Here is a 53,062-nt window from a genome sequence, read left to right on the forward strand (position 1 = left end):
CCCGCGCCCGGGGCCGCTGCCCAGTGGGCGGTCCATCGCCGCGATCAGCGCGTCACGCCCGGCCCGGATCGGGTCGCGGCTGGGCCGCCGGCTCGCGTCGGACGGTGTGGGCAGGCCGTGGCCGCCGAGGTCGCGCCCGCTGCGGCTGACCACCGGGCCTTGGCCCGCGGTCGGGTCCTGGCCGAGGATCTGCGTGGGCCGCTCGGCGCACAGGTATTGCGCCATGTCGTCGTGGGGCGTGACGGACTGCCGGTTGCGGTCGAGCTCCCACACCGCCTGCGCCGTGGCCTTGCCGGACGGCCATGTGGCCACGACCCGCCAGGTGCCGTCCTCTCTCCGGTATGCATCCCAAGAGATCTTTTCGGTATCGATGCCGTGCTGCGCCAACCGGCCGTCCACGACATCGGCCAGGGTCGTGCCCTTCTCCGAAGTCTTCAGCCGCGTGCGGCGCGCGTGCTGGGCGAGCATCGCCCGCTCCTGCAGCACCGGCCCCGCGTAGCGCAGCACCCGGTCGACCGGCACACCGGCGATGCGCGCGACGTCGTCGGCGCTCTCACCACTGCGGATGCGGGCCTGGATGTCGCGCGGCGAAAGGTTGTTGTTGGCGTCGAACGCCACCGCGGCGATCGTGACCGTGCCCGAACCGGGAGCCCGGTTGGGGTCGAGTGCGCCGCTGACCCGCTCGTCGATGGGCAGGGAGAGCAGCCGGCCGACCTCGTCCGCGAGCACGAGCGCCTGACCGTCCTCGGACAGGGCAACGAACCGTACTGGTCGCACGCTGTCCTCCATCCCCTCGGCTCAGCCGCGGACGGGGGATTGCCCACGGCGTGACGTTCCTCCGTGACACCGTACGTGGCGAGCGCCGAATATGGCACCCGCCACGCCGTCTTTCCCCCAGCAAGTGAGCCCGGATCAGCCGCCACGGACATTGCGCCGCTGTAGAAGGGGCGGCGGTGAGCTCGCTTCGGTTCGCTGTGCGCCCGGTCTCACTTGCGCCAGGAGCACGGCTTCGCCCGAGCGGAGCTCGACGATTCGGGTCTAGGCCCGTTCGATCACGTAATCGATGCAGGCCGTGAGCGCGGCCACATCTGCCGGATCAACGGCAGGGTAGAGCGCGACGCGCAGCTGGTTGCGGCCCAGCTTGCGGTATGGCTCGGTGTCCACGATCCCGTTGGCGCGCAACGTCTTCGCCAGTGCCGCCGCGTCGACCTCGTCGGTGAAGTCGATCGTCGCGACGACGTTGGAGCGCAGCCCGGGATCAGACACGAACGGCGTGGCATAGGACGACTTCTCCGCCCAGCCGTAGATGATCTCAGCGCTCTCGGCCGTGCGGCGCACCGCCCAGCCGAGCCCGCCCCGCTCGTTCATCCAGTCGGTCTGCTCGGCCGCGAGGAACACCGTGGCCAGCGCGGGCGTGTTGAGCGTCTGCTCCAGCCGCGAATTTTCGATCGCCGTCACCAGATCGAGAAACGCCGGAATGTAGCGACCCGAGCCCTTGATCTCCTCAGCCCGCGCGATCGCCGCGGGCGAGAGCAACGCGATCCACAGCCCACCGTCCGAGGCGAAACACTTCTGCGGCGCGAAGTAATACACATCGCTCTGAGTCAGCTCGACGGCCAACCCACCCGCTGCCGACGTCGCGTCGTGCAGCATCAACGCGCCCGAATCGGCACCCTCCACCCGCTGCACCGGCACCGCGACACCGGTCGAGGTCTCATTATGTGGTACGGCATAGGTGTCCACGCCGCCCTCGGCCACCAGAAACGCGGCCGCGCCCGGCTCACCCTTGCGCACGGTGGGCTCGCCAAGGAACGGCGCGTCCTTGACCGCCTTGGCGAATTTCGCCCCGAACTCGCCGAACGTCGCGAGCTGGGCCCGGTCGCGGATCAGCGAAAACGCGGCGACCTCCCAGAACGCGGTCGTGCCGCCGTTGCCCAGCACCACCTCGTAGCCCTCGGGCAGGGAGAAGAACTCGGACAGCCCGCGTCGCAGCCGCGCCACCTGATCTTTGACCGGCTTCTGCCGGTGGGATGTGCCGAGGAAGCCCGGGGCCGCATTGCCCAGCGCCTCCACCGCCGACGAGCTCACCTTGGACGGGCCGCAGCCGAAGCGACCATCGGTGGGCAGGAGCTCAGCGGGTATGCGAAGCGGTTCAGCCATGCCCGCATCTTTTCACGTCAACCGAGCATGATCCGCACCCCGCCCCAGCCATTGGACCGTGACGGTGAACACTCACAACCCGTGGGGGATGGAGTTCCAGCCTTCGACTTCGGCGGGCTTGCGGGGGCCGTGGCCGACGTAGCGCGCGGCCGGGCGGACCAGGCGCTGCAGCTTCTTCTGCTCCAGGATGTGCGCCGACCAGCCGGCCACCCGGGCGCAGGTGAACATCGACGTGAACATGTGCGCCGGCACCTCGGCGAAGTCGAGCACGACCGCTGACCAGAACTCGACGTTGGTTTCGAGCACCCGATCGGGTCGGCGGGCGCGCAACTCGGCCAACGCGGCCTTCTCCAGCGCCTCGGCCACCTCGAACCGGGGTGCGCCCAGCTCCTTGGCCGTGCGGCGCAGCACTCGGGCGCGCGGGTCCTCGGCCCGATAGATGCGGTGACCAAAGCCCATCAGCCGCTCGCCCCGGTCGAGCACGCCCTTGACGTAACCCTCCGGGTCGCCCGAGCGCTCCACACCCTCGATCATGTGCAGCACGCGCGACGGCGCCCCGCCGTGCAACGGGCCGGACAGCGAGCCGATGGCCGACGAGATGCACGCCGCCACGTCGGCGCCCGTCGATGCGGCGATCCGCGCGGTGAAGGTCGAGGCGTTGAGCCCGTGCTCGGCGGCCGAGATGAAGTAAGCATCGACGGCCTTGACGTGCCTCGGGTCGGGCTCCCCGCGCCAGCGCTTCATGAATCGCTCGACGATCGTCGAAGCCTTATCAATCTCTTTTTGCGGTACGGCCGGCAGCCCCAGCCCGCGCGCCGACTGCGCGACGAACGAAAGCGCGGTCACGGAGACCCGCGCCAGGTCCTCCCGGGCCTGGTCATCGGAGATGTCGAGCAGCTGCCCCAGACCCCAGTAGGGCGCGAGCATGGCGACCGCGGACTGCACGTCGACGCGGATGTCGCCCGAGTGCACCGGCACCGGGAACGGCTCGGCGGGCGGGAGCCCCGGCCCGAACTTGCCGTCCGCGAGCAGCGCCCACACGTTGCCGAACGAGACCTGCCCGATCAGGTCTTCGATGTCCACACCCCGATAGCGAAGCGAGCCGCCCTCCTTGTCGGGCTCGGCGATCTCGGTTTCGAAGGCTGTGACGCCCTCAAGGCCCGGCTTGAAGTCGGACATCTTCACTCCTGGTGTTCATCGACGTTGACTCGCGCAGTGTTTCGAGCACATCTTGCCGCGCCAACCGCCCGTTCGCCATCCATGAAGCCGTGTACAAGATGATGGCGTGATGAGTAGCACACCGGGGAGCGGCCCGATCCATCTGTGGCGGATGCGTCAGGAGTACGAGGGTGGGCTGTCCGAAGCCGACCTCGCGCCCGACTGGATCGCGCAGTTCAGCCGGTGGATGGCCGAGGCCGTGGGCTTCGGGCTGCCCGAGCCGAACGCGATGATCGTGGCCACGGCGACCCCCGACGGGCGGCCGAGCGCCCGTTCGGTGCTGCTCAAGGAGTTCGACGAGCACGGGCTGGTGTTCTACACCAATTACGACTCCCGCAAGGGGCGCGAGGCAGCGGCGAACCCGCAGGCCAGCCTGGTGTTCCCGTGGTTTGCGATGCACCGCCAGGTGGTGGTCGTTGGCCGGGTCGAGCGGGTGAGCCGGGAGCAGAGCGCGGCCTACTTCGCCTTGCGCCCGCGCGAGTCCCGCCTCGGCGCGTGGGCGAGCGCCCAGTCCCACGTGCTGCCCGACCGGGCCGCGCTTGACGCCGAGTTCGAGCGGGTGAGCGAGCGCTTCCCGGATGAGGTGCCGCTGCCCGACAACTGGGGTGGGCTGCGGGTCGTGCCCGACGAGGTGGAGTTTTGGCAGGGCCGGCGCAACCGGCTGCACGATCGCCTGCGCTACCGGAGAATCGATGCCGGATGGAAGGTGGAGCGGTTAGCGCCCTAGAACATATAGGGTTCCCGTCGTGGCAGCCAGTGGAGCGCAATGGACCATCCGGCGGGGCGACCAGACCGCGGTGATAGTCGAGGTCGGCGGTGGTCTGCGGACCTACGCGGCCGGCGGCGAGGAGATTGTCGACGGTTACGGCGAGGACGAGCTTTGTCCCGGCTCGGCCGGGCAGATCCTGGCGCCGTGGCCCAACCGGCTACGCGACGGTGCGTTCCGGTTCGAGGGGGAGTCTTATCAGGTACCGCTTTCGGAGCCCAGCCTGCACAACGCGCTGCACGGTCTGGTGCGCTGGTCGAGCTGGCACGCCGAGGAGGTCGCCGACGACTCGGTGACCGTGTGGCACCGGTTGCACCCGCAGCCGGGCTACCCGTGGGAGTTGTTGCTGCGCGCCAAATACAGCATTGACCAAAGTGGACTGACGGTGCGGCACACCGCGCGGAATCTGAGCGGCTGCCCCGTGCCGTTCGGATTGGGCACCCATCCATATGTGCGCATTCCGGGGGTACCACTAAACGACCTTGAATTGTCTTTTCAGGCGCGCACGAGGCTGCTCGTCGACGGCCGCCAGCTGCCGATCGGCGCCGCCAAGGTGGCCGGGGGCGATTACGACTACTCGACGCCCCGGCGGATCGGCACGACTGAGCTGAACACGGCCTTCGGTGAGCTGTCGCGGGACGGCACCGGTCGGGCCGCCGTAACATTGACCGCGCCCGATGGGCGGGGCATCGTGGTGTGGGCCGACGGGGCGTTCAAGTGGTGGCAGTTGTTCACGGGGGAGTCGCTGCGGGGCGAGAGGCGGCGGCGCGCGCTCGCGATCGAGCCGATGACGTGCCCGCCCGACGCGTTGCGCTCCGGGCGCGACCTGATCACGCTGCAGCCGGGCGAGGAGTGGGCTGGCGAGTGGGGGATCGGCAGGGTGCAGCACGCCGGCGCGACGAACCTGCTCGAAAGGCTTGCCTGATATGGAGTTTCGTGATGTCGTGCGGCGGCGCAGGATGGTCCGGCGCTACGACCCCGACCGTGCCGTGCCGGAGGAGGTCGTGCAGCGGCTGCTCAAGCACGCGACACGGGCCCCGTCGGCCGGTTACTCGCAGGGCTGGGCGTTTCTGGTGCTGCGGACCCCGCAGGAGCGCGAGCTGTTCTGGACTGCGACGGCCGGCCGGCGACGGGTGCTGGCGAAGTGGCTGGAGGGCATGCGCACCGCACCACTGATCATCGTCGCGCTGTCGAACAAGTCGGCATATCTGGATCGCTATGCGGAGGCCGACAAGGGCTGGACCGACCGTAGCGAGGCCCGCTGGCCCGTGCCGTACTGGGACATCGACACCGGCATGGCCGCGCTGATGATGCTGCTGACCGCGGTCGACGAGGGGCTGGGGGCGTGCTTTTTCGGGATCATGCCGGAGCAATTGGCCGACTTCAAGGCGGCGTTCGGCGTGCCCGCTGAATACACTCCGGTCGGGGCGGTCTCGGTCGGCTACCCGGCAGAGGACAATATCCGTGGGTCATCCCATAGGGGGCGGCGTCCATTGGACGAAGTCGTTCATTTCGGGCACTGGAGGGCGCCGGATAGGCTGTCATAGGTCCGACACGGGAGAGCAGCCGGTTAAGGGGGGAACTTGATCTTCAAAGCGGTGAGGGACGGGCGCCCCTACCCTGATCACGGTTACACGCTCAAGCAGTGGGCCGAGATCCCACCGCGCCCGGTGCGCTTGGACCAGTTGGTGACGACCAAGCTCGAGCTCGGCCTGGATCGCGTGCTCGCGACCGACTCCACGTTCTACGGCGATCTGTTCCCGCACGTGGTGGAGTGGAAGGGCGAGCTTTACCTGGAGGACGGGCTGCACCGCGCGCTGCGGGCGGCGCTGCAGCAGCGCCACCAGATCCACGTGCGCGTGCTCGTGATGAGCTAGCTGAAGGCCGACAGGCCGGTGAGCTTGGCGCCGATGACCAGCTGGTGGATTTCTGACGTGCCCTCGTAGGTCAGCACGCTCTCCAGGTTGTTGGCGTGGCGCAGCACCGGGTACTCGCCCGAAATCCCATTGGCGCCAAGGATCGTGCGGCACGTGCGCGCGATGGCCAGGGCCTCGCGCACGTTGTTGAGCTTGCCGGCGCTGACCATCTCCGGCGTGCGGTGCTCCTGCCTGCCGATGTGCAACGCCAGCAGGTACCCCTTGAAGAATTCGAGGGACATGTCGGCGAGCTTGGCCTGAGTCAGCTGGAATCCGCCGATCGGCCGGCCGAACTGGGTGCGAGTGCGGGCGTAGTCGATCGCGGTCTCCAGGCAGTCGCGTGCCGCCCCGAGTGACCCCCAGATGATGCCGTAGCGGGCCTCGGTCAGGCAGCTGAGCGGGCCTTTCAGCCCTTTTATGGAAGGGAGCACCGCGTCGTAGGGCAGGCGCACGTCGTCCAGGCCGATCTCGCCGGTCGAGCTGGCCCGCAGCGACAGCTTGTTATCGATCTCGCGAACGCTCACGCCGGGCGTGCCCATCGGCACGATGAAGCCCCGGATGCCCTCCTCGGTGCGGGCCCAGACGACGGCGAGATCGGCGACGGGCGCGTTCGTGATCCACATCTTGCCGCCGTGCAGCACCCAGTCGTCGCCGTTTCGATAGGCCCTTGTGGACATGGACGCCGGATCGGAGCCGTGATCGGGCTCGGTCAGGCCGAAACAGCCGATGTATTGACCCTTCGCCATGCCCGGAAGCCATTGCTGCTTCTGCTCTTCGGAGCCGTACCGCCAGATCGCATACATGGCCAGCGACCCCTGCACGCTGACCAGCGATCGCACACCCGAGTCGGCCGCCTCCAGCTCCATGCACGCCAGGCCGTAGGAGACCGCGCTCGCCCCGGCGCAGCCATAGCCTTCGAGATGCATGCCCAGCAAGCCGATGTTGCCGAACTCGTTTGCGAGCTCGCGGATCGGGGCATGTCCATGTTCGTACCACTGGCGCACGAACGGGCGGACCCGTTGATCCACCAGCCGCCTGACCACGTCACGGATCTGACGCTCCTCATCGGAGTGCAGGTCATCGAGGCCGAGGAGATCCAGGGTGTTCATGTGTAGCAGGTTAGCCTTACGGTAGTCGCCATGACCGAACCCACCAAGGTGTTGCGTGAGCGCCGCAACTTCGGGCGGCGTGTGTTCTGGACCCTGCTGATCGTGGGCCTGGTGGGCGCGATGCTCATCGGAGTGAGCGCGGTCAACCTGGTCCCGTGGCTGAAGAATCCGTTCGCGAACCCGTTCCCCGAGCAGACGACCGATCGCAGCCAGCCGCCGATCCTGTTGTCGATCAAAGACTTGGCCCGGTTTGTCGCGGCCGAGGGCAACTTCGAGGTGGTCATCGACCTCAAGAAGGATCGCAAGTATGTGCCCGACTGGCTGATCAACCAGCGCACGCTGTTCGTGGCGGCCGGGACGGTCGAGGCATACGTCGACTTCAGCGGCCTGACCGACGACAAGATCAAGGAGTCGGCCGACCGCAAGTCCGTGGAGATCATATTGCCCGCGCCGCAGCTGGCCGACCCCAAGCTGGACATCGATCGCAGCTACGTGTTCGCCGAGGAGCGCGGCCTGTTCAACAAGATCGGCGACTTCTTCGACGGCGACGCCAACCGGCAGCGCGAGACGTTGCTGGTCGCCAACGAACGCATCAAGGCCGCGGCGGCGGCGAGCACGCTGACCACGCGGGCGCAGGAAAACACGCGCAAGACGCTGGAGGGCATCCTCCGCTCGCTGGGCTACACGATCATCGTCGTGACGTTCCAAAACGGCAGCTAGGCTAGGCTGGTCCGGTGATCAGCGTCTTCGATCTGTTCAAGGTGGGCATCGGGCCGTCCAGCTCGCACACGGTCGGGCCGATGCGCGCCGCCAACCGGTTCGTGGCCGGACTCAAGGCCGACGGGCGGCTGGTCGACGTGGCGCTGATCCGGGCCGAGCTGTTCGGCTCGCTGGGCGCGACCGGGCACGGGCACGGCAGCGAAAACGCCGTCTATCTGGGGCTTGGCGGGGAGGAGCCGGAGACCGTCGACACCGCCGGCGTCAACGAGCGGGTCGCCGAGATCCGGCGGGAGCTGAATGTCGAGCTCATCCTGCACAAGCGGCGCACGCTGCCGTACCACCCAAATGGCATGATTTTCACGGCCTTGGACGGGGGCGGGGCCTGCATTCGGGAGCGCACGTACTACTCCGTCGGCGGCGGGTTCGTGGTCGATGACGTGACGGGCCAGCTCAAAACCGACGACACGGCGGTGAGATATCCGTTCAAGACGGGCGCGGAGCTGCTCTCGCACGGATTGCCGATCAGCGAGGTCATGCTGGCCAACGAGCTGGCCTGGCGGTCTTCGCAAGACGTGACCAATGGGCTGCTGCACATCTGGCAGGTCATGCAGGAGTGCGTGCAGGCCGGGTGCACGACCGAGGGCACGCTCCCGGGCGGCCTGCGCGTCGCGCGGCGGGCGGTGTCGCTGAAGCGGCAGCTGGAGTCGGAGCATTTCGCCACGGATCCGTTGCGAGTCATGGATTGGGTGACCCTGTTCGCCTTGGCGGTAAACGAGGAGAACGCGGCCGGCGGGCGCGTCGTGACGGCCCCGACCAACGGCGCGGCGGGCATCATCCCGGCGGTGTTGCACTATTACGCCCGCTTCGTGCCCGGCGCCTCGGACGCGGGCGTGGTGCGGTTCCTGCTCACGGCAGGCGCGATCGGTGTGCTGTTCAAGGAGAACGCGTCGATCAGCGGGGCCGAGGTCGGATGCCAGGGCGAGGTGGGCTCCGCGTGCTCGATGGCCGCGGCCGGGCTGACCGAGGTGCTGGGCGGCACTCCGGCACAGGTCGAAAACGCCGCGGAAATCGCGATGGAGCACAATCTCGGCCTGACGTGCGACCCCGTGGGCGGCCTGGTGCAGATCCCGTGCATCGAGCGCAACGCGGTCGCGAGCATCAAGGCCATCACGGCCGCCCGCATGGCCCTGCGCGGCGACGGCAATCATTTTGTGTCGCTCGACAAGGTCATCAAGACGATGCGCGAGACCGGCGCCGACATGAAAGTCAAATACAAGGAGACTGCGCGCGGCGGCCTCGCGGTCAACGTCATCGAGTGCTGAAACGCCGGGGTGGCTTCCGGATGGTGGCTACCGTGAGGCCATGGGGGCCAGCATGGCCAGCGGTGTTTGGGGGGCATCGCGGCGTCCTGCGCAGCCGGGAGCGCGATGAGCGATGCGCTGCGGGCGTACAAGGATGTGGTGTCATCGCCGTAATGTCTTGCGCATGCGCGCGAGCGGGATCGTGACTCCGCTCGATGATTCGAGCACCTGCTCGACGAAGGTGAAGCCTGCGGCGGCATACAGCGGCTGGCCTGCCATCGTCGCCATGAGTTCGAGCACGGTGAATCCTTCGGCCGCGGCGGCGGTCTCGCAAAGCGAGAGCACGGCTCGGCCCACGCCGCGCCGGGTGAACGCGGGATGGGTGTACATCGCGCGGATCTTCGCGGGTTCGGTTGCGGGGTCGAGCAATCGCGCGTCGCGGCCGGCCGACTGGTCGCCGCCGTACAGGGTGGCACGCCGGCTCCAACCGCCACAGCCGGCGATCCGCCCGTCGAGTTCGACCACGAAGTAGGTTTGGTCCTCGATCAGTTGGGTGTCCAGGCCCATAATCGCGTGGCTGGCGCGGATCTGCGCGGGATCGAGGAAGCCGTGCTGTAGCTCGTCGATCGCCTCGGTGATCAGGGTGCGCAGCTCGGGCAGGTCTTCGCGGGTCGCCAGGCGGCCAACAGGGGTCACGACAGCAACACTAGATTGGTCCCGTCATGATGCCGGATGGCGGGATGTATGCCCGCGTGCAGTGCGTCCCGCACGCGCACGGCGAACGCCTCGCTCATTTCGGACATCGCCTGCTGCGGTGTCCACCAGGCTACCTCGGCCGCCTCGTCGGTCGGACATGCTTGGCCCGCAACGGGTTCGGCGTGCATCACGATGGTCACGATGCCGTGGGCCATGTTCTTGTAGACTCCGGTCAGGCGGGTGGGCCGCACCGAAATCCCGGTCTCCTCAAGCACTTCGCGGCTCAGGCCGTGCTCGATGGTCTCGCCCAGCTCCAGCACTCCGCCGGGCACCTGCCAGGCCCCGTTGTCGCGCCGCTTAATCACCAGCACGTGTCCTAATCGGTCGGTCACCACGGCGGCCACACTCACCGAGTGGCGGCTCGGCTCGTACATCGAGGTTCTCCTTGTCCTGGTCAGCTGGGCCAACGCTAACCCATCCGCGCGGTTGATTGCCCGATCAGGGAATCGGGTCAAGCAGTTTCACGCCATCGTGATGACGGACGCTGGGCACGTCGGAATCCAATAGCGCGTCCAGGATCCGTAGCGCGAAGGCGGGCGTCATCAGTTCGGCGACCTGCTCCCTGGTCCACCACGCAACGTCCTCCGACCGCGCCGTCCGGTGCGCCTCCCCGCCCACCATGTCGGCCCGGAACACCAGCGCGACCACACCGAGCTTCATGTTCTTGTACACCCCGGTGAGTAGGCCCGGCCGCACCTGCACCCCGGTCTCCTCGCGTACCTCCCGGATCAGCCCCTGCCCGAGGGTCTCGTCCTGGCGGAGAACCCCGCCGGGCAGCTGCCATTCCCCGTTGTCGACGCGCTTCATCACCAATACCCGCCCCAGTTCGTCGGTGACGACCGCGACCACACTCACGGAGTGGCGGTAGCGCAGATCCATGGATGCCTCCAGAATCGATTAGGTCGATTATGGATACCATCCTCCATCCGTGTGCGCAAGAGCCCCGTCATGCGAAACGTTTCTCCACGCCGACGCGACCTCGCTGCTCAAGGCAGGGCCGCTTGCGCAGCATCTTGGGAGCGCCGTCGTCGCCAATGCGCCAAGAGACTGGAGTTCTGGATGCGCCGAAATGCCTCGCTATAGGCGATGCCTATCACCACACAGGCCAGCAAGACTGACACGCCAGCCATACCACGCTGCTCCAGGCGCGAGAAGACCTGCCAATGCATTACATAGATGAACAGCGACGCGCTGGCAACAGTGCCGACCGCGATATTGACCAAGCGGATGCTCGGCACGGTCTTCACCCATACCAGAAGGAGCAGGCCAGCGATGATCACCAGCGTGCGCTCGCGTGACAGGAAGAACTCAGGCACCGTCAAGACGATCGCCAGTGACACAACGAGCCGATGCCACACCTTGGTGGCCCGCGCGGCTGCCCAACCGGTGGCAAAGACCCAGAACAACATGACGATGGTTCTCGGATCATATTGCGTTGGAGAATGAAGGCTGAAGCCAAAGGCCATCACGGGACCGGACATCATCAAACTTGCCGGGAGCGCGAACGGATACCGCCGTTCCAGCCGGGCACCCCACGGCGTGCTCAGCACGGCTGCACAAATGACCAGGTAGTAGATGAGCACCTCCAGGAACCAGAAGTGCCACTCCGCGCGAGAGTTGTCCGTGCCGATCAGATAATTGGCCATGAGGAGATTCACCGGCGAATAGACGTCAAACACCAGCAACGCGCCCACGATCCAGAAGAACGACGGCAGCCAAATACAGCGATGCTTTGTGCGATGCGGCGAAGCCGTGTCCCGATCACCTGGGGCTATATCGAGGCAAGGGCCCAGAAGCGCGGTCGGCCGCGGCCAGTTAATGATTCGTGGATAGCCGCAGTGTGCATCACGCGTGGAATCCCGCTGATTACCTTTAACGTCAAGGATTTTGAGGATTTCGCTGTGTTCGAAGGCCTTCAGCTCGTCGACGGCGGCCGTGCTGTTCGTCCCTGAACATATTCTGTTCCGGATAGCGATCGAATAGCGGCGCTGGCTTAGGAAACAGGATCCATACGCCCCCCGGCATTGCCGCTACCTGTACGGGTGGCTGACACGATCAGCGTTTGTCCAAGACCATTGCACGCATTTGGCGCAGCCGGACCGCTGCCGACCTCAGCCGTATGCGATTGTCCTATCGGGTAGCCGCTCGATCCTGTGGCGATATCTCACCGCTGCATTCACCGGTCGATGCGCCAGCCGTCAACCAACGTTTGTGCAGGTGCCAATAGCGTTTCTCATCGACTGCGGCAGGGTCGTCGAGGAGTGTAATGAGTTGTCCGCCGCCTGGAGTGCGTTTCACGTATGGGGTGATCTCAGGCAGCGGAAGGGATGGTAGGGCTCGTGTGAGATCTGGACCGAGGTAGGTTGACCACCCCAGCCAGGACGGCCATGTGCCGGGCGCCATGCTTTGGTCAAAAACACCGGCCCGATCCCAGACCTTTCGAGCAATGACTCGTCAGCGATGCGGCCATGCATGACGTCAAGCGACTCCGCTCCGTCAACCCACATCGCGGTCCTTTGCTGATACAAGCGTCGAAACTCGTCGGCTGGCATCTTCGGCCGGCCCTTGCGATAGGTCCACGCGGAGTCCAGATACCAGGTGACGGTGATTCCATCGCCGACCCGGTCTGGCTCCCGTTGGCAGTAGAGGAAGCTATCAACATCACTGCTCCAGAGAGTTAGGTGATGGATGCCGGCGGCGACACCCGCGATCGCTTCGCCATCCTCGTTGAGAAATAGATGCTCTTCTCCATTGAAGACGGTTATGGTGCCCAAGGGGTTTCGGGTAGAGAAGCCGTGCTTGCGAGCCAGCTCAATGACGTCGTTGACCACCCCTCTATCGGCCGGTTGGCCCGAAGGCGCAACTCCCAGCTCCAGTCCCATCCCACCACGAAAGCATGCCTACTGAGGTGGCTCACCGCCATCCAGTTCGGCAACCTTCGGGACAGCGGATTGGGAAAGGCTTCTTCATCAGGTGCCTCGGCCCTGGCACTCGACTCTCCCCGTCTAGATCATTCCGTGAATATGCCGCGTTCTCCGCTGAGCGAGCGCATACCACCGCCACGGGATCATGCGACTAGAGGCGCTGGTGGATGCGGGCCGATCGATTGGAGGCGAAGGCGGCCCGGCACCGCATGGGCTGTGCTCGTCATAGTGATCAGCTCCTGACATGCCGCACTACGCTCGACTACACTGTAGTCATGACCGCTCCACGTTCCGTCCGTTTTGACGAGGCGGTGCTGTCCCGGCTCGACAAGTACGTCAGGGAGCACCCTGGTTCGTCGTCATCGTCGGTCGCCAACATGTTCATTGACGAATCACTGCGCGCCTATGAGCACCCCGGGATCGTCTTCCGCCCTGGGCCAACCGGTCGACGCGCCGCCCTGGCCGGCGGTCCCGACGTCTGGGAGGTCATCGCCGCACTGAATGCCATCCGCGACGAGAGCCCGGATCTCGACGGGGAAACCCTGGTGGATGAGCTGGCTACCGTCACCGGCTTGAGCCAGGCCCGAGTGAGCGTCGCCTTGCGTTATTACACGGCCTACCCGGCCGAGATCGATGAACGCATTGCCCGCAACACTGAGGTGGCCGAGCGAGAAGAGCAATTGTGGGCAGCCCAGCAAGCGCTACTGAGGCGGCGGAAGCCTTGACAGGGTTGCTGCTCGACGAGATGTACCCGCCTGCTCTCGCGAAGCGGCTGCGCGACATGGGCCATGATGTCCTCGCCGTGTTGGACGTCGAGGTAGGGCTTGCCTCCAGAAGCGATGACGACGTACTGGCCTGGGCCGCGCGTAACAACCGATGCGTGGTTACCGAGAACATCAGCGACTTCGCACGCCTCGCAGCTCAAGGCGCCACCCACGCCGGCCTCATCTTCGTCTCTGCGCAACGGTTCCCGCGCACCGCCCGCGGACTCGCACGGCTTGGCGATGCCCTCGACGCGCTATGCGCCGCGAAGCAATTGCCAGGTGCGGATGGCGTAATCTGGCTCGCCGCCGAAGACTAACGATTCACTGCAACACGCAGCGGAGTGAATGGCTCTTGGCTCGGGAACCAGGTGCCCTTGCCTGGCGAGATGCTATCTACCAGCCAGAAGTCTCGTCGTGGTCCGGATGCCCTGAGATGATTGCATGCTCAGCGCAGCGAATGACCAAGAACGTTCCGATGACTATGCGACGTTGAACTCAACCCAGCGGAGCGGGCGTTCTTCGGCGCGATCTACTTCGTGGATCTGCGGCCGGGCGAGGCGATGGGGCTTCGTGAGCAGGACTGCCACCTTCCAGCCTCGTGCCTGGACTGCAAGGCGGACTTGACGCACGACTACTCCCGCGTGTGGTCCCTCGTTCGCCAGATCGCGCTGAAACCCGCTCAGGTCATGTCGGTGCTCGCTGGCACAGCCTATGACCTGCGCCACGCATGCCTGTCGCTGTGGCTCGACGCCGGGTTCCCGGACGGAGGTTGCCAACCGGGCCGGAAACTCCGTCGAAGTCCTGCTCAAGGTCTACGCGAAGTGCATAGACGGAGACGAGCAGCTCGTGAATCGGAGGATCGAGAAGGCGTTGCGAGGCGAACAGCTGTGATCTTCAGATACAGTCAGAGGTGGCCGAACTCCGGCCGCTTCTTGCTTTGCGAGCTGGGAAAAACTGCTCCTAGATCATTCCGTGAATGTTCCGCGACTGGCGACAAACAGGGCCGGTCATGGCGTCTGGTGGCAGCTGGTGGCACTGGCGTTCTAATTGCTCGCGGTGCATGTGCCCAGCGAGGGGTCCGTTTTGCCTGATCAAATGGTGGCCCTGGCAGGATTCGAACCTGCGACGCACGGTTTAGGAAACCGTAAACCATCTGCGTTCGGAAGCCTCTTCACCTGCTTGGATACAGTTCGTTCAGTTACGCGGCGGAGATCATTGCTCACATTTTGCATAGAACTACGTGCAAGGGTTCACCTAGACACCTTCATTCCGGGCCTCATCCCGTCTACGTGCTGCATCCTGTGCACGTCGTTCCGCCTTGTCGATGTCAGCGGCCAGTGCAGCAGAGGCAATTGTCCAATCGAACGGTAGATCAGAGCTTCCGCTGGGTAAGCGGTCCCACTGTTCATCGAAGTAGTTCTTGGCGATACGCGCACGTTCCAGGCGCTCATTGATGGATTGAACATCCCTTATCAGACGGCGGTACTTGATATCGGTGATAGGCGTGTCGAGAACCATAGCGTCAAGGTAGGAGAACCGCTGCACCATTGACTTATACATGTAACTGCCTATGGTCGTGATGCGAAACGGCCCGTTGAAGGTATCTCCTTCTGGCGCAGATAGTAGGCCACGAGAAAGCGCTATTGCAATCTTTGGGGCTATCTGTTCCTGGCTGAAGCCAGCTGATTGACCGAATGATCGGATCACCGAAGATTCAACATAGCCCAAGCTATCACCCGCGACACCCTCGGCTTCGACACACGACAAGACCATGAGAAGTAGAAAGTGTTCCCGGCCATCGTCTGTATCGATGTCGAAAACGTTGCAAATTTTACTCTCGGAGGGAACATAATAGTTGTAGTCGCCATAAATAATGGCTCGCATGAACTCATGTATCGGAACTCTGTATACGCCACCGCGCTCAGCTATCTCAACCATACGTTGAACAGAAACGAACGGACTACCGATAAACGTGTTCAGGTACTCAAGCGCGGATCTGACATTTCCTCCGCTCAGATTATCAATGATCTCATTGAGTTCCCTGTTTTCTTTGAACGCCTTAATTAACGCTTCTAGCACGGCCCGCATCGCTGGAGCGTTGACGCTGAATTGTGTTGCGAAAGCGCCTGATCCCGCTGCTTGCAGGAGCTTCTCATGCGCCCACTCAAGTCGGCGCAATATCACTTGATCGATCTTTGGAGGCGATACGGTAAAAACCTTGAGCGGGTACGCCGACAGCGACCCTTTTGTCTTGGACTCATACAACGTTTTGGGGCGGAGCGAAACAAACACAGTCCCAGGCCAACCATCCGCTAGAGACTCTGCTATCAGGAATACCTCTTCTTGGTATGAAGGTTGCCTTTGATCGATGTTATCAAGTACGAAGATCGGTGAACGCCGCTTCTTCTTCCGGAGGTGCTCAAATGTCTTCTTCAAGTGAGCTTCTGTGCGGCCTGTTAAGCCGATCAGGTATTCAATCTCCTTCTCGCGATAGAGGGTCGGGTTCAGATCCGCATACTCACCTACAGGACTCTTTCGCAGTAGCTCAAGTTCCTTTTTGTAGACCGCCCTAACAAATTCGGATTCTTCGAAGTCGACGTGATGTATTTCTCTGAGTTGCTCGACTAAGCGCCGCGTGACGTACGATTTGAGGTCCGTTGCGAGGGCAGGCTCGCGGCCGAAGTCGATATAGAACACGTATGCATTGTTGAGAAGATCGCGTGCCTCAACCTCAAGAAGGTGTCGAATAAACATGCTCTTTCCGACACCAACGTCACCAACCAGTACTATCGGGCGATTGCTTAGCGCCTCCGTCATTGTAATGGCGGTCAATGACGGATTGATGCCCAACCTGGTTGTCACGCTCTCGGGCTTGGCTTGGACTGAGCGTTCAAGAGCGGCGTACCGCGATCGGAGAATTTCTTTGCTAACCGCAGAATATTGAGATAACGCACCGGTGGCACAGTAACAGTTCTTTATAAAGTCGGCCGAAATTGACCGAGATCTTCCCAGGTCCTGAAGGAACAACTCGCCAAGTTGCTTAAGGTCGGTTTCTAGATGAGTTCGTATGCGCAGAGTCTTGTAACCTTGAATCTGATCAGATGGCTTGGGCGGTGGTAGTGCCCGAGGAGATTTTCCTAGGAGGTGTCGCTGTAAAGTCTTTAATCCAATTCCTTCGCGAGATAGGTTATTCCAGAGGCTATCGAAATCCGCCAGCATTTCGTCGAGCGACGAAAACAACAGTGCCCTTCCGTTGAGCGGAGGTACTCCGTCCTGTCGAGAGGCATAGAATGCAACTAGTTGGCGACCATTCGTAAGTACGGCAATGGGCACGCCACGGTCCTGGCAGTAGCGCAGAACCTGTCGGACTGCCTTGTCACAAAGCGGGTCGTCTCGAAGGCTACGAAGATCAACTGAGCGACGTCCGGCAAGACCCGCCGGTAACGTGAAGTGCACTCCTTCGCGTTTCGCCTCAACTACCACCTCTGGTGTGGGTGCCCCGAGGACATAGTCGGCGTATTCGCCATCTTCGTAGTGTTCGGCTGTGACTGAGGAAGGACTCCAGTCGAGACAGTCATGCAGTAAGCGGTCGATGATACGATGCCTAGTAGTGGCTTCATTCAGGGAATCGCTACCAAGCTCGCGGATCAGGTCCTGGAGCTTGTGCTTACCGCTCATGTATCGGTCCACAGCCGCTCTCCTCTCAAGAGCGCTAATTCTACGAGCATAAAACTCGGGAAAGCTACCTAGTCAGTAGCGTGGCTGTTTCGTCTGCGAAGCTACTTGCGCAAACAAGATTCTTTCGTCCATCCCCGTCCGCCATCGGCCCGCCCTTGCGCGGGCCCGACAGGTTCCGGCTCGGCTTGCCCCGGGTCGATGGAGGATGGGATGGTCACCATCCTGGGGGCCGGAGCGCTTTCGCCGGAGGCATTGAGTTTCAGCCACTCACGGAGTTAGATGGGAAGGGCCGTCAAAGGCCCGACCGCTCCTCCGCGGGAGCTACTCCGGGTGGCCACGACGGTGCGTGGTAAATAAAAGATCTTCCAAACTTTTGATCTTGAAATTTACAGCATGCCGCCACTGGGCATGACGGTCGCCAGCGCGTGACCTCGGCGCACCGGTGATCAGTATGCCCGAAATGTCAATCGTTGATCTTTCATCTGGTGAAAGGCTGCTGCTGACTGGCGGCCGGCAGCGCCGCGGGCCGGAGGCATGAGCAGGCGCGTGCCGGGCCGCGGTGGCCGCGCTTGCGCGGCCCTTGACCTCGTATGGAAAGTTTCGACAGCCAACGACGAGTGGTTACGGCGAGCATGTTTGCAGATGAGAACGCTTGCCTGATGTCGAACTCCGTGGCTGGGGTCTACGGATGGTCCGTCAGTCGCTCCAACGTGGATCGTGCCGATCGGCGCAACCAGCCGCCGCTGTGATGTCACGGCCGTCGAATCGCTATGGTCGATGGCAAGCCGACCCGGAGCGCAGGGCCGAAGGCCCGAGCACCGGAAGCGGCGCGGCAGTCAGAAAGAACTTCGCCTCTGCTCTCTTAGTTGATCAAAAGGAAGTGAGGACGTGGACCGCCAACCGGATCCTGGTGCCTATGTCGGCCGGGCCGTCAACGCCAACCAGGACGTCATCCGATCGACCCGAGGCCATGAATAGCTGCGGCCAGCATGGTGTTCACCTCGTCTGCGATAGCGCTCCAGGGGAAGAGGGTGGCTGCTGAGGATCCCATGTTGGGGATGGGAAGCGGGTAGACGTCAGAATCGAAGAGTATCCGGACGCCCCATGACTGGAGCCGGCCGACGCTTTCGAGGAAGATTGGGTGTCTGGCTAGAGCCGTACTGGGTGTCGGCACTGCGACCACCGGTAGGCCAAGGCCAATCGCCTCGTTGAGAAGGCCAAGCGCGAGCGTGTCGCTGATTCCGTGTGCCCACTTGTTGATCGTGTTAAAGGTGGCAGGGGCGACGGCGATCGCGTTCGGCAGCGGTAGGACGTCTGGCTCGTCGGGTTGCTTGTAGTCGGATCGTACTGGATAGCCGGTGAGCTCGGCTATCTCGGCGACATTCATGAATTTCAGCGCTGACGGCGTGGCCACGACGCATACCGTCCAGCCATCGCGCTGCCGGGCGGCTACGAACGGTGCGAGGTCGGCTGCTGCCCTGCCGCCGCATGCGATCATGTAGAGGGTGGGGCTGCCGTTTCGCGCTGTGCTCATACGAGTCTCCTATGCCTTGTGGTCGATCCGTTTTGCGAGAGCGCGGAGCTCTGTTGCAAGGTTCGCGCGGGGGTGGCTGAGCAGTACGCTGATGGCGCCGTATGCTTGGTCGCTGAGCTCAAGTTCTTGGGGTGCGACGCGTTCGGCGTGGACGAGCGCGGTGGTTGCCGCTTGGTATTCGCGTTTGAGGATGTGTGCTCGAGCCATGTCGATGAGGAATTGTCCGCGCCGTTCTGCTAGGCCGTTGGGGAGGTTGCGCGGGTTAACCTGTTGGCCGCGCCGTATTGCTTCGCGGGCGTCGCCGAGTTCCATGGCTATTTGGACGTGGTGTATCGCGACGTTTGTTGGGCCGAAGATGGTGTAGAGGTTGGCGACGTCCTTGCCGAGGAGCTGGCTTGCTATGTGGGCTTCGCCGAGGAGTTCGTATGCTGTGGCTCGGTCCGATTTCCGGGCGGCGGCGACAGCGGCGGTGAGCAGTAATCCGCCTCGGATGCCTTGACGGTGAGGCACATTTACTCGGCCGACGTCTACATGGTCAGCGCCGTTGAAGGCGGTCGTTAGTGCTTCGTCCAAGCGTCCAGCAGCCAAGAGCACATTGGCTAAGCGGTATTTTGCGCATGCGATCAGGGCAGGGCTGTCGGACAGCAAGGCGGTTCTGACTGCTCGGTCGGCTGCGACGGCGGCGAGCAGGTTGTTTCCGAGTCGCTTCAGCAGCGAAGACGCGGCGTTGTATAGGTGGACCAAGGCTTCGTTCGCCGTTGTGGCATCGTAAGTGTTCGCGTCGGCCGCGTATGCCTCTGCTTGCGGGATCAGTTCCGCGAGCAGGTGGCCGAGGGCTTCGTATTGGGTACGCTGCCGTAGGTCCCATGCCTCCATTGCCGCGTTTGTCAGGGACTTGGCGGTCACAGGCTGCGTCGTGGCGCTCGGCGTCGGGTACAGCAGAGCACTGCTGAGGCGAGCCGACAACACGCTGAAGCGGCCGGCGCTGGCATCGTGGCTGTTGGTCGCAGTGGTAGCCGAGCCTGGCATGTCAATATCGTGTGGCGTTGCGGGAACGCCGGTTGTCCGGGGGATGGTGCGGCCGGTGTGCGTGGCGATGAGGAGCACGGCGAGCTCGTTGACGGATACCTGGAGCGCTTTGGCCAGCTTCGGCCGGTGCGCCGGTTGTGGACTGGCTTCGGCGCGTTCCCAGCGGCCGATGGTAGTGGTATCGACACCGATTAGGACTGCCAGCTGTTCTTGGCTCAGCCCGATGGCTTTGCGCCGCTCGGCCAGCCGTTGTCGCTTCATGATTCAATCCCTCGCGGGTGGTCGTTCGTTCGGTTTGTTCAAACATTGGTACAGGTCAAGTCGCCGACGCAACGCATTGAGGGATTTTCGCCGGATTCCCGCCGTGTACAGCGTGGATCTCATCAGCCAGAGTCAGATCTGCATCTGGTAGTCCGCACGCGGATGAGACTCCCCTTTCCGGATGTAGAGCGAGGTCACGGCTCGGCTTCTCCCGCGGCTCGCGGTGGCCTCGCTTCCACGGCCGGCGGTGTGCAGTGCCGGGATTCGGTTACGTCCGGCCGTGCTCGTGGTAAGGGCGGCAAGGAGGCGTGGGATGGTCACGAAGCAGTCAACTGGCGGCCTGCACACGGACCGGCCTGGGGATGTCGAGAACGCGACGGAGGCTTCCTCGGACCCTGTGGCTGAGCGCGCCATCGATATGAACGCACAAGTGGTGCATCTGCACTGTGCGATGGTGTGGCCGGAAGGCTTGCACTGCAATAGTTGCCGGGCGTACTTCCGGCTCTGGAGCGTTCATGTCTTACACCGGGCGGGATGGAGTGACGAGCGGATCGCTGCGCTTGATCCGCGTGCAGTTCTCTAGCATGACGTTCACACGACTGGTACACCATCCTTATAGGAGGTTGGTGCCGTCGTGGTGGCGGATGGCTGGGATGTGGGTGTCGCGCAGGGCATCGAGGATGCGGATACCGAAGGCTTCGCTTTGGCCTGCGGTGACCTGGTCAGGGGTCCACCATGCGACTTCTGCGGATTCGTCGGTGGGGTGTGGTTGTCCTGAAAGGAGTTCGGCGCGTAGGACGAGGGCGACGACGCCGAGGTTCATGTTTTTGTAGATGCCGGTGAGCCGGGTCGGTTTGACGTCGACGCCGGTTTCTTCCCGGACTTCGCGGACGACGCCGTCTTCGATGGTTTCGTCGAGTTCGAGCACGCCGCCGGGTAGTTGCCATGCACCGTTGTCGCGTCGCTTGATGACCAACACCTTGCCGTCGTCGTTGGTGATGACGGCGGCGACGCTGACGGAGTGGCGGGAGGACTGGCTCATGTCGTGCGCTCCTGGGTGAAGGTGGCGTATGCGATCGTGGCGTCGTCGTGGCGTTTGAAGCGTGGGCGTTCGGCACCGGTCGGGTCGGCCAGTTCGGCGGCGCGGACACGGCGGATGAGTTCGTGCGGGCCGTGTTGGCTGATCATGTCGAGCAGTTCCCGCCAGTCCATGAGCGCAAACGTGTCCACGGCGCGGGTTGCTCCGTCGGTGAGCAGGGCGGCGCGGCGGATAGCCTGCTCGCCAGCGAGGGGCAAGGTTCCCGTGATGGCGTGGTGTGCGGCATCCGGGTTGGCGGCGGCGATCCAGTAGCCGGCTGGCGTGTTGGTGAGCGCCTGTTTTTGGCGGGCGACGTCGACGAGTTCGTTCTCGTGGGCGGGTGAACCGTACTCGGTTTGGCCGTTGAGGTGTTGACGCCGGATATCAGCGATGGCATGGGCAAATCGCAGGTCTGTGGTCATGGTGACCTCGTGGCCGTTGTCGGTGACCAGGTACGCGTCGCACAACAGGAGGTAGTCCAGGCTGGCGGGGGTTTCTCGGATGATGCCGACGCTCGCGGCCGGTGTTATCGGGTTGGACAGGTCGCACGTATCGGCGTGTGCTGCCGAGGTGTGCGCGATGGCGGTCGCAAGGAGGTCGGTCAGAGGCATGTCGGTGTTGGCGGCCTGGGCGAGATGCTCGGCCAGCATGTTGACGTACCAGGCGGCACCGTGCATACATCCACTGTCCAGATGTGACGGTTGGGATACGCCGTCGAACACGGCAACCAGGGGGCCGCGAACGAGGACGCGGTCTTCGTTTTCGAGCTGGCCGGGTGCGGCCTCGGTCGCGGTGGTCACGAACATGGCGGCGCCTACTCGTCCCATCCGTAGCGCAGCTTCCACAGATACCCCGGCATGACATGAACGGTCACCTCGACGGGCCTGTCCTTCCCGTCGTAGGCAACGTGCCAGATCTGAAAGACGGGCTGGGTCGGTTCGAGTTCGAGTACCCGTTGTTCCTCGTCGGTGGGCATGCGCACGGTTACATCTTCGGTGAAGCGTGCTGGTCCGTGGCCGATATCGGCCAAACGCTCGTAGGATCCGCCGGGGCCGGCGTTCTCGTTGAGTAGCTCAGGACTTTTCTCGGCTATGGTCCACGGGATGTATGAGTCGGCGATTTGTGTGGGCTCGTCGTTGGCGTACAGCACGCGGCTACGGATCAGAGTGGGTTGATCCTTTTTGATGCCAAGGGTTTCGGCGACGTCCTCCGGTGCGGGTGTCTCGGCGATGCGCCGATAGACGGTTTTGGATTGTAGGTTGTGGAAGCGGGCTTCCACATCTCCGGCTCCGGTGCCCTGTGCCCTGGCGGCGTATCGTGCCTTGGCGTCGCGGTGGATCATCGGGAGGGCGCGGACGAGAGTGCCGCTGCCGCGCTTGACCTTGACGTGCCCGGCGATGCGGAGGAGGCCCACGGCGCGATTGACGGTGACGCGCGAGACGCCCAGCTCGTCGGCAAGGCGGTCTTCGCTCGGCAGCGGGCTTCCCGCGGGGTAGGTGCCGTCTTCGATGCGGCGCAGCAGTAGTTCTGCGATCTGGCCGTATTGAGACCTCGGCGTCTCGATCATTGCCATAGAAAACCCCTGATTGTAGTACGTCTTACGGAGAGCCTACGGCCTGTCGGAAGATCTTTGGAAGCGGGGACGTAATACGTCTTGCATCCCTGGTGAACCGGACGTACAGTCTTTGTAAGACGTAATACGTCGAGCGATCAAGGAGAGATGAGACGTGGCGATCAAGGGTCCGATCCCGATCCGATTCGAGCAGGTGTTTCCGCACGGGGCATATCTGAACTCCGAGGTAACGCCGGTCTGGCAGTACGACGGCAACGGCAACCGGTTGGGTCAGGCCATCCACCCGGATACCGGCGAACTCATGTGGCAAGTGACGGTGATCGACGCAGATCCAGCGGTGAAGGCAGCGTCGAAGGCGGTCGCGGTGAAGCTGGCTGCGCGTCATCAGCCTGTGCCGCCTGCGGCTCCTGAAGGATCGCCGTTCACGCCGGTTGAGTTCACGGACATGGCGGTGACACCGTACTTGGCGGACGGCTTCGGCGGAAGCAAAAGGCTGGCCTGGTCTATCCAGGCCCGCGACATGGTGCCGGTTTCTGCGTCGCAGGTCGCTGCTGCTGCGTGACGACGGTGTGATCGTCCGGGACGAGCCGATTGTCTTGGCGGACTGTCTCGTCCCGGACACCCAAACCTCATGTATCCCTTGGAAGGGCGAGTTTGTTGTGTCCAGACTACGCCGCCTGTCTCGGGTGGCTATCCGGGTCCAGGCTTGGTGTTTCTTCTGTGGCAAGGTGCCGGTCGCGCATCCCATGGATTGCTGCGCCGACTGCGGTTCGCGGCAGCGGGGTGACCGGTGATGGCTAGCACGCGCGATCTGATGTATGCCGCACAGCTGCGGACAGCTGATGTGCTGGCTGGGTTGCTGACGGCGGCTGACGATGCTGGGTTGCCGCCGTTGGCGTGGACGGTGACCACGACCGGCGCGTTGGTGGGGCATTCCCTGTGCGGTAACGACGAGCAGCGTCGTTCGGAGTTTGAGGCGTGGCGGAAGCTCCTTGATGTACCACGGATTCTCGAATACTCCGAGGATGGCAGGCTCGCCCTGCAAGCGACCGCAGACGACGTGCGTGGGTGTCGGGTGACGGTGATCGCGCATCTGGACGAGCTCGTCAACGGGGGTGATCGGTGATGCTGTTCGGCCCGATCACGGACAAGGAGCGGTTGATCTGGCAGCGGCAGGCGGTGAAAGTCCTGGCTGACTTCATCGGCGAGGCGGTCCGCGCTGAGTTGCCGCTCGTGCACTGGCAAACCGGCTGCGGCCGGATGCTGGTGGGCACATGTCGTGAAGGTGACGCCGAGTCGCGCCGAGCGGCATTCCTTGCCTGGACACGGTTCTTGGGCATCGCCGAGGTGACCGAGGTAACTCGGTGCGGGGTTACGCATCTGCGTGGATCCACTGATGACTTCCGGGGCTGCCGGATTGTCGTGACCGCTGATCTTTATGTGGAGGTCGGGTCATGACACCGATCAGTGCACGGATGTTGCGGCGTCGTCTGGCGGTCGCGTCGGCAGCGTCGTCGGTGGTCTTTGAGGGTCGCCGGGTTGAGCTGGCGGCGATACCGGCTGTGGCGCGGGTCGCGATTCTTGCCGAGGCGGCCGGAGCGTTGGCCGCGTTGGCACGCAAACAGGCGCTGCTGTCGCATGTGGACGCTAATCAGGTCGCGCAGTTGGTGACTGATCCGGTCGACGCGCGGGCGGTGCTTGGTCGTGGGCGGTGGACGCCGTTGATGTGCCGTCCGGTTCTTGCGGTACCTGTGCGCAACACGCGCCGCGCGGCGAGTCGTTCTGCTGCGGTGTCGGCGGTTCAGCCGTCGTTGTTCTCGCCCATGGACGAGGGGAGGTAACCATCATGTTCGGCAAACCCGTTGCGGGGGACCGGCATCCGGAGCGTGTTGTGATGTCGCGGTCGGTGCTTCGCAAGCCGACCATGGGGATTCCGTGGCCGTTGTATCTGCTCGGCCAGCTAATCAAGTGCCTGTACTGGGGCGGCTCATGGGGCCTGAAGTGTTACCTACGGTTTTGGTGGGTCACCATGCCCGCGACCGTGGTGGGCTATGGCTGGTGGCGGTACGGCTGGGGTCTCACCGTTTCCATCCTGGCTGCCGTAGCGGCAGGGTTGGCGGTGTGGTGGTGGCGGCATCCGGCGACGTTCTCGCGGTGGCTGGGCTGGTTCTACATCGCGCAGTGGCGTCGCTGGTTCGTCTTCCGTAAGCCGTGGTACCCGACATGCGCCAACCTCGGCTTGGCAGTCGCGTTCGACGGTGACCGGTACTACCCGAGCATCATCAAAGTGCGCCGCGACGCCGAGGGCGACTTGGTCACGGTGCGGATGCTCCACGGTCAGCATCCCAACGATTGGGCCAAGCACGCTGCCCGGTTCGCGTATGCCTTCAACGCGCTGTCGTGCCGGGTGCGGTCGGTGAGCGGGAGGCGTGGACGGAATCGCATTGTGCTTCACGTCCAGGTCCGCGACTCGCTGGTCACAACGATCGCGCCGTTGCCGGTGCCGGCCGTTCCGGACTTGCGAAGGTTGCCGGTAGCGATACAGGCCGGTAGCAAGAAGGTCTTCATCTCGCTGGTGACGCACGTGCTCATCGCCGGAGCGTCCGGGGCTGGGAAAGGCTCGGTGCTGTGGGCCATCGTCGCCGGGCTTGCGGCGGGTGTCCGCGACGGCACGATCCGCCTGTACGGCTTCGACGCGAAGGGCGGTGTGGAGCTGATCAACGGCGAGCCGCTGTTCCATCGGCTGTACTTCGGCGATCCCGAGTCGATGGCCGGGGCGCTCGAAGACCTGGTCAAGACCATGAAGAGGCGACAGGAGACCCTTCGCCAGCGGCGGCAGCGCACGCACGAGGCCACGCCGGGTGACCCGACCATCGTGATAGTCATCGACGAGTTCGGAGCGATGATCGCGTACCTGACGGATAAGAAGCTCAAAGAAAGGATCAATGCCGCGCTGTCGCTGATCCTGTCGCAGGGCCGGGCGGTCGGGGTGCATGTCGTCGCCGCGTTGCAGGATCCGCGCAAAGAGATCCTTCCGTTCCGGAACCTGTTCACAACCCGGATTGCGTTGCGGCTCAACGAAGAGTCCGAAGTGGGTCTGATTCTGGACGATGATGCGGTCGATCGCGGAGCGGCCTGCCATGAAATCCCCGAATCGCTGCCTGGTGTCGCGTACATGATGCTCGAAGGTGATCAACAGCCGGTTCGGTTGCGCTTCCCCTACCACGACGACACCCAACTCGCAGAGCTGGGCCAGCAGTACCGGCCCGCGATCAACCCACCGACCGTGCTCGACGGACAGGTGTTGGACATCAAGCCTGTGTATGAGGTGAACCGATGAACGCGTACGTCAACGGCAGCGGTGGGCGCGAGGATGGCATGCCCGGTCGTCCGTACCGACCGGTTGAATTCCGGCTCGTGGGGTCGCGGGCCTCGGTGGCGGCCTATCTGCGGATGCTGGAGCGCTTCTTCTCCCTCACTGGAGTGTCCGAACCCGAACCCGCTCCGGACGACAAGGTGCGCGTGTACGGCACCATGCATCGCCCTTACCGGCTGACAGGAGGTGAACCTCTTTGAGCCACAACGATTCCAGTGACACCGATGCCAGGGTGGAAAGGTGGATGCGTATCGGCGAAACGAGTGTCTTGATCCTGATCCTGTTGATCACGTTCGTGTCGGCTGGTCGGGCCTCGTTCACGCACGTGCACGACTGGACGATGCGCAATAGCCCACCGGGAACTGGCGATTGGTTTGGCTGGACCAACGCCGTGATCTCAGAGCTCATCCCGATCGCGGCGATGCTGGTAATGCGCCGACGTAGACGCGAACAGCAGTCCATCGCCTATCCGGTGCTCTTGCTGATCGCCTCGCTGGCTCTTTCCATCACCGCACAGTTGGCGGTCGCCAAGCCTGGACTGTCGGGCGGCGTGGTCGCGGTCATTCCGGCACTGGCGTTCGCCGCGCTGGCCAAGCTGGTGTTCGGTAAACCCCCGAAACGCAAACGGCAACGGGGCGCGTCCGTCACGGTGCCTACCGCTGATGCGACACCAGTTGTCGCGGCGTCGGTGAAGGATGTGCAGCTAGAGGTATCCGTCCAGGACCGTCCCGAGGCAAGCCGTGTTCCATCGTCCGCTCAGGACGATCAAACCGACAACCCTCCGGCCCCGAAGCTGTGGCCTACACCGCCTCTGCCGCTCCAGCTGCTTGACGCGGCCCAACGCGCCGCCGACCAACACTTAGCCGAGACCGGTCGCGTGATCTCCCGCGACGAGCTACAGAAGATCCTCCGAGTTTCGAATGCCACGACCGGTGAGGTCATGCGTGCGCTTGACCTGCGCGACGCGCCCCTGCAACTGGCCACGACACCGGCCGCGATATCCCCGCTGACCGGCAAACCACTGCTCTAACCCCAACCCCGTTTCACCTGCCCGGACAGCCTCGAAAGGAGGTGCCCTATGTTTCGTGCGCCCGAAAACAGCCCGGTCCACGTCGACGCCGACGAGCGCTTGACGCGTGGGCTCCTTCAGGAGCTGTCCGGGCTCCCGCTCGTCGACGTCCCCGGCGACCCTGACGGGCTGCTGGCCCGCGCGGCCCGACCGGACCTCGGTGGCTGGCTCGCCCACGCGGCCCGTGCTCGGGGTTGCGCGCATCCTGTCCGATTGCGCGGTGAGGTACTGACCGTGCAGGCGTCGACAGGTGTCGTGTTGCAGCGGTTCAACACCGACGACCTGCCCGACAAGGTCCTGTATAAGCCTTGCGGCACAAGGCTTGCCTCCCGTTGCCCAGCGTGCGCCGAGGTCTACCGCTGGGACACTTACCAGCTCGTGAAAGCTGGCCTGGCGGGAGGTAAGGGCGTGCCGGAAACGGTTGCGACGCATCCGGCCGTGTTCGCTACCTTCACCGCCCCGTCGTTCGGGCTGGTGCACACCCGCGACGCGCGCTCCCCGAAGCCGTGCCGGCCACGTCGCGACCGGCCCGTCTGCCCGCACGGAAAACCCTTGTCGTGTATGGCGTTGCACGCCGAGAACGATCCGCGCTTGGGCCAGCCGCTGTGCCTGGACTGCTACGACCACACCCATCACGTCGTGTGGAACCACCTGGTCGGCAAGCTGTGGGACCGGACCATGCTCCGCCTGCGCCGCGCGACGGGTGCCACAGGAGCCGGGCCTATCCGGCTGCGGTTCGCCAAGGTCGCCGAATACCAGCGACGCGGCGTCGTCCACCTGCACGCGCTGATCCGCATCGACGGGCACGACCCCAACGACCCGGACGCGTTCCTACCGCCTCCCGTGGCGGTCGCGCCGGACGGCTCCACGATCCCGCTTTACAGCGCCGCACGCCTCGCTGAGACGGTCAAGACGGTGGCGGCCGAACTCGCGCTGCGAACCCAAGCGCACCCGGCCAACGCGGACGGCTGGGTGATCGCCTGGGGCCACAAAGGCATTGACGCCAAAGTCGTACGCACCGGGCTGCCCGGTGGCGAACTGACCGAACAGCACGTCGCCGGATACCTGGCCAAATACGCCACCAAGGCTACCGAGGTCTGCGGCGTTACCGCTGGGCGGATCACGTCCGAAACCATTGCTGCGTATGGGGATCGCGCACGGCACACGAACCGATTGATCCTCGCGAGCTGGGATCTTGGCGCCTACGTGGAGTGGATGGGGCTGCGGCGTTGGGCACACCGGCTCGGCTTCGCGGGCCACTTCTCGACGAAGAGCCGCCGCTACAGCACAACGCTTACCGCACTGCGGCGGGCGCGGCGCCCACAGAACCGTATCCAGGTCACCGCGATCGACGAACAGGACCCGGCCGAGCTGACCGAAGACCTCCACGACGACGAGACCACCCTCGTCATCAATCACTGGCAGTACGTCGGAAACGGTTGGCAGACAACAGGAGATGCAGCCTTGGCCGCGATGGCCGCTGATGCTGCGCGGCAGAGACGCCCGGCTTCGAGCGCGGGAACCAATCAAACCTAGGGAGGAAGAGAGTCCACGGTGGACGATGAGCTTCTGACAGTGCCGGAAGTGCTCGCCGAACTGCGGGGAGTGTCGAAGAGGACGTTCTACCGCTGGCGGGAGCTCGGCCGTGCACCACGTTGTTTCCGGTTGCCCAACGGAGAACTTCGCGTCTCCAAGGGTGACCTGAAGGTGTGGCTTGAGAAGCATCGCGAGGTGGCGGTGTGAAGAGCTACGACGTCAAGATCTGGAACATCCAGGTCAACCGGCTGACCAAGGGTAAGTCGTACACGGTGCGGTGGAAGGTGGCAAAGGTGCCACCTTTCTCGCGCACCTTCGTGACGCGTCCGTTGGCCGACAACTTCCGGTCGGATCTGAAGCAGGCGATTAACGCGGGCGAGCCTTTCGATACCGAGACGGGATTGCCGGATTCGCTTGTGGAGGAGCCGAAAGAGGAGGCTTTGACGTGGCTCGACTTCGCGATGACCTACGTGAAGATGAAATGGCCGGGCGCGGCCGCGAAGAGCCGGACGAGCATGGTCGACGCCTTGGCAACGGTAACTCCGGCGCTGTGTGAGGAGGTGCCGGGCCGGCCGGAGGATGAGCTCTTGCGAGATGCGTTGCGGGATTACCTATTGCCTCCGGATCGGCGCGAGCGGGAGCGGCCGGAGGAGATTCAATGCGCGGTGGCGTGGCTGGAGTGCAACTCTGTGGCGCTCTCGCGCCTGGCGGAACCCGCGATTGTACGGGCAGGGCTGGACGCAATCGGGCTGAAGATGGATGGCAAGCCGGCCGCGGTGACCACGATGCGGCGCAAGCGTTCCGTGTTCTTCAACGTGCTTCAGTACGCGGTTGAGCTTGAGTTGCTGGACTACAACCCGATCGACAAGCTTCGGGTCAGGTCGCGCCGGTCCAAAGTGGTCACTGTAGTTGATCGTCGTGTGGTCGTGAACCCGAAGCAGGCGCGCCAGCTGCTGGCGGCTGTGACCTACATCGGTGAGCGGGGCCGTGGTCCACGGATGCGGGCGTTCTTCGCATGCCTGTACTTCGCTGCACTGCGGCCAGGTGAAGCGCTTGGACTCCGCGCGCAAGACTGCAACTTGCCCGAGGTGTGCGAGGCGTGCGGGCTTGACCTAACGCACGACTTCAACCGGACGCCGGTCAACGGCTGTGAGCACGAGCAGGTCAAGCACGCATGGGGCCTGCTCAGCCTGGAGAAGAACCGTCCGGCTGCGGGCAAGCGTTGGACCGACAGCGGTCAGGCGCACGACGAGCGGGCGCTCAAGCACCGTGGGGAAGAGGAGCCGCGGCCGGTTCCGATCCCACCTGAACTCGTGGGCATCCTCCGGGAGCACATCCGGACCTACGGCGTCGGTGAGGACGGGCGGATCTTCTCCAGCCGCAAGGGCAACGTTATCGGCTCGGCGGCGTACTCGAAGGTGTGGCGTGAGGCGCGAGCGGTCGGGCTGTCTCCCGCTCAGGCAGCGTCTCCGCTTGCCGGGCGCCCGTACGACTTGCGTCACGCGGGCGTCTCGCTCTGGCTCAATGCAGGCGTCCCAGCTCCCGAGGTCGCGGAGCGAGCGGGCCACTCCGTCGACGTGCTTCTGAAGGTGTACGCCAAATGCATCGATGGCCAAGCCGACGTCGTGAACCAACGGATCGAGGCGGCTCTCTCGGCCTGACTTGCGATCATCAGAGCCGGTCCTGTGTCATTGCACAGACCGGCTCTTTGCTGTGTGCGACCAGGCAAAACAGCCCCAAGATCATTGCACGTATTTTGCGCGACTGGCGACAACTGCCCGCCGATCATGGCGTTCGGTGGCATCTGGTGGCACTGGCGTTCTAATTGCTCTTGGTGCATGTGCCCAGCAAGGGGGCTGTTTCGCCTGATCAACTGGTGGCCCTGGCAGGATTCGAACCTGCGACGCACGGTTTAGGAAACCGACGCTCTATCCCCTGAGCTACAGGGCCCGGCCTGTGCAGCTTACTAGCCTATCGGTTTGGCCGTAGCGTCCAGGTCACCGTCATCTCGCCCGTGGACACTCCCTCGGCATTGACCAGCGTAATGGCCACGTCAAACTCCGGGCGCTGCCCTGCGTCGAGCTCGGCTACGACCTCTGCGGGCGGGCGGGAGAGGGTGGCGCTGGCGGTCATGGCGCCCATGGCCAGTTTGGAGTACCCGATCTGCGCCCGCACCGCAAGCGGCGTCACCCGCCCGAGATGCTCGCCGAAGGCGGCGATCACGATTGCGCCGGATGCCGACTCGCCAAGCGTGAACATTGCCCCTGCATGCGGCCCGCCCACGTGGTTGTGCAGCGCGGGCTGGTCCGGCAGCACGGCGACGGCCGACTCGGCCGTGACCGACGTGAACTCGATCCCGAGTGTGCGCGCGAACGGGACGATGTCCAGCAGTGGCGTCATGCCCACGGACGTTACTCCCCGGTAACGTCTCAGCGCCACCCTACGTCGATCCGGTCCCCGCGGTCGTCGAAGAAGTGCAGCGCCTCCATGCGCACCGCAACCGCCAGCGGATGCCCCGGCCCAACCTGCGGGTACGGCGCCAACCGCACCGCGAGCTCGGCCGCCCGCCGGTGGTGCCGGCCCGGATCGGACAGCACGCTCTCGCGTTGCCCCGACCGCTCCGCCAGCGCCGTGCCCGGATTGTGCGCGTTGGCCCGCCCCTTGAGCCTGCTGACGACGTTGCCCAACCGGCGCAGCCCGCGCGCACCGGGCTCCTCGATCTCCGCCGCCGCCCGCCCGACCTCGTCCACCACGACCGCTGTCGCGCCGATGTCGACGAACGCCAGCGACTCGTGCCCATGGTGTTCCAGATATCTGATCCGCCCGTGCAGCACGTCTCCGGGGTGGTCGGGGGCGACCGGCATGAGCGCCTCCGCCCGTACCCCGATAACGATCCGCTCCCCATGAAAATGGGAGACCGCCCGCGCCCGGATGTCGTTCCACTGTAGATAAAGCGACTGCTCGCCCAGGTTCAGCTGCACATACCGATCGAGGTGGACATAGACCGAGGCCTCAAGCAGGTTCATCCGCGGGCTGCCGAGGAAGGCCGCGACATACAGCGTCGCCGGTTTTCCATAAACCTGTGTGGGGGTACCCACATCCTGCAGCACACCTTTTCGCATGATGGCCACCCGGTCGGCCATGGTCAGCGCCTCGGCCTGATCGTGTGTCACATAGATGGTGCTGACACCCAACTCCCGCACCAGACCGGAGATCTCCGCGCGCAGCTCGGCCCGCAACCCGCTGTCGAGATTGGACAGCGGCTCGTCCATCAGGAACAGGCCGGGCCGGCGCACGATCGCCCGCCCCATCGCCACGCGCTGCCGCTGCCCACCGGACAGCTGGTTGGGCCTGCGGCCGAGCACATCGCCGATGCCGAGCGCGCTCGCCACATCCGCGACCCGCTCCGACCTCGGCGCCGGCTCCACACCGGACAGTCGCAGCGGGAAGCCGATGTTTTCGCCGACGGTCATGTGCGGGTACAGCGCAAAATCCTGGAAGACCATGGCGATTCCACGGTCGCGCGGAGGCAGCTCGTTGGCTAACTGACCGTTCAGGACGATCGCTCCCGTGGTGGGGTCTTCGAGGCCCGCCACCATGCGCAGCACGGTCGACTTCCCGCAGCCGGAGGGCCCGAGCAGGACCATGAATTCTCCGTCGGCCACATCCAGGCTGACGTTGTCGACAGCAACGGTCCCGTCGGGGAAGACCTTGGTGACGTCTTTGAGCGCGACGGTGGTCACACCGTCTCCCTCCAGCAGAAATGACTTAAGGCTTGAATTCGTCACTTTGGCGAAACAAAGCCCCTACTGCCAATCGGGTGAACGTGCCATGTTCGGCCAGTGACACCGCCATTACGTTGTGAGGAGGTTCGTCCGCTCTAAGTCGGACATAAAGTCCACCTCCGCGCAGCCGAACGGCGAGATGTCGACGGCCGAAAAGCGTACGCCCGATTCAGAGATAGCCGTCTCCATGCCTCGCTCGAAATAGTCCTCATCGGCGCATCGATCCAGCGCTCGGCGAGGATGGCACGATCGCCCGGCGCGACATAGTTGATACCAACCGCTTCGCCCAGCCCTTCGACCACCTGTTTCGACAACTCCTTGATGTAGCCGTCTCCGTCGACCGTGTATTTCACCTCCTCCTCGCCGACCTTCGCGGTGTTCACGGCGACAACGTACCGATCGAACCGCAGCGCGCTCAGCAGCTGCGGCACGAAAACGACATCGCCGTGCAGCCGCAGCACCTGCCCGGCGGCGCCAGCCGCGACGCCCTCAGCAGGCTCTTCGCCGTATTCGTCTGATCGAAGATCTCGTTGTGGACGAACGTGGCCTCGGCCCCGGCGGCCTCCAGGATCACCTTCAGCTTTACCCGACCACGACCATGATGTGCAGCGATGGGCCGAAATGGGTGCGCGGGTTGTGCAGCTGAAGGCGCAGAATAGTTCGCCCGTCGGCAAGCCGGGTCAGCGGTTTCGGGTGCGGGCGCCCGAGCCGCGTCCCGAGCCCGGCCGCCAGGATCACCACGTTGCACATGCCGGCCGCCGCCCTTCGGATGAATCGCGTGCAGGCCGCTCGCCTAAAAGACACGCGGCGCACCACCCGCTCCGCAGCATTGCCGTCGTCGAATTGGCAAAAGCGATCGCGAAAGGCCGTCCGCAGTTCGGCGGTACCGGAGGAGCCTCGCGAAAAGTGGGCGCGTATAAGACCAGTGGGGCCCCGGGGATAGCGGGCGCGGAGGCGGGCAACGAGCTCGACGTGGCGTTGACGAGCACGTCGTTGCGCGGATAGCCGTGCCGTACTCAAGCGACTCGAAGCGGCACGGATAGGCGCGCGCCCAGATCTCGGTCGAATACCGGTTCGAGGAAAGGCTGAAATCCCAGCGGTCGCTGCGCTTCAGGAGCCTATCGGGGTCGTCGCGAAAGGCGGCTCGTCGACTCCCGTGAGTTTGAGCGGCGTGCCATGGTGGGTTTGCACGTGCACCGATCCGGGGCGCTTGACGACTTCGTCTCTGAAATTGGCATTGTCGAATGTCCACTTTGCCCGTGCGAGAGCACGATAGTAGGCGAAACTATGTGTCACCGCGGCTTCGACGCCTGGCGGGAGGCGGTGCTTCTGGTCCGCGGTCACCGCCCACACGCTGCGCACGTGCGGGGCCAACGGGCTGCGGCGGCGTGGATCGCGGCCGGATTGTATTCGTAGGCCCGGCCCCAATAGCTGCTGTAAACGGCCAAGTCCTGCAAGGGAAATCGGCGCTGGAACCAATAGTAGGCGAGCCAGGGAAGACGGAGAATCGTCGAGAGGTGTGGGGTTTCGGGAGGCGGGCCATGCGGGTGCGCTTGAGGAACCAGTAGGAGCGCCAGGCGCGCCCCGGCTTATCAAGAGATCGCGGATGGCCGGGCGAATACGCCGGTACCGCAATCCAAAATCTTTTGATCTTTTCAAGAAGGCCTTGCGTACGTTGGCGGGAAGGCGTTCGCGGATGCCGAGGATCGTCGAGCCGTGGTCGACGGCGGCGCGGGCGACGTGCTGGCGCACGAGCGGGTCTTCGATGCGGCTCAGTGCGAGCTCGTACTGGTCGAAGACTTGGGTGTGCTGAGCGCTCGTGGTGCCGAGGATGTTGCCGTGGCGGCGCCGGCGGTAGCTGATGCAGACGCGGGGCAGCACGCTGATCCGACGGGCGCGGGCGAGCAGCGGGTAGGTGAACGGGATGTATTCGTACCGGCCGGTGGGGAAGCGGAGTCCGGTTTCGCGAAGGAAGCCGGCGCGCACGACCTTGTTCCAGGCGGCGACGAAGTTGTTCAGTAGACGCGGGTAATCGTGGATGTGGAACGCTTACTGGGCCTGCCCCGGCCTCGACCTGGTATACCGGCACCGCCAGGTAGCGTTGCCTTCTCATCGGCTGCCGGGCCGCTGCGGCTCGTCTCCACTCGTCCGGCTGGCTTACCGGCCCCGAACTGCGCATCCCGTCCCTTTGTTGACTGCAGGGCAACGGTGATTGACGATGCATGACGTGCGAGCCGATGATTGGGGCCAGGACGGTGTGGATTCCGACGTGCCGAACGTGGCCCGGATGTACGACTACTATCTCGGTGGCTTGCACAACTTTCCCGTCGATCGTGAGATGGCGCAGCGTGTGATCGGCGCTTGGCCCACCCTGCCGGCCGTCCTCCAGCTCAACCGTGCCTTCCTGCGGCGGGCTGTCCGGCTTCTGGCCCGGCAGGGCGTGAAACAGTTCATCGATCTCGGCTCCGGCCTGCCTACCGTCGGCAACGTGCACGAGGTCGCCCAGGGCGAGCAGCCCGACGCTCGCGTGGTGTACGTCGACATCGACTCCACGGCCGTGCTGCACAGCCGGCTGATGCTCGTCGGCAACCCCGGCGCGACCGTGCTCCAGGTCGACCTGCGCCAGCCCGAGCAGGTGCTCAATCACCGCGACCTGCGCTGGCAGATCGACCTGGACCAGCCCGTGGCCCTGTTGGCCGTGGCCGTGCTGCACTTCGTGCCCGACTCCGACGACCCCGGCAAGGTGATGGCCGCCTACCGCGACGCGCTCGCGCCCGGCAGCCACGTCGTGCTGTCGCATGCGAGCCAGGATCTCGAACCCGAGGCCGCCGAGAAGGTCACGCAGCTGTACGCCCGCAGCGGCAACCCGATCCAGTTTCGGACGCACGCCGACATCGCGGCCTTCTTCGGCGACTTCGACCCGGTCGATCCCGGCCTGGTGTTGCCCAACGACTGGCACCCGGAACTCGCCGACGCCCCGCTGATCGACGTCGGCGGCGTGTCCGGGTACTGCGGGATGGCCAGCAAACCATAGCCCGCTCGCAGCCGGATCGAGCGCAGCCCGCGCTTTGCCCGCGACCGGGCCGAGTCTGCGGTGCGCAGGGCACCCGACCCCAGCTGGCCGCTGCCACCCGGCCGCTGCCACCCGGCCGCTGCCAGGCGGCCTCTGCCACCCGGCCTCTGCCACCCGGCCTCTGCCAGGGAGGTCGCCAAACCGTAGGCCTGCCATTGCTATCTCCGGGGGAATGGCCTCTGCTACGACCGGTTCTGTTTCTTCCACGGACACAACCTACGATCCGGCTTCGACACTGGCGGTCCAAAGAGGAGCGTGATCGCGTGTTTAGGCCAAACTCGTTGTTCTGCGCGAAAAACTGACCACAGTTCGCGATCAAGGATGACAACACCAGCCGCTCAAGGCATGTTCCTTGTTGAACAGCAAGCCTTTGCCGGCAACGGCTCCGTGGGTGAGGCTCAAACTGCTTGCTGCTCAATGGAAACCAGGTCTGAAGCGACTGATCCAGGGCACGCGAGACGGGGGAGGGTGCGGCACGGTTGGGCGGGTGGTCAGCGGAATCAGCTGAGCGCCGCTACTCGTACCGCCAAATAATATGAAACGCCCCAAACCAACTTGATCGACTGGCGGTGGTTTGCCATGGGAACAGCATGCGAGGATGGAGGCGATCTTAATGACGGAGGCGGTCGATGATAGACCAGGTCGTGAAGGTGCTGCGCGAGGTGGCGGAGGAGCTGGTGCTTCCGCGCTTCCGCAATCTCGCCGAGGGCGACATCACCGAGAAGAGTCCGGGCGACCTGGTGACCATTGTGGACCGCGAGGCGGAGGTGGCGCTCGGCCTGCGCCTGGCCGACCTCCTGCACGGCTCGCTCGTGGTCGGCGAGGAGGCCGTCGCGGCGGACCATCGGGTGCTGGAGCGCATCGGCGACCCGGGGCCGGTGTGGGTGATCGATCCGATCGACGGCACCGGCAATTTCGCGGCGGGCAAGGAGCCGTTCGCGCTGATGGTGGCCCTGCTGCGGGGCGGCGTGCCGGCGCTGAGCGTGATCTACCAGCCGGTGCCGGGCGTGGTGGCGGCCGCCGAGCTGGGCTCCGGCGCCTATGTGGACGGTGTGCGGGTGACGCTCGACCACGACCCGCTGGCCATGGACCAGCTGATCGGGACCGTGCACAGCAAATATCTGCCGGAGGCGGTGCGTGAGCAGGTCGTCGGCCGGATCGGCCGCATCGGCGAGCGCCTGCCGAGCCGCCACTGCGCGGGCCACGACTACCCGGAACTCCTGCTGGGCCACCACCACTTTGTCCTGTATTGGCGGAGCCTGCCGTGGGATCACGCCCCCGGCTCCCTCCTCGTGCGCGAAGCCGGGGGTGTGGTGAAACACTTCGACGGCACGCAGTACGACCCGACCCTGCCGCACCCAGGCCTTTTGGTCTGCCGCGACGAGGCGGTCTTCGAGCAGGCCAGATCCGCTCTGCTGGAGTGATATCGAACCTTCCGGTATCGTGACCGGCCGTGACCCTGACGGTGCCCCCTCGCCGCCGACGTTACACGTTGGCCACGCTCGCTCTGACCGCGTTGACGCTGGTCATCGGGCTGGCCACTCCCGCGTCGGCGCAGCCGACAACCCCGCCCGACGAGGGCGAAAGTGACCAACTAACCACACTGCGTAGCAACCTGGAGACCGCGGCGATCGGCTATCTCGACGCGGAGGCCCAACTGGCCACCGCCACGGCCAAGCAGGGGCAGCTGCAGCAGGAGCTGACCCGCGCCGAGCTCGACATGGCCCGGGCAAAGATAGCTGTGGCCCGCTACGTGGGCGAGGCCTACAAGACCGGCCGGGTCGGCACGCTCGGCATGATCCTCAACGCGACCAGTCCGGACCAGTTCCTCGGGCGTGCCGTCGCGATCGACAAGATGACCCAGCGCGACCAGGTCATGATGCGCGACCTCATCGACGCCCGGCAGCGCGCGCTCGACGCCAAGGCCGGCATCGACGCGGCCATCGAGATGGCCAATGCCGCCAAGGACGAGATGCAGCGCCGCCGCATCGCGGCCGAGCGGGCGCTCTCGTCGATGGGCGGCTACGCCGTGAACGGCTGGATGGACCCGAACTCCCCGGCAGCGCAGCCCGCCAAGCGCAACCCGGACGGCAGCTGGCCCCGGGAGCTGTGCACCATCAACGATCCGACCACGTCGGGCTGCATCACCCCGCGCACGCTGCACGCCATGAAGCAGGCGCAGGCCAACGGGTTCACCCGCTACGTGTCGTGCTACCGGCCGGGCAACCGGTTCGAGCATCCGAAGGGCCGGGCCTGCGACTTCTCGGCGGAGAAGAGCGGTTTCGTCGACGCCAACGCGGGCGGTGACGACAAACTGTACGGCGACAAGCTGGCCTCGTTCTTAGTCAAGAACGCGAGCGCACTCGGCGTCATGTACGTGGTCTGGTACTGCAAAATCTGGATCGCCGGCGGCTGGAAGTCTTACAGCTCAACGGGCTCCAAGTGTGGTGACGCCCCGGCCGGCGACCACACCAACCACGTGCATTTATCGGTTTATTAAGGCCGTCTTGGTTGCAGGCGGTTGCGCAGGGCCAGCAGGTCGTGCTGCTGCCTGCGCTGCTGCGTGATGAGCGCGTCGAGCGTGCGCCTGGCCGCGTCATAGCGCGCACTCTCGATCTGCAGGGCGCGGATCTCCTGCTTCTGCCGCAGCGTGAATCCGGCCAGGAGCTGGAGCCGTGCCATCGCATCCTCCGTCGTCGCGGCGCCGGACAGCACATACAGCGGATCGATCCGATAGTTGCGGTAGCTCGCCGACGCGACCCGCCCCACGGCCGCCCGCCGCTGCGCGATCCGCTGCTGCAGCGTGCCGATCTGCCGCTGCATGATTTCGGTCTGGGCGATGGTGACGCTGAGGTCGGCGGCGAGCTGATGGTAGCGGGCGATATTCTCGTCAACGTCCGGCTGGGCGGCGACGGGTGTCAGGGTTAGCGTTGCGGCGAGCACTGATGCGAGGATCGGGGCCACGTCCCGGTTAACGAGCGGCGCGGCGGGTGGTTGCCGATCGATACCCTAGGGGGGTATTTTTGCTGCCATGACGGTCAGTTACAGCCACTCAGCCGACAAGGAGGCGCTGCTTGCCCGGCTGCGCCGGGTCGAGGGTCAGGTCCGTGGCCTGCAGCGGATGGTGGAGCAGGATACCTACTGCATTGACGTCCTGACCCAGATCTCGGCCGCGACCCGCGCCCTGCAGGCCGTGGCGCTGGGCCTGCTGGAGGGGCACATCTCGCACTGCGTGGTCGACGCGGCCCGCGACGGTGATCCCGACGCCAAGGTCAAGGAAGCCACAGACGCCATCGCACGTCTAGTGAGGTCTTAGGAAGCATGTCCACCACCACGACCTATCAGATCACCGGCATGACCTGCGGTCACTGCGCCGGCGCGGTCACCAGAGAGCTGTCGGTCCTGCCGGGTGTGCACGACGTCGAGGTCGACCTCGGCTCGGGCACAGCCAAGGTCACCAGCGACGCCGTGCTCCCGATCGACGCGGTGCGCAACGCCGTCGACGAGGCGGGCTACGAACTGGCGGGCGTTGATGCCTGAGCAACAGCAATCGGGCGTCAAACTGGGCGTGTTCGTGGGCGGGCTCGCGGTCGCGCTGATCGCAGGCTTCGGGCTCGGCAAAGTGGTCAAGCCGGCGAGCCCCACCGCCGGTGGGCCCGTGCCGCAAGCCACCGCGAGTGAGGGGCATGTTCATGCCACGGGCGCGAGTGCCGGCTCCGAGGTCGGCGGCCTGGCCATCAGCAGCGGGGGCTACACGCTCACCCCGCTCGCGCACGACGCCACCAAGCTTTCCTTTGTCATCAAGGGTTCCGATGGCAAGCCGGTCACCGACTTCACCATCGTCCACGAGAAGCCGCTGCACCTGATCCTGGTGCGCCGCGACTTCACCGGATATCAGCACCTGCACCCGACCATGGCGCCCGATGGCACGTGGTCGGTGGCGGCCGATCTGAGCAAGCCGGGCCTGTGGCGGGTCTTCGCCGACTTCGCCGCGACCGCGCCGGGAGGCGCGCAAAACGCCATGACGCTGGGCTATGACATCACCGTGCCGGGCGACTACCAACCCCAACCCGTTCCGCCCGCCGCCCGCGAGTCCACTGTGGACGGCCAGACGGTGACCTACGAGGGGACTCCCGTTGTCGGCGCCACGTCGCCGATGCTTTTCAGAGTGGCGGGCAACCCGACGCTTGAGCCCTATCTCGGCTCGTTCGGCCATCTCGTGGTGGTGCGGCAGGGCGATCTGGCCTATGTCCACGTCCATCCGGAGCCCCAGCTCTCCGGTGGCGCCGTGAAGTTCTGGCTCGCCGCGCCGAGCCCTGGAACGTACCGGATGTATTTCGATTATCAGATCGGCGGGAAGGTCCGCACCAACGAGTTCACCTTGGTGGTGGGGTAAAGAACTGGGTGCGGTGCATCCCGGCCGCGCGTCCCTTGGCCGCGACAACGAGTGCCATCTTGCGCGACGCTTCGTCAATCATCTCGTCGCCGAGCATGACCGCGCCCAGCTTACCGCCCTCCTCCGAGGTGTAGTACTCGTATGCGTCGAGGATCAGCTCGGCGTGGTCGTAGTCCTCCTGCGCGGGCGAATAGACCTCGTTGGCCGCCGCGATCTGGTCCGGGTGCAGCACCCACTTGCCGTCGAACCCGAGGGCCGCGCTGCGCTTGGCGACCTCCTGGAACCCCGCCAGATCCCGGATCTGCAGATAGGGCCCGTCGATGGCCTGCTTGTCGTGCATGCGCGCGGCCATGAGGATGCGCATCAGGATGTAGTGGAACGGGTCGCCGGGGTAGTCCGGGTGCAGCGCGCCCACCACCAACGACTTCATGTTCAGCGAGGCCATGAAGTCTGCCGGGCCAAAGATGATGGTCTCGACGCGCGGCGACGCGGCGGCGATGGCGTCCACATTGACCAGCCCGGCCGCGTTTTCGATCTGCGCCTCGATGCCGATCCGGCCGACCTGCAGCCCCAGCGACTTTTCCAGCTGGGTCAGCGTCAGGTCGAGCCACTCGATGTGCGCGGCCGACTGCACCTTCGGCAGCATGATGCAGTCCAGGTGCGGGCCCGCGCCCTCCACGATCTCGATCACGTCCTGGTAGGTCCAGGGCGTGGTCAGGTCGTTGACCCGCACCACGCGGGTCTTGTCGCCCCAGTCGCCGTCGCATAGCGCGGCGACGATATTCTTGCGCGCCATGGGTTTCGCCAGCGGCGCGACCGCGTCCTCAAGGTCAAGGAACACCTGATCCGCGGGCAGACCCTGCGCCTTGGTGAGCATCTTGACGTTCGAGCCGGGGACGGCCAGACAGGACCGGCGCGGGCGACCTAGCGACATGTACCCCACGGTAACCTTTGCCGCGGCCGAAGGAGAACGAGACTGTGGAAAAGACCACCCCGCATATAGTCATCACCGGTGCGAGCTCCGGGATCGGCGCCGCCGCCGCGGTTGAAATGGCCCGGCGTGGCTGGCGGGTCACCCTGGTCGGCCGTGACCCCTCCCGGCTGTCCGCCTCTCTTGATGCGGTACCGGGTGAGCCCACCGCTGTGCAGGCCGACTTCAGCCGGCTCGCCGACGTGCGGGAGCTGGCCAAGCGGCTGCTGTCCGGGCCCCGCATCGATGTGCTGGCCAACAACGCCGGGCTGGTGGCCCGCGGGTCCACAGTGGACGGCTTTCACACCACCATGCAAGTCAACCACCTGGCTCCGTTTTTGCTGTCCCACCTGCTCCTGCCCCACCTGGACGGGGGCCGGATCATCAACACCGCGTCGCTGTCCGCCGCCTACGGGCTCGACCCGACCCCGCCCACCCGAGCATTCCCGAGCGCGTGGCTGACCTATTGCACGTCCAAGAAGGCGAACATCTACTTCACCGCCGAGGCCTCGCGCCGCTGGCCCTCGGTGGCGAGTCTCGCGTTCCATCCGGGCGTGCCGCGGACCCGGTTCGGGACCCCGGCCGCACAGTTGTTCTACCGGATCGCGCCCGGCCTGCCCACCTCGGAGCAGGCCGCGCGGGAGCTGGTGCGCCTGGCAACCGAGCCGGTCGCGCAGCTGGTCAACGGCGGTTACTACTACAACGGGCGGCTGCTGTCCGGCCCGGAACGCCGAAAGACGGCGGCATCCCGGCTCTGGGACGCCACCGCCTCGGCGCTTGACCTCTGATCAGTTGAAGCCGCCGCTTGAGCCGATCGCGGCCACGACGAAAATGATGTACCCGATGCAGCACAGCCCGTAGAGCCCGGTGACGATCCAGCCGACGATGATGCCGGTCTTGGCCATGCCCTCGCCAGACTCACCCGTCTGGCGGATTTGCTTGAGCGCGACGTGTCCCAGGATTGCGCCCACCGGCGCGGTGACGGACACGAGGATGCCGACCAGCGAGAGGATCATCGAGACCAGCGCCATCGTGTTTTGCGGGGGCGCGGCCGGCGCGTAACCATAGGGCTGCTGCTGTGCGTAGGGCGCGCCGTAGGGCGGCGCCGACGAAGGGCCATATGAAGGGGCCGCGGGTGGCTGTGGCGGTTGCGGCGGCGACACCGGCTGCTGCGCATAGGGGTTCGACGGCTGCGCCGCGAACGGATCCTGTGGCGTCGGGTCCGGCTGCGAGCCGAATGGGTCAGGCGTGCCAGGCGGTGGCGGGTAGGTCATGAACGGCTCCTCATGTATTTAGTGAGCACACACGGTACGACATCCTGTCAGGAGGTGTCCCGTTTCACGTGTCCGGGCACCCGGCGATGAGCGATACTCAGCGGTAACTAACGCCGCCTCCCGTGCGAAAGGACCGCCATGCCACGCCTCGCCCGCACGCCCGGCCTGACCGATGAGCAGGTCGCCATCCTCGAGACGGTGCGTGAGTTCGCCGACAAGGAGATCATCCCACGGGCCCAGCACCTGGAGCACGCGGATGAGTATCCCGAGCAGATCATCGACGGCATGCGCGCCATGGGCCTGTTCGGGCTCACCATCCCGGAGGAGTTCGGCGGGCTCGGCGAGTCGCTGCTGACCTACGCGCTCGTGGTCGAGGAGCTCTCGCGCGGCTGGATGTCGATCTCGGGCATCGTCAACACGCACTTCATCGTGGCGTATCTGATCGCGCAGCACGGAAGCGACTCGCAAAAAGAGCACTTCCTGCCGCGCATGGCCACAGGCGAGGTGCGCGGCGCGTTCAGCATGTCCGAACCGGAGACCGGCTCGGACGTGTCGGCCATCAAGACGCGCGCCGTGCTCGACGCAGACGCGTATGTCCTCAACGGACAGAAGATGTGGCTCACCAACGGGGCCTATTCGTCGGTCGTCGCGACGCTGGTGAAGACCGACCAGGGCGCGGATTCGGTGTACGGCAACATGACCACGTTCCTGCTGGAGAAGGAGCCGGGCTTCGGCGAGACCGCGCCGGGCCTGACGATCCCCGGGCGCATCGACAAGATGGGCTACAAGGGCGTGGAGACCACGGAGATGGTGCTCGACGGGCATCGCGTGCCGGCCACATCCGTCCTAGGTGGACCGTCGCAGGCGGGGCGCGGCTTCTACCAGATGATGGACGGCATCGAGGTGGGCCGGGTCAATGTGGCGGCGCGGGCGTGCGGCATCTCGATCCGGGCGTTCGAGCTCGCCATCGCCTATGCGCAGCAGCGCAGGACGTTCGGCAAGCCGATCGCGCAACACCAGGCGATCGCGTTCAAACTGGCCGAGATGGGCACGAAGATCGAGGCGGCGCACGCATTGATGGTCAACGCTGCCCGGCTGAAGGACGCGGGCCAGCGCAACGACGTCGAGGCGGGCATGGCCAAGCTGCTGGCGAGCGAATACTGCCACGACATCGTGACCGAGGCGTTCCGCGTCCACGGCGGCTACGGGTACTCGAAGGAGTACGAGATCGAGCGGCTGATGCGCGAGGCGCCGTTCCTGCTCATCGGCGAGGGTACGAGTGAGATTCAGAAGACCATCATCTCGCGCGGGCTGCTCCGGGAGTACGGAATACACTAAGCCGGTGCGCCGACTTGCTCACGCTGCCGCCAAGGATCCGCACGCCGGCTCCTTCATCACCCCTGCATGCCTTACGGGGTGATCCGATGCGCCGACTGCTCACCCCGAAATGGCTGGCCGCGCACGCGCTGGCCTGGCTGGGTGTCGCCGCATGTCTTGCGCTGGGCTGGTGGCAGGCGGGTCGCGCGCTCGAGGGCAACATGCTCAGCTGGGCCTACACGTTCGAATGGCCCGTCTTCGCAATTTTCATAATCGTCATTTGGGTACGGGAAATGCGTCTGGCGGTCCGGAAGGCCCCGGCGGGCGGGGAGACGAAGGTCACTCCCGCGAAGCGGGGACCGGTGATCACCAGGCCAATGGCGGCTGCGCCCGCTGATGACGACGACGATCCGAAGCTCGCCGAATACAACCGATATCTGGCGTGGCTGAGCGCCCACCCGGACGCGAACCCCAAGGAGTATCAATGCTGAAACGCGGCCTGCCCGGCGCGCTGGCCCGCTATCGGGTGATCGCCTGGACCGTCGGTGTGCTGCTGCTGTTGCTCACGCTGGTGGCCATGCCGCTGAAGTACTTCGCGCACAACGACATCGGCGTGCTGCTCGTGGCGCCCGTGCACGGCTGGCTCTACGTCGCCTACCTGATCGCGACCGCCGACCTGGCGCGCCGGGTGCAGTGGTCGGTCAAGCGCGTGGTGGTGGTCGCGCTCTCGGGCACCATCCCGTTCGTGTCGTTCATGATGGAGCGGCAGGTGCGCCAGTGGGTGCAGCTGACCACCCGGGGTGGCAAGGAACCCTCGGCAGCGTCGGCCAGATAGGCTGATTGGCATGACACAGGTCAATGGCGACACCGTTTTGCAGTCGGAGGTCCTGGAGGATCTCAGTGACGCGGTGAACTACCAGCGATGGCTCGCCGACCTGGTCCGGCCGCACCTGGGCGATGAGCCGCTGGAGATCGGCAGTGGGCTGGGCTACTACGCGGCCCTGTGGCTGCCCGACGTGCGGCACTTCACGGCGACCGAGGCCGACCCGGCGCGGCTGGTGGACCTCAAGGAGCGATATGCGGGCGAGCCTCGCGTGACCGTGCGCCAGCTGGCCCTGCCCGCGCCCGCCGAGGGGATCGGGCAGCACAGCTGCATCGTGGCGCTCAACGTGTGGGAGCACATCGACGACCACGTGGGCGCGCTGCGCTCGGCCGCCGCCATGCTGCGGCCCGGTGGGCGGGTGGTGCTCGTGGTGCCCGCGTTCGAGTCGGCGATGAGCAACTTCGACCGGCTCATCGGGCACGTTCGCCGGTACACGACAAAATCGATGAGGGAGTTGCTCGAAGCCGCCGGCCTGGAAATCCAGGATGTTCACTATATCAACCCGGTCGGGCTGTTGAGCTGGTATGTGGTGTGCAAGCTGTTGCGGCAGCGCCCGAAGAACGGGTTGCTGCTGCGGGTTTACGACCGCGTCATGATCCCCATGCTGCGAAGGGCCGAACAGGGGAGGCGTCCCCCGTTCGGCCAGAGCGTGTTCGCAGTCGCGATCAAGCGGTAGTTGCCAGGCACTCGCGCGCTGATTCTGGCGCGGGGCAAGCAACTCGGGCGTGATCGCCTGGGTGCGAAGGTTGCGTCGCGATTGGCGAGGGGCCTCGCCCGCATGCAAATCGGGCGCGCCCCACGCGCGATCACGCCTTGGCTGCGGCGGCCTTGACCTTTTCCATGTCGAGCGCCCGCACCTGGGTGATCAGGCTCTCCAGCGCGGACGCCGGCAGGGCGCCGGGCTGGGCATAGACGATCACGCCGTCGCGGATGGCCATGATGGTCGGTATCGACATGATGCCGTAGCGGGCTTGGAGCTCGGGCTGCGCCTCGGTGTCCACCTTGCCGAAGGTGATGTCGGCGTGCTTCTCGGAGGCGCTCTCATAGGTCGGTGCGAATCGAATACACGGGCCGCACCACGACGCCCAGAAATCGACCAGCGTGATGCCCTCGGGCTTGCTGGTGACCTCGTCAAAGTTGTCCTTGGTGAGCTCTACTGTCGCCATGTTTCCCGCTCCGAGTCTCATCGATTGATCAGGCGTGATGAATAACCGGCGGCGGTCGCCGGGAATTCCCGCACGATTACGATACCCAGGGTGAGCAGTAGCACACCCTATTCGGCGGGGCGTTTCGGCACCATCACCTTGCGGCGGAAGACGCAGACCATCGTGCCGTCCTGCTTGTAGCCGCGGGTCTCGACGCTGACCACGCCTCGATCCGGCTTGGACTCGGACTCGCGCTTTTCGAGCACGGTCGTCTCGCCGTAGATGGTGTCGCCGTGGAACGTCGGCGCGACATGGCGCAGCGACTCGACCTCCAGGTTGGCGATGGCCTTGCCGCTTACGTCGGCCACGGACATGCCGAGCAGCAATGAGTAGATGTAGTTGCCCACCACCACATTGCGTTTGAACTCCGTCTGGGTCTCGGCGTAGTGCGCGTCGAGGTGCAGCGGGTGGTGGTTCATGGTGAGCAGGCAAAATAGGTGATCGTCATATTCGGTGACGGTCTTGCCGGGCCAGTGCTTGTAGATCGCGCCGACTTCGAACTCTTCAAAATACCGACCGAACTGCATGATCCACCTTACTGTGCGTGATCGCCTTCTGGTCAGAGTGCCTACGCCTGTGGGGTGTCCGGGGCTCGGCCCCGGAGAATTATCGCGGCCCTCGGCGAAAGCGCCAAAGGCGCTGAGCAGCAGTGAACGGCGGGGCCCTCCCCGGCACCCGCCGCCCACGCTCTCGTAACACGGAATTCTGCCGTACAACAAAGAACGTGTATAGGTCTCCGTCAGAGACTCAGGTCACAACACAGCGTCATTGTTCCGACAGTGGCTCACGCGTGCGGGTGATTACCACGCAAGGTGACAGCGGCTCGGGTTCGCGGCATATGCTGGCCACAGGAGGTCACCATGCCGAGCAAGTCAGCTTCAGGGAATCTCCTTTCCGCGCGAGAGTCCGTGCTCCTCGCGTTCGAACCGCATGAGTGGGAGCTGCTGGTGCGGCTCCCGGCGCGCATCATGATCGCGGCCACCTCGGCCGAACCCGACAGCGACCGCCGCACCGTCGCCGAGGGATTGGCGGGCATCAACGCCATCGCCGCGGGTGCATCGTCGCACTCCGATCTGGTGCGCGCGACCGTAGCATCGATCTACGCCGAGGCCGACCCCGATCCGCCCACCGCCGAGCAGTTCCGCGACCGCGCGGCGGGCATCACCGAGGTGCTCGTGAGCTGCCGGGCGGCGGCGCTCGTGCTCGACTCCCGTGCCACCCGCGACGACGCGGCGACCTATCGGACGTGGGTCGAGTCCATCGCCGAAAAGGTGTGCGGCGCGGCCAAATCCGGTGGTGTGCTTGGCGTCGGCGGCGTCACGCACAGCGCGGCAGAACAGAAGTTCCTGGCCGACCTCGCCGACGCATTGCGCAATAAATAAGCTGCTGCTTTGTGATCGACGACGAGGCCGTGGGCACGGTGGGTGTCGGGCCATGGGAGGGCCCGTGGCCCGACGACCCCCGATACGACCCGCAGCTGCTGGCCGAGGGCGACCGGCGCAACGTCGTCGACCGGTACCGGTATTGGCGGCTCGAAGCGATCGTGGCCGACCTGGACACGCGCCGGCACGCCTTCCATGTGGCCATCGAAAACTGGCAGCACGACCTCAACATCGGCACGGTCGTGCGCACGGCCAACGCGTTCCTTGCCGCCGAGGTGCACATCGTGGGCAGGCGGCGCTGGAACCGGCGCGGAGCCATGGTCACCGATCGATACCAGCACGTGCGGTACCACGAGACGATCTCCGATCTGGTGGGGTGGGCGCACGGGGCGGGCCTGACCGTGGTCGGGATCGACAACCTGCCCGGCAGCCGGCCCATCGAGACCGTCGACCTGCCACGCCAATGCCTGTTGCTGTTCGGCCAGGAGGGGCCCGGGTTGTCCGATGCCGCGCGGGAGGCGTGCGATCTGCTCTTCTCCATCGCGCAGTACGGCTCGACCCGCTCGATCAATGCGGGTGTGGCCTCGGGGATCGCGATGCACGCCTGGATCCGGGAACACGCGCCACCGCCCCCACCCGCTTGACGTGCTGTGACGGGCGGCGGAAAGTGGGACTATGAGCCTCGCGGTGTCCTGTCCGCGGTGCGGGGGGCCTGTGCGGCCGCCCGGGCTCACCCATTCCCAATGGTTGTGCGACAGCTGCGGCCCGGTACTGCCCCTGCACACGGCCTCGCGGGTCAACCGCGAGGTGGTGGCGTCCGCCGTGGAACGGGCCAAGCGCGACGGCATGCCGATGTGGTGCCCGTGGCCGATGCCCCCGGGCTGGATGGTCACCGGCCTGGGCTGGGTGGCCGACGACCGGTCGCGGGTGGCCGCGACCGCGGTGGCGTGCACCGGGCCCACGCCGTTGGGCGACGGGCCGGCCGATGTCGTGCTGGTGGCCGAGGAGCCCGGGGTGGGGCTGGGCGCCCGCATGGCGGGCCTGCCCGGACAACCCGACCTGGGCCCGGATATCGCGGGAGCAGGCTCGCACGCCAAGGTCAAGGCGGCGGGGCATCCGACTCCATTGTGGTCGGTCGAGGTACCCCCTGATAGGAGCGTCTATGCCGGGGAGGCGAAGGGTCGCTGGATCTACGCCATAGCATGGCCTGCGCACGCCGGCTACTTCTTCGCCGAAAACCCCGTCCTGCACGACCTGGCCGAATGGCTGCCCGCTGAGCTCGTCTTCGGTGCGCCCTCACCTCGTTTGAGCAGCTCAACCTAGTTCTCGTGGATAGCGCCCGAGGTGGCGGGCGGGCATCGCACACGTCTGACGGAGATGTGCCTTAATGATTCTGAAGCGGGCGCCAAACTGTTAATCTGAGAACGCTCAGCCACGGAATAACCGCAGAGGGAGAAGGCCTGACATGGTCAAGAAGATCCTTACCTGGGGAGGCATCGCCTTCTTGATCTTCTTCGTTGCGTTCCGGCCTGGAGCTGCGGCGGAAGTGGTAAAAACTCTTGGCAGCACCGCGGTCGACATCCTGACCGGCGTCGGTGACTTCTTCAGCAGCCTGGTGTCCGCCCTCGCATGACCACGGGTCCTGGGCCGGGCGAGCCCGAAGAGCCGCGGCGCGAGCGGGATACCGAGCCGATTCCGCGCACGCGGGGTGAGGCGCACCCACCGCCCGACGAGCTGTCCGACACCGACGAGGTCCCGCACTTTGTCGGCAAGGCGACAGTGGGCGCGGCGGCCGGCCGCGGCCCCGGTGGGCACGGTTCGGCGGCGGGGCCCGACGACGAGCTGCCGCACTTCTCCGAGGAGGAGCTGGCCGGTGTCCGGTTCGACTCCTCGGGCGCGCCGGTCAGCTCCCGTCGCGTGCTGCCGCTGGAAGACGAGCCGAGCAACCTCGTGGCGCGCTACCTGTTCCCGACCGAGCGTTACCGGGGCGAGTGGAAGCGGCACTGGGTGCACCTGGGCAACCACCTTCTGATCGGCGTGGTCGCCACGTTCATCCTGGGCTACCTGTCCGGCTTCCTCGCCAAACAGGATGCGGCGCGGGGCCTGTGGGTCGGCGCCGTCGTGGTGTGGGCGGTCATCATGGGCTGGGTCGCGTGGAAGGTCGCCGACTGGTACTTCGACCGGTTCATCCTGACCAACAAGCGACTGATGCTCGTGAACGGAATAATCACCCGGCGGGTCGCCATGATGCCGCTGATCAAGGTGACCGACATGAAATACGAGCAGTCCCCGATGGGGCGCATCCTCAACTACGGCACGTTCGTGCTGGAGTCGGCGGGCCAGGACCAGGCATTGAGCAAGGTCGCTCACATGCCCAACCCCAACGAGCTCTATCTGCGCATCGTCGAGGAGATGTACGAGCCGGCGGCCGTCGAGGCGAGACTCGGCCGTGAGCCCGACGAGGAGTGACTCGTTAGCTCTAGCTCCCGCTGCCTTGTTGTGCCACCCTGTCCGATAGCGCGACAGGGGAGGTGCCACACGTGGCTTCGGGCAGCCGGCAGCGCCAGGTCTTGGAAGACGAGTTTCGCGACTTCGTCAATGCGCGCTCGGCTGCGCTGCTGCGCACCGCCTACCTGCTCGCGGGTGACTGGGCCACGGCCGAGGACCTGCTGCAGACCGCGCTGACCAAGACCTATCTGGCTTGGAAGCGGCTCGGCCAGATCGAGGCGGTGGAGCCCTACGCCCGGCGTGTGCTGGTCAACACCGCCACCAGCTGGTGGCGCCGCCGCTGGCACGGCGAGCGGCCCACCGAATTCCTGCCCGAACGGGCCGCGCCCGACCGCCTGGACGAGCAGCTCGACCGCGATGTCCTATGGAGGCACGTCAAAGCCTTGCCGGCGCGACAACGCGCCGTGCTAGTTCTGCGTTTCTACGAAGACATGTCCGAGGCGCAGACGGCCGCGATGCTCAACATCTCCGCGGGCACGGTGAAGAGCCAAACCTCCCGTGCACTGGGGACGTTGCGCCAGCGGCTGGCGGCCGAGGGGCTGCAACCACCGGTGTTGCCAGAGCGTGAGCAGGCTTCGAAGAAGCCGGTCAAGCCGGCCGAGCCGGTGGTGGAGCAGCCCGTCATGCCGCTCGTCGACGTGCCGGAGCCCGTAGAGGTGCCGGCGCAGCGCTCGGAGGGGGATGAGATCAGGCCTGCACCGGAAGCGGTGCCGGCCGGGAGAGCCGGGCGATGACGAATGCTTGAGGACGAGCTGCGAGAGATGTTCCGCGCGCGCGTCCACACCCCGCCCGCCACAGAGGATCCGGCGGGGGTGGCCATCAGCCAGGGGGAGGGCCGGATCAGCCGGCGTCGGACACTGATCGGCACCGTGTCGGTCTTGCTGTTCGTCGCGCTCCTCGGCGGCGTCGCGTCGATCAGAGCGGTGTGGGGGCCACCCGCTGGGGCCGATCAGGCGCTCACCTTCGATGCGTACTTCGGCAGGGATGAGCAGACGCCGAGCCCCGCGCCGCCCGAATCGCTGCCGATCATCGCGATGCCGGTGGACGTGCATGTGGGGACGGCCCTGTGGACGACGGACGGGCGCCAGCTCAAGCTGCCGGGCGTCAATGAGGTGGTGGAGGTCGTCCGGGTACCCGATGGATGGCTTTATTCCGATGACTTCCGCCTGCATCTGCTGACCCTCGGCGGCCAGCTGATACCCATCGTCGCGAGCAACCTTTCCGCGTGGACCGTCAGCAACGACGGCAGCCAGGTCGCGACGGTCGCCGACGACACCGTGCTGGCGCTGAAGACCCCCACGGGCACGCAGAAAGCGAGGACGACCGTGCCCAACGGGGCGCGGGCCGTCGCGTTCGACGGCGCGCGGGTGGTGCTCTCGCGCAGCGACCGGGGCAGCGACAGCTGGAGCGGCGAGTCGGCGTCCTACCGCGAGGCATGGGACGCGAAACTGGTTGTCGTCTATGGCGGGCGCGGTGGGGACGCGGTCGGCCTCTATCAGCAGGGCTCGGACGTCTGCCTGGTCGACCTGCGGACACAGCCCGAGGGCTGGCAGGTCACGACCATTCTGGGCTGCGGCGATCTGCCGGCGACGGCGGCCAAGGCCGGATACGGGATGTCGCGTGCGGCACGGTCGCCGGATGGGCGGTGGCTGGCGGTGCCGTCACCGACCGGGGTGCACCTGGTGGACCTGCAGGCGTCGCGGGTCGCGGCTGCGGGCGGCCTGGGCGGACCGCCGGTGGTCGCGCACACCTGCCTGTCGCTTCCGGACGCGCCGGCGGTGTGGTCCGATGCCGACACGGTGCTCACGATCAGCACGGCAAACGGTGTGATCGCGTGCGGGACCGACGGCGGCCGCGCCTCGGTGCAGCTACCCGGCGGGGTGTCGGACGGGTGGGCGCTGGTGCGCCGGTACGGGGTCGGTTGATCGTCGTGCTATACGTCCATGGTGGACGTCAAATTGTTCGGCGAGGTCTTCGTCACCCTGCTGGTGATCACCGATCCGCCCGGCATGGTGCCGATCTTTCTTGCCTTGACCGGTACCATGTCGGCGCGCGAGCGGCGCAAGGCCGCGTGGAACGCGGTGGCGCTGGCACTGGGTGTGATCGCGGTGTTCGCGGTTGCCGGGCGCACGATCCTGGAGTATCTGCACATTGACCTGCCGGCGCTGCAGGGGGCGGGCGGGCTGCTGCTGATCCTGGTCGCGCTCGAATTGCTGACGGGCAAGACCGAGTCGCCCGACCAGCACAAGACGTCCAATGTGGCGCTCGTGCCGCTGGGCACGCCGCTGCTGGCCGGGCCGGGCGCGATCGTCGCGACGATGCTGTTCGTGCAGCGGTCGTCCACGGTGGGGCAATACGCGGCGATCGGTGTGGCGATCGTGCTGGTGATGGTGGCCGTGTATCTGGTGCTGCACTTCTCGGGGGCGCTGGTCCGGATACTCAAGCCGAGCGGGATCGAGGTATTGACCCGCATCGCCGGCCTGCTGCTGGCCGCGATCGCGGTGCAGCTCATCGCGGATGCGGTCAGCGCGTTCGTGGAGAAGTACGCCCTATCGCATTAGTTGTCGTACCCGGGTGGCAGTATTTGGGGCGTGACAGCTTGGGTGGAAAAGCCCGTCCAGCACGAGCAGCTCCGGTTCGACATGATGCCCGAGCGGCTGTTCGTGTGCACCCCCAGCAAACTCGCTGCGTTCGCGGACTGTCCGCGCAAATATCGGCACTCATATATCGACCGCCCGCCGCCGGCGAAGGGGCCGGCGTGGGCGCACAATTCGGTCGGCGCGAGCGTGCACACGGCGCTGCGCAACTGGTGGGATGTGGCGCCCGAGCGGCGGCACAGCGAGCCCGGGGTGATGGGGCGGCTGCTGCGAGCCACCTGGGTGCGCGAGGGCTATCGCGACGAGGAGCAGGAGCGGGCGGTCTTCCGGCGGGCGCTGGGCTGGCTCGAAACCTATGTGGGCTCGCTGGATCCGGAGTTCGAGCCGGTCGCGGTGGAGCGCACCGTTGCGGCCAAGACCACCGTGCTGGCGTTGAGCGGGCGCACCGACCGCATCGACCGGCGCGGCGACGAGCTCGTCATCGTGGACTACAAGACCGGGCGCGCCGGGCTCGACCAGGACGACGCGCGCGGCTCGCAAGCCCTTGCGCTGTATGCGTTCGCGGCCGAGCGCACGTTTCGGCGGGCATGCCGCCGGGTCGAGCTGCACCACCTGCCGACGGGCACCGTCGCGGCGCACGAGCACACGGAGGAGTCACTGCGGCGGCAGGTCACGCGGGCCGAAGCGGCGGCGCGCGACATCGTGGCGGCGGAGCGTGCGCTGGCAGAAGGCGTGCCGGCGGATGAGGCGTTTCCGACCCGGCCGAGCAGGTTTTGCGGGTGGTGCGATTTTCGGCGGTCTTGCCCGGGTGGGGTGGGGGCGCCGGTGCATGAAGCTTGGGCGGGGGTTTTGGAGTTCGGCTCGGCTTGAGGTTGGTGGGGGCGCGAGGTGGGGCGCGAGGTGG

Annotated in this window: 63 protein-coding genes, 1 tRNA gene and 3 pseudogenes; 38 read left to right on the plus strand and 29 right to left on the minus strand. The window is 65.5% G+C overall.

The genetic code is table 11. The annotated features are described in order from the left end of the window. The 3 genes from sepH to DM816_RS07540 form a co-directional block, all read right to left on the minus strand. On the minus strand, positions 1–777 hold a 777-nt coding region (sepH, locus tag DM816_RS07530; RefSeq protein WP_162907208.1), incomplete at its 3' end, for a septation protein SepH. A 261-nt stretch (positions 778–1,038) separates the two neighbouring features. After that, positions 1,039–2,160 (minus strand): phosphoserine transaminase, encoded by a 1,122-nt coding sequence (gene serC, locus DM816_RS07535; protein ID WP_117209426.1) that lies wholly within the window; start codon positions 2,158–2,160, stop codon positions 1,039–1,041. 72 nt (positions 2,161–2,232) lie between these two features. Further along, the gene (locus tag DM816_RS07540) at positions 2,233–3,339 is read right to left on the minus strand and encodes a citrate synthase 2 (RefSeq protein ID WP_117209472.1); all 1,107 of its coding nucleotides are present in this window, start codon (positions 3,337–3,339) and stop codon (positions 2,233–2,235) included. 109 nt (positions 3,340–3,448) lie between these two features. Here DM816_RS07540 and pdxH point away from each other — a divergent pair, with 109 nt between their 5' ends. Genes pdxH through DM816_RS07560 form a run of 4 tightly spaced genes read left to right on the plus strand, consistent with a single transcriptional unit; the run spans position 3,449 to position 6,021 of the window. Then, entirely contained in the window at positions 3,449–4,105 is a 657-nt protein-coding gene (gene pdxH, locus DM816_RS07545; protein WP_425455222.1) for a pyridoxamine 5'-phosphate oxidase, read from the plus strand. 19 nt (positions 4,106–4,124) lie between these two features. Beyond that, positions 4,125–5,069, plus strand: coding sequence for an aldose 1-epimerase family protein (locus DM816_RS07550; RefSeq protein WP_117209427.1), 945 nt, complete (start codon positions 4,125–4,127; stop codon positions 5,067–5,069). Between the two features lies 1 nt (position 5,070). After that, the gene (locus DM816_RS07555; RefSeq protein WP_117209428.1) at positions 5,071–5,691 is read left to right on the plus strand and encodes a nitroreductase family protein; all 621 of its coding nucleotides are present in this window, start codon (positions 5,071–5,073) and stop codon (positions 5,689–5,691) included. A gap of 36 nt (positions 5,692–5,727) precedes the next feature. Beyond that, positions 5,728–6,021 (plus strand): type II toxin-antitoxin system VapB family antitoxin, encoded by a 294-nt coding sequence (locus DM816_RS07560; protein ID WP_117209429.1) that lies wholly within the window; start codon positions 5,728–5,730, stop codon positions 6,019–6,021. On the opposite strand, the gene DM816_RS07565 is transcribed toward DM816_RS07560, so the two are convergent. After that, on the minus strand, positions 6,018–7,169 hold the full coding sequence (locus DM816_RS07565; RefSeq protein ID WP_117209430.1) for an acyl-CoA dehydrogenase family protein: 1,152 nt from the start codon (positions 7,167–7,169) through the stop codon (positions 6,018–6,020). The genes DM816_RS07560 and DM816_RS07565 overlap by 4 nt on opposite strands. 30 nt (positions 7,170–7,199) lie before the next feature. Between DM816_RS07565 and DM816_RS07570 the strand changes: the two genes are divergently transcribed. Both DM816_RS07570 and DM816_RS07575 read left to right on the plus strand, forming a co-directional pair. Further along, the gene (locus tag DM816_RS07570; RefSeq protein ID WP_117209431.1) at positions 7,200–7,889 is read left to right on the plus strand and encodes a DUF4230 domain-containing protein; all 690 of its coding nucleotides are present in this window, start codon (positions 7,200–7,202) and stop codon (positions 7,887–7,889) included. Positions 7,890–7,903: 14 nt separating this feature from the next. Further along, a complete protein-coding gene (locus DM816_RS07575) occupies positions 7,904–9,211 on the plus strand; it encodes an L-serine ammonia-lyase (protein ID WP_117209432.1) in 1,308 nt (435 codons plus the stop codon). 141 nt (positions 9,212–9,352) lie between these two features. Here the strand turns inward: DM816_RS07575 and DM816_RS07580 are convergent, their stop codons facing one another. The 5 genes from DM816_RS07580 to DM816_RS07605 all read right to left on the minus strand — a co-directional run bounded on the left by DM816_RS07580 (position 9,353) and on the right by DM816_RS07605 (position 12,828). After that, the gene (locus DM816_RS07580; RefSeq protein ID WP_117209433.1) at positions 9,353–9,886 is read right to left on the minus strand and encodes a GNAT family N-acetyltransferase; all 534 of its coding nucleotides are present in this window, start codon (positions 9,884–9,886) and stop codon (positions 9,353–9,355) included. Next, positions 9,883–10,320, minus strand: a complete 438-nt coding sequence (locus DM816_RS07585; protein WP_117209434.1) for an NUDIX hydrolase — start codon at positions 10,318–10,320, stop codon at positions 9,883–9,885. The genes DM816_RS07580 and DM816_RS07585 overlap by 4 nt, the downstream gene beginning before the upstream one ends. Positions 10,321–10,384: 64 nt before the next feature. Then, positions 10,385–10,825: an NUDIX hydrolase gene (locus tag DM816_RS07590; RefSeq protein WP_117209435.1), complete on the minus strand. Its 441-nt coding sequence runs from the start codon at positions 10,823–10,825 to the stop codon at positions 10,385–10,387. 107 nt (positions 10,826–10,932) lie between these two features. Then, entirely contained in the window at positions 10,933–11,640 is a 708-nt protein-coding gene (locus tag DM816_RS07595; protein WP_117209436.1) for a hypothetical protein, read from the minus strand. 600 nt (positions 11,641–12,240) lie between these two features. Next, the gene (locus DM816_RS07605; protein ID WP_162907209.1) at positions 12,241–12,828 is read right to left on the minus strand and encodes a hypothetical protein; all 588 of its coding nucleotides are present in this window, start codon (positions 12,826–12,828) and stop codon (positions 12,241–12,243) included. Between the two features lie 317 nt (positions 12,829–13,145). Here DM816_RS07605 and DM816_RS07610 point away from each other — a divergent pair, with 317 nt between their 5' ends. Next, positions 13,146–13,595, plus strand: a complete 450-nt coding sequence (locus DM816_RS07610) for a hypothetical protein (RefSeq protein WP_117209474.1) — start codon at positions 13,146–13,148, stop codon at positions 13,593–13,595. 5 nt (positions 13,596–13,600) lie between these two features. Beyond that, positions 13,601–13,951: a DUF5615 family PIN-like protein gene (locus DM816_RS07615; RefSeq protein WP_211588582.1), complete on the plus strand. Its 351-nt coding sequence runs from the start codon at positions 13,601–13,603 to the stop codon at positions 13,949–13,951. Between the two features lie 937 nt (positions 13,952–14,888). Here DM816_RS07615 and DM816_RS42285 read toward each other — a convergent pair. The 6 genes from DM816_RS42285 to DM816_RS07650 form a co-directional block, all read right to left on the minus strand. Next, entirely contained in the window at positions 14,889–17,312 is a 2,424-nt protein-coding gene (locus tag DM816_RS42285; RefSeq protein ID WP_162907210.1) for an AAA family ATPase, read from the minus strand. A gap of 949 nt (positions 17,313–18,261) precedes the next feature. Next, the gene (locus DM816_RS07630) at positions 18,262–18,846 is read right to left on the minus strand and encodes a flavoprotein (protein WP_117209440.1); all 585 of its coding nucleotides are present in this window, start codon (positions 18,844–18,846) and stop codon (positions 18,262–18,264) included. 9 nt (positions 18,847–18,855) lie between these two features. Continuing rightward, positions 18,856–20,136: a helix-turn-helix domain-containing protein gene (locus DM816_RS07635; protein ID WP_117209441.1), complete on the minus strand. Its 1,281-nt coding sequence runs from the start codon at positions 20,134–20,136 to the stop codon at positions 18,856–18,858. Positions 20,137–20,749: 613 nt separating this feature from the next. Next, on the minus strand, positions 20,750–21,178 hold the full coding sequence (locus DM816_RS07640) for an NUDIX hydrolase (RefSeq protein WP_117209442.1): 429 nt from the start codon (positions 21,176–21,178) through the stop codon (positions 20,750–20,752). Then, positions 21,175–22,020, minus strand: coding sequence for a hypothetical protein (locus DM816_RS07645; RefSeq protein WP_117209443.1), 846 nt, complete (start codon positions 22,018–22,020; stop codon positions 21,175–21,177). The genes DM816_RS07640 and DM816_RS07645 overlap by 4 nt, the downstream gene beginning before the upstream one ends. Positions 22,021–22,028: 8 nt before the next feature. Next, a complete protein-coding gene (locus DM816_RS07650; RefSeq protein WP_117209444.1) occupies positions 22,029–22,787 on the minus strand; it encodes a GntR family transcriptional regulator in 759 nt (252 codons plus the stop codon). Between the two features lie 154 nt (positions 22,788–22,941). Here DM816_RS07650 and DM816_RS07655 point away from each other — a divergent pair, with 154 nt between their 5' ends. The 10 genes from DM816_RS07655 (at position 22,942) to DM816_RS07700 (ending at position 30,429) form a co-directional block, all read left to right on the plus strand. Continuing rightward, positions 22,942–23,349, plus strand: coding sequence for a plasmid replication, integration and excision activator (locus DM816_RS07655; RefSeq protein ID WP_117209445.1), 408 nt, complete (start codon positions 22,942–22,944; stop codon positions 23,347–23,349). 231 nt (positions 23,350–23,580) lie between these two features. Then, the gene (locus DM816_RS07660) at positions 23,581–23,913 is read left to right on the plus strand and encodes a hypothetical protein (protein ID WP_162907211.1); all 333 of its coding nucleotides are present in this window, start codon (positions 23,581–23,583) and stop codon (positions 23,911–23,913) included. Continuing rightward, positions 23,913–24,245 (plus strand): hypothetical protein, encoded by a 333-nt coding sequence (locus DM816_RS07665; RefSeq protein ID WP_117209447.1) that lies wholly within the window; start codon positions 23,913–23,915, stop codon positions 24,243–24,245. The genes DM816_RS07660 and DM816_RS07665 overlap by 1 nt, the downstream gene beginning before the upstream one ends. After that, positions 24,242–24,628, plus strand: coding sequence for a hypothetical protein (locus tag DM816_RS07670; RefSeq protein WP_117209448.1), 387 nt, complete (start codon positions 24,242–24,244; stop codon positions 24,626–24,628). The genes DM816_RS07665 and DM816_RS07670 overlap by 4 nt, the downstream gene beginning before the upstream one ends. A 5-nt stretch (positions 24,629–24,633) precedes the next feature. Further along, complete coding sequence (locus DM816_RS07675; RefSeq protein ID WP_117209449.1) at positions 24,634–26,127, plus strand: FtsK/SpoIIIE domain-containing protein; 1,494 nt, start codon at positions 24,634–24,636, stop codon at positions 26,125–26,127. Further along, positions 26,124–26,363: a hypothetical protein gene (locus DM816_RS07680; RefSeq protein WP_117209450.1), complete on the plus strand. Its 240-nt coding sequence runs from the start codon at positions 26,124–26,126 to the stop codon at positions 26,361–26,363. Before DM816_RS07675 ends, DM816_RS07680 begins: the two co-directional genes overlap by 4 nt. Positions 26,364–26,407: 44 nt before the next feature. Continuing rightward, positions 26,408–27,193 (plus strand): hypothetical protein, encoded by a 786-nt coding sequence (locus DM816_RS07685; RefSeq protein ID WP_246001680.1) that lies wholly within the window; start codon positions 26,408–26,410, stop codon positions 27,191–27,193. A gap of 48 nt (positions 27,194–27,241) precedes the next feature. Next, a complete protein-coding gene (locus DM816_RS07690) occupies positions 27,242–28,768 on the plus strand; it encodes a replication initiator (protein ID WP_246001682.1) in 1,527 nt (508 codons plus the stop codon). Between the two features lie 18 nt (positions 28,769–28,786). Continuing rightward, on the plus strand, positions 28,787–28,975 hold the full coding sequence (locus DM816_RS07695; RefSeq protein WP_117209451.1) for a helix-turn-helix transcriptional regulator: 189 nt from the start codon (positions 28,787–28,789) through the stop codon (positions 28,973–28,975). After that, positions 28,972–30,429, plus strand: coding sequence for a tyrosine-type recombinase/integrase (locus DM816_RS07700; protein ID WP_117209452.1), 1,458 nt, complete (start codon positions 28,972–28,974; stop codon positions 30,427–30,429). Before DM816_RS07695 ends, DM816_RS07700 begins: the two co-directional genes overlap by 4 nt. A gap of 213 nt (positions 30,430–30,642) precedes the next feature. On the opposite strand, the gene DM816_RS07705 is transcribed toward DM816_RS07700, so the two are convergent. The 9 genes and pseudogenes from DM816_RS07705 to DM816_RS07740 all read right to left on the minus strand — a co-directional run bounded on the left by DM816_RS07705 (position 30,643) and on the right by DM816_RS07740 (position 34,539). Continuing rightward, positions 30,643–30,718, minus strand: a tRNA-Arg gene (locus DM816_RS07705). A 21-nt stretch (positions 30,719–30,739) separates the two neighbouring features. Continuing rightward, complete coding sequence (locus tag DM816_RS07710; protein ID WP_117209453.1) at positions 30,740–31,168, minus strand: DUF4442 domain-containing protein; 429 nt, start codon at positions 31,166–31,168, stop codon at positions 30,740–30,742. A 29-nt stretch (positions 31,169–31,197) separates the two neighbouring features. Continuing rightward, the gene (locus tag DM816_RS07715) at positions 31,198–32,511 is read right to left on the minus strand and encodes an ABC transporter ATP-binding protein (protein WP_117209454.1); all 1,314 of its coding nucleotides are present in this window, start codon (positions 32,509–32,511) and stop codon (positions 31,198–31,200) included. A gap of 137 nt (positions 32,512–32,648) precedes the next feature. Beyond that, positions 32,649–33,014 carry a hypothetical protein gene (locus tag DM816_RS44255; protein ID WP_246001685.1) on the minus strand — a complete coding sequence of 122 codons (366 nt, stop codon included), beginning with the start codon at positions 33,012–33,014 and terminating at the stop codon, positions 32,649–32,651. Between the two features lie 121 nt (positions 33,015–33,135). Then, positions 33,136–33,357 (minus strand): NTP transferase domain-containing protein, encoded by a 222-nt coding sequence (locus DM816_RS44260; RefSeq protein WP_246001687.1) that lies wholly within the window; start codon positions 33,355–33,357, stop codon positions 33,136–33,138. Between the two features lie 9 nt (positions 33,358–33,366). Next, positions 33,367–33,471, minus strand: a pseudogene (locus DM816_RS45685) (CDP-glycerol glycerophosphotransferase family protein); the annotation flags it as partial. A 26-nt stretch (positions 33,472–33,497) separates the two neighbouring features. Further along, a pseudogene (locus tag DM816_RS45690) lies at positions 33,498–33,542 on the minus strand (hypothetical protein); the annotation flags it as partial. Positions 33,543–33,622: 80 nt separating this feature from the next. After that, positions 33,623–33,667: pseudogene (locus DM816_RS45695) on the minus strand (hypothetical protein); the annotation flags it as partial. Beyond that, positions 33,664–34,539 carry a CDP-glycerol glycerophosphotransferase family protein gene (locus DM816_RS07740; protein WP_162907212.1) on the minus strand — a complete coding sequence of 292 codons (876 nt, stop codon included), beginning with the start codon at positions 34,537–34,539 and terminating at the stop codon, positions 33,664–33,666. The pseudogene DM816_RS45695 and the gene DM816_RS07740, both read right to left, overlap by 4 nt. Positions 34,540–34,780: 241 nt before the next feature. On the opposite strand from DM816_RS07740, the gene DM816_RS07745 reads away from it, so the two are divergent. From DM816_RS07745 to DM816_RS07755, 3 genes are all read left to right on the plus strand, one after another. Next, positions 34,781–35,587 (plus strand): SAM-dependent methyltransferase, encoded by an 807-nt coding sequence (locus tag DM816_RS07745; RefSeq protein WP_117209476.1) that lies wholly within the window; start codon positions 34,781–34,783, stop codon positions 35,585–35,587. 668 nt (positions 35,588–36,255) lie between these two features. After that, complete coding sequence (locus DM816_RS07750) at positions 36,256–37,050, plus strand: inositol monophosphatase family protein (protein WP_117209456.1); 795 nt, start codon at positions 36,256–36,258, stop codon at positions 37,048–37,050. A gap of 29 nt (positions 37,051–37,079) precedes the next feature. Further along, on the plus strand, positions 37,080–38,126 hold the full coding sequence (locus tag DM816_RS07755) for a coiled-coil domain-containing protein (RefSeq protein ID WP_246001691.1): 1,047 nt from the start codon (positions 37,080–37,082) through the stop codon (positions 38,124–38,126). On the opposite strand, the gene DM816_RS07760 is transcribed toward DM816_RS07755, so the two are convergent. Beyond that, a complete protein-coding gene (locus tag DM816_RS07760) occupies positions 38,123–38,569 on the minus strand; it encodes a hypothetical protein (protein WP_117209457.1) in 447 nt (148 codons plus the stop codon). The two genes, DM816_RS07755 and DM816_RS07760, sit on opposite strands and share 4 nt — an antisense overlap. Before the next feature lie 88 nt (positions 38,570–38,657). Between DM816_RS07760 and DM816_RS07765 the strand changes: the two genes are divergently transcribed. Genes DM816_RS07765 through DM816_RS07775 form a run of 3 tightly spaced genes read left to right on the plus strand, consistent with a single transcriptional unit; the run spans position 38,658 to position 40,022 of the window. Next, positions 38,658–38,942, plus strand: a complete 285-nt coding sequence (locus DM816_RS07765) for a metal-sensitive transcriptional regulator (protein ID WP_117209458.1) — start codon at positions 38,658–38,660, stop codon at positions 38,940–38,942. A gap of 5 nt (positions 38,943–38,947) precedes the next feature. After that, on the plus strand, positions 38,948–39,166 hold the full coding sequence (locus DM816_RS07770; RefSeq protein WP_117209459.1) for a heavy-metal-associated domain-containing protein: 219 nt from the start codon (positions 38,948–38,950) through the stop codon (positions 39,164–39,166). Further along, positions 39,159–40,022, plus strand: a complete 864-nt coding sequence (locus tag DM816_RS07775) for a hypothetical protein (RefSeq protein ID WP_117209460.1) — start codon at positions 39,159–39,161, stop codon at positions 40,020–40,022. The genes DM816_RS07770 and DM816_RS07775 overlap by 8 nt, the downstream gene beginning before the upstream one ends. On the opposite strand, the gene DM816_RS07780 is transcribed toward DM816_RS07775, so the two are convergent. Then, entirely contained in the window at positions 40,003–40,956 is a 954-nt protein-coding gene (locus tag DM816_RS07780; RefSeq protein WP_117209461.1) for an HpcH/HpaI aldolase/citrate lyase family protein, read from the minus strand. The genes DM816_RS07775 and DM816_RS07780 overlap by 20 nt on opposite strands. 44 nt (positions 40,957–41,000) lie before the next feature. Here DM816_RS07780 and DM816_RS07785 point away from each other — a divergent pair, with 44 nt between their 5' ends. Next, the gene (locus tag DM816_RS07785) at positions 41,001–41,780 is read left to right on the plus strand and encodes an SDR family NAD(P)-dependent oxidoreductase (protein WP_342768678.1); all 780 of its coding nucleotides are present in this window, start codon (positions 41,001–41,003) and stop codon (positions 41,778–41,780) included. Here the strand turns inward: DM816_RS07785 and DM816_RS07790 are convergent, their stop codons facing one another. Continuing rightward, entirely contained in the window at positions 41,781–42,266 is a 486-nt protein-coding gene (locus tag DM816_RS07790) for a DUF4190 domain-containing protein (protein ID WP_117209462.1), read from the minus strand. A 138-nt stretch (positions 42,267–42,404) separates the two neighbouring features. On the opposite strand from DM816_RS07790, the gene DM816_RS07795 reads away from it, so the two are divergent. From DM816_RS07795 to DM816_RS07810, 4 genes are all read left to right on the plus strand, one after another. Beyond that, positions 42,405–43,604, plus strand: coding sequence for an acyl-CoA dehydrogenase family protein (locus tag DM816_RS07795; protein ID WP_117209463.1), 1,200 nt, complete (start codon positions 42,405–42,407; stop codon positions 43,602–43,604). 86 nt (positions 43,605–43,690) lie between these two features. Further along, positions 43,691–44,074, plus strand: coding sequence for a hypothetical protein (locus tag DM816_RS07800; protein ID WP_117209464.1), 384 nt, complete (start codon positions 43,691–43,693; stop codon positions 44,072–44,074). Continuing rightward, positions 44,068–44,418, plus strand: a complete 351-nt coding sequence (locus DM816_RS07805) for a DUF3817 domain-containing protein (protein WP_425455223.1) — start codon at positions 44,068–44,070, stop codon at positions 44,416–44,418. Before DM816_RS07800 ends, DM816_RS07805 begins: the two co-directional genes overlap by 7 nt. 10 nt (positions 44,419–44,428) lie before the next feature. Beyond that, on the plus strand, positions 44,429–45,142 hold the full coding sequence (locus DM816_RS07810) for a class I SAM-dependent methyltransferase (RefSeq protein WP_117209465.1): 714 nt from the start codon (positions 44,429–44,431) through the stop codon (positions 45,140–45,142). A 130-nt stretch (positions 45,143–45,272) separates the two neighbouring features. Here the strand turns inward: DM816_RS07810 and DM816_RS07815 are convergent, their stop codons facing one another. Both DM816_RS07815 and DM816_RS07820 read right to left on the minus strand, forming a co-directional pair. After that, entirely contained in the window at positions 45,273–45,632 is a 360-nt protein-coding gene (locus DM816_RS07815) for a thioredoxin family protein (protein WP_117209466.1), read from the minus strand. Between the two features lie 107 nt (positions 45,633–45,739). Continuing rightward, positions 45,740–46,198, minus strand: a complete 459-nt coding sequence (locus DM816_RS07820) for a MaoC family dehydratase (protein ID WP_117209467.1) — start codon at positions 46,196–46,198, stop codon at positions 45,740–45,742. A 333-nt stretch (positions 46,199–46,531) separates the two neighbouring features. Here DM816_RS07820 and DM816_RS07825 point away from each other — a divergent pair, with 333 nt between their 5' ends. From DM816_RS07825 to DM816_RS07860, 9 genes are all read left to right on the plus strand, one after another. Beyond that, entirely contained in the window at positions 46,532–47,053 is a 522-nt protein-coding gene (locus DM816_RS07825) for a hypothetical protein (protein WP_162907213.1), read from the plus strand. Between the two features lie 14 nt (positions 47,054–47,067). Continuing rightward, positions 47,068–47,697, plus strand: a complete 630-nt coding sequence (locus DM816_RS07830; protein ID WP_246001695.1) for a TrmH family RNA methyltransferase — start codon at positions 47,068–47,070, stop codon at positions 47,695–47,697. A gap of 31 nt (positions 47,698–47,728) precedes the next feature. Next, positions 47,729–48,376 carry a DUF6758 family protein gene (locus DM816_RS07835; RefSeq protein ID WP_117209469.1) on the plus strand — a complete coding sequence of 216 codons (648 nt, stop codon included), beginning with the start codon at positions 47,729–47,731 and terminating at the stop codon, positions 48,374–48,376. 142 nt (positions 48,377–48,518) lie between these two features. Beyond that, positions 48,519–48,686 carry a hypothetical protein gene (locus DM816_RS42290; protein WP_162907214.1) on the plus strand — a complete coding sequence of 56 codons (168 nt, stop codon included), beginning with the start codon at positions 48,519–48,521 and terminating at the stop codon, positions 48,684–48,686. Further along, on the plus strand, positions 48,683–49,522 hold the full coding sequence (locus DM816_RS07840) for a PH domain-containing protein (protein WP_117209470.1): 840 nt from the start codon (positions 48,683–48,685) through the stop codon (positions 49,520–49,522). The genes DM816_RS42290 and DM816_RS07840 overlap by 4 nt, the downstream gene beginning before the upstream one ends. A gap of 71 nt (positions 49,523–49,593) precedes the next feature. Next, positions 49,594–50,295, plus strand: a complete 702-nt coding sequence (locus DM816_RS07845; protein ID WP_246001693.1) for a SigE family RNA polymerase sigma factor — start codon at positions 49,594–49,596, stop codon at positions 50,293–50,295. Positions 50,296–50,298: 3 nt separating this feature from the next. Continuing rightward, positions 50,299–51,486 (plus strand): hypothetical protein, encoded by a 1,188-nt coding sequence (locus DM816_RS07850; protein ID WP_117209471.1) that lies wholly within the window; start codon positions 50,299–50,301, stop codon positions 51,484–51,486. Between the two features lie 21 nt (positions 51,487–51,507). Next, complete coding sequence (locus tag DM816_RS07855; RefSeq protein WP_117209482.1) at positions 51,508–52,122, plus strand: MarC family protein; 615 nt, start codon at positions 51,508–51,510, stop codon at positions 52,120–52,122. 81 nt (positions 52,123–52,203) lie between these two features. Then, positions 52,204–53,028, plus strand: a complete 825-nt coding sequence (locus DM816_RS07860; protein WP_425455224.1) for a RecB family exonuclease — start codon at positions 52,204–52,206, stop codon at positions 53,026–53,028. Positions 53,029–53,062 lie beyond the last annotated feature (34 nt).

This window comes from Allorhizocola rhizosphaerae, from assembly GCF_003426775.1.
GTDB classification, from domain to species: domain Bacteria; phylum Actinomycetota; class Actinomycetes; order Mycobacteriales; family Micromonosporaceae; genus Allorhizocola; species Allorhizocola rhizosphaerae.

Bases quoted from the DNA above. Each gene is read 5' to 3' on its own strand.
- serC (WP_117209426.1), bottom strand. From the start codon at position 2,160: ATGGCTGAACCGCTTCGCATACCCGCTGAGCTCCTGCCCACCGATGGT.
- DM816_RS07540 (WP_117209472.1), bottom strand. From the start codon at position 3,339: ATGTCCGACTTCAAGCCGGGCCTTGAGGGCGTCACAGCCTTCGAAACC.
- pdxH (WP_425455222.1), top strand. From the start codon at position 3,449: ATGAGTAGCACACCGGGGAGCGGCCCGATCCATCTGTGGCGGATGCGT.
- DM816_RS07555 (WP_117209428.1), top strand. From the start codon at position 5,071: ATGGAGTTTCGTGATGTCGTGCGGCGGCGCAGGATGGTCCGGCGCTAC.
- DM816_RS07565 (WP_117209430.1), bottom strand. From the start codon at position 7,169: ATGAACACCCTGGATCTCCTCGGCCTCGATGACCTGCACTCCGATGAG.
- DM816_RS07570 (WP_117209431.1), top strand. From the start codon at position 7,200: ATGACCGAACCCACCAAGGTGTTGCGTGAGCGCCGCAACTTCGGGCGG.
- DM816_RS07585 (WP_117209434.1), bottom strand. From the start codon at position 10,320: ATGTACGAGCCGAGCCGCCACTCGGTGAGTGTGGCCGCCGTGGTGACC.
- DM816_RS07590 (WP_117209435.1), bottom strand. From the start codon at position 10,825: ATGGATCTGCGCTACCGCCACTCCGTGAGTGTGGTCGCGGTCGTCACC.
- DM816_RS07605 (WP_162907209.1), bottom strand. From the start codon at position 12,828: ATGGGACTGGAGCTGGGAGTTGCGCCTTCGGGCCAACCGGCCGATAGA.
- DM816_RS07610 (WP_117209474.1), top strand. From the start codon at position 13,146: ATGACCGCTCCACGTTCCGTCCGTTTTGACGAGGCGGTGCTGTCCCGG.
- DM816_RS42285 (WP_162907210.1), bottom strand. From the start codon at position 17,312: ATGAGCGGTAAGCACAAGCTCCAGGACCTGATCCGCGAGCTTGGTAGC.
- DM816_RS07630 (WP_117209440.1), bottom strand. From the start codon at position 18,846: ATGAGCACAGCGCGAAACGGCAGCCCCACCCTCTACATGATCGCATGC.
- DM816_RS07635 (WP_117209441.1), bottom strand. From the start codon at position 20,136: ATGAAGCGACAACGGCTGGCCGAGCGGCGCAAAGCCATCGGGCTGAGC.
- DM816_RS07640 (WP_117209442.1), bottom strand. From the start codon at position 21,178: ATGAGCCAGTCCTCCCGCCACTCCGTCAGCGTCGCCGCCGTCATCACC.
- DM816_RS07645 (WP_117209443.1), bottom strand. From the start codon at position 22,020: ATGTTCGTGACCACCGCGACCGAGGCCGCACCCGGCCAGCTCGAAAAC.
- DM816_RS07650 (WP_117209444.1), bottom strand. From the start codon at position 22,787: ATGGCAATGATCGAGACGCCGAGGTCTCAATACGGCCAGATCGCAGAA.
- DM816_RS07660 (WP_162907211.1), top strand. From the start codon at position 23,581: ATGGCTAGCACGCGCGATCTGATGTATGCCGCACAGCTGCGGACAGCT.
- DM816_RS07665 (WP_117209447.1), top strand. From the start codon at position 23,913: ATGCTGTTCGGCCCGATCACGGACAAGGAGCGGTTGATCTGGCAGCGG.
- DM816_RS07670 (WP_117209448.1), top strand. From the start codon at position 24,242: ATGACACCGATCAGTGCACGGATGTTGCGGCGTCGTCTGGCGGTCGCG.
- DM816_RS07675 (WP_117209449.1), top strand. From the start codon at position 24,634: ATGTTCGGCAAACCCGTTGCGGGGGACCGGCATCCGGAGCGTGTTGTG.
- DM816_RS07680 (WP_117209450.1), top strand. From the start codon at position 26,124: ATGAACGCGTACGTCAACGGCAGCGGTGGGCGCGAGGATGGCATGCCC.
- DM816_RS07685 (WP_246001680.1), top strand. From the start codon at position 26,408: ATGCGTATCGGCGAAACGAGTGTCTTGATCCTGATCCTGTTGATCACG.
- DM816_RS07690 (WP_246001682.1), top strand. From the start codon at position 27,242: ATGTTTCGTGCGCCCGAAAACAGCCCGGTCCACGTCGACGCCGACGAG.
- DM816_RS07710 (WP_117209453.1), bottom strand. From the start codon at position 31,168: ATGACGCCACTGCTGGACATCGTCCCGTTCGCGCGCACACTCGGGATC.
- DM816_RS07750 (WP_117209456.1), top strand. From the start codon at position 36,256: ATGATAGACCAGGTCGTGAAGGTGCTGCGCGAGGTGGCGGAGGAGCTG.
- DM816_RS07765 (WP_117209458.1), top strand. From the start codon at position 38,658: ATGACGGTCAGTTACAGCCACTCAGCCGACAAGGAGGCGCTGCTTGCC.
- DM816_RS07770 (WP_117209459.1), top strand. From the start codon at position 38,948: ATGTCCACCACCACGACCTATCAGATCACCGGCATGACCTGCGGTCAC.
- DM816_RS07775 (WP_117209460.1), top strand. From the start codon at position 39,159: ATGCCTGAGCAACAGCAATCGGGCGTCAAACTGGGCGTGTTCGTGGGC.
- DM816_RS07780 (WP_117209461.1), bottom strand. From the start codon at position 40,956: ATGTCGCTAGGTCGCCCGCGCCGGTCCTGTCTGGCCGTCCCCGGCTCG.
- DM816_RS07790 (WP_117209462.1), bottom strand. From the start codon at position 42,266: ATGACCTACCCGCCACCGCCTGGCACGCCTGACCCATTCGGCTCGCAG.
- DM816_RS07795 (WP_117209463.1), top strand. From the start codon at position 42,405: ATGCCACGCCTCGCCCGCACGCCCGGCCTGACCGATGAGCAGGTCGCC.
- DM816_RS07800 (WP_117209464.1), top strand. From the start codon at position 43,691: ATGCGCCGACTGCTCACCCCGAAATGGCTGGCCGCGCACGCGCTGGCC.
- DM816_RS07805 (WP_425455223.1), top strand. From the start codon at position 44,068: ATGCTGAAACGCGGCCTGCCCGGCGCGCTGGCCCGCTATCGGGTGATC.
- DM816_RS07810 (WP_117209465.1), top strand. From the start codon at position 44,429: ATGACACAGGTCAATGGCGACACCGTTTTGCAGTCGGAGGTCCTGGAG.
- DM816_RS07815 (WP_117209466.1), bottom strand. From the start codon at position 45,632: ATGGCGACAGTAGAGCTCACCAAGGACAACTTTGACGAGGTCACCAGC.
- DM816_RS07820 (WP_117209467.1), bottom strand. From the start codon at position 46,198: ATGCAGTTCGGTCGGTATTTTGAAGAGTTCGAAGTCGGCGCGATCTAC.
- DM816_RS07825 (WP_162907213.1), top strand. From the start codon at position 46,532: ATGCCGAGCAAGTCAGCTTCAGGGAATCTCCTTTCCGCGCGAGAGTCC.
- DM816_RS07835 (WP_117209469.1), top strand. From the start codon at position 47,729: ATGAGCCTCGCGGTGTCCTGTCCGCGGTGCGGGGGGCCTGTGCGGCCG.
- DM816_RS42290 (WP_162907214.1), top strand. From the start codon at position 48,519: ATGGTCAAGAAGATCCTTACCTGGGGAGGCATCGCCTTCTTGATCTTC.
- DM816_RS07840 (WP_117209470.1), top strand. From the start codon at position 48,683: ATGACCACGGGTCCTGGGCCGGGCGAGCCCGAAGAGCCGCGGCGCGAG.
- DM816_RS07850 (WP_117209471.1), top strand. From the start codon at position 50,299: ATGCTTGAGGACGAGCTGCGAGAGATGTTCCGCGCGCGCGTCCACACC.
- DM816_RS07860 (WP_425455224.1), top strand. From the start codon at position 52,204: ATGATGCCCGAGCGGCTGTTCGTGTGCACCCCCAGCAAACTCGCTGCG.